We start from the raw sequence: 57671 nt of genomic DNA on the forward strand, positions 1-57671 counted from the left end.
AAACGTTGTTATCCCAGAATGCATCCGATCTGGACTTATTTATGAACAATGCTTTGCATAATTATTTGGCTAAGAGCAATGAATAATTTCAAACCGCTATTTTTCGTCCATTTGTAACGAGAACCTCTTATTCAAGCAATGGAAATCTTAACGCTAAATTTTAAAACCATTAAGGAAAGTGCATATGCTACTAATTAGGGATCAGAATGTACGAGGTTACCTTACTCCAGGTAGAATACATTTCGCCCGATATTTTCACGCCTCGCGAATCGGCAACATAGATGAAATAATCTGTTTTTTTAGCTGCGATATTCGAAGGGATTTGAAAACTATAGCGATTCCGTTTGCCCGGATTTCCATCAATGGAGAGCCATTTTCTTGAAATCCAGTCCTTACCCGTTTTGCTGTAATAAAGCTTTACCGTATCTGCGACGATGCCGGCGGGAATTTTCACCTTAACGGTTATAGTTTTGCTGCCGTCGCTATTGTCTTTGACTGCGGGAATGTTTACGTTGCCAAATGCTTTTCCTTCCTTTTTCAGGTGATAATCAAAAAATACTTCCTGCATTTTTTCCCCCTGCGGAATGCGTTTATGGTTGATGTTCGGGCCCCAGACGTGACCCTTATCACCGGGAATCGCGTCCAGCGTGGCGCCGACGGCGTCCGGCCAGAAGTAAGTATCGTTGGCAGCAGCTTCTACAAAATAGGAAGCTTTGATGTGTTGCGCCCGCCTGCCGGCGTCGAATGTAGCGAGCCAGATCTCCCTGTCTTTTTCTGGGAGATCGGCAATGATCTGTTGCCAGAACGAGCCTTTTTCATAAAACCCCGATCCCCAGACCGAGTAAGCCGCCTTTACGCGATCTCCCAATAGCCCCGCAAGCAGGGTAGTAGCATAGCCGCCCCACGAAAACCCAGTAATGCCGATCCTGCTCTTGTCCACTTGCGGTTGTGACGCAAGCAGATTAAAAGCTTCCAGACCCGCAATCCCGGCATCTGCCAAGGTACTGTTTTTGGGATCAGCAGAGACGTCGAACCGGGGCGCTTCTCCCCAGGGTTTTGATTTCCACGGACCGGTGGATCGGGGTGTGTTATCCAGTCCGCAGATACCTGGAATATCGAGGGTAAGAGCAACATAGCCGCGTTTCGCGTAAGATTCGACCAATGGCTGCAACCCCTGCCCGTTTCCGCCGCCGCCATGTAGTATAAGGATAGCCGGATATGTTCCCTGCCCAGCCGGACCCGATATAATTGCATATAGCGAATTGGTTTGATCCCTGGAACCGATCAGCATTTTTCGCGTAACAATAGCTGATTGATCAGATCCGACCGTATCCGATGAGATTGTTTTGAGAATCGGAGGTATGCTTTTCAGATAGGCTGCAAACGGATCTGTTTCATTATTTTGGGCTGCGAGATATTGGCCTGACATACTTGTCAGCAACATTATCATCACGAATCTTAACATTTTGGCAGTCAGGGCGCGCACCATTTTTAGTTGTTTTAAATCAATCATAAGACTTTACTTTCCTGTAATACTGGTTTTGCCAATCACCTTGATCTGCTCAATTTCGGGGACTTTGGTATAATTGACATTTTTAAAATTGATGTAATCCGTTTTCTCAACAAGCATCATCGGCCGAACCTCTCTTCCAATGAATGTCATCGTCACATTTTCAAACCCGATATTTTTCACATTGCGAATGTACCATCCCCAGGAAGGCGTAACCCGCGCCTCATTGCCGGGAGGGCGCAGTTTGATATCCTTATTTGCCAGATCAGTACTTCCGATATGTTCGATCGACACATCTTTAAATGTGATCTGATGATAAACGCTGCCATCGGGCCACGCCTCCACGGACGATGCGGTGCCAATAATACCCGTCGCCCTCACCCTTTCCACGCGTATCGATGTGCCGGTATTGCCTTCGAACAGATTGAACATGAAAGCCGTGTTCAAGTCCCGTATACGGATATCATGAATGTAAATATCTTTCAGCGTGCCCTGCGTGGCGCCCCAGGCTCCGGGTTGAATGTTAAATGCGGCCAGACTTTTGGTAACAAACGGATTTACTGGCTTTCCCCGGCGATGCCCGAAAATCCCCGGCCCCCATATTTCGCAATCTTTCATTTCGAGATTGGTTGCAGGCATTATCAGCCTTAAACCATTGCAGGAACTGTTCAGAAGGCAGTTTTTGATTAGCATATTTTCCCAGTATCCCCCTGCAATGGCATCGTCGCGACTGTAAATTTTACAATGTTCAATGATCATATCTTTGCCGCCCCGGACGTGGATCCCGTCGTAGCCTTCCAATATGCTCAGGTTACTGAACTTGACATTCTCCACATATTCGCACATGACATTGTAGTTTCCTGCCCGTGCAATTCGGATGTCTGTTATGGTCACATTTTTGCTCTGGCCGATCAGAATGCCGTGCGGGCCGCGTATCTTTTCTTCCCCCTCCGGGTCGGTAGAAGATGATCCGTCGATGGTACCTTTTCCGGTGATGGTCACATTTTGCACGCTGTCGAGCAATACCAGCGCACGGTGCCAGATGTATCCCATCCGATTTTGCGGCAGGTTTAGCTTACTTACGATTTTGTGGTCCTTATTGTCAAGAAAACCCTTGTATTGCTTAATATCCAGCGTTCCGACGATCGTGGCGTTTTCTTCCAGATAGAGGGTAATGTTGCTTTTGAGAAGGATCGTTCCGGTTAAATAATTTCCTTCCGGCACCACCACACGCCCGCCGCCCGACTCTGCGCAAGTAACAATTGCTTTGTTGATTGCTTCGGTATCCAGTGTTTTTCCATCGCCCGTGGCACCAAAATCACGCACATTAAAGATTCTCTCTGCTGGACTTGATTGGGCAAAAACGTTCGCGGAGAGGCAAAACAGTAATATGGATAAGGAAAACAGACTTTTCATTTTTATCATATTAATATCAATAAGTTAATTCAAAATCATCAAGGAGCAACCTGGATCACCGCTCTTCGGTAAGAAACCAGACTCGGTACACCATCGTCTTTGAGCTGTAAAACAATGTGAATGCTTGCGGGCTTTTTTACCTGTGGCGCAGTAAATGTCACCGTTTTTCCGGATGTGCTGCTCAGGTTAATTTCGCCGTCGTACGTGCCGGCTTCCTTGTAAACCAGCCAGTTCATGTCAATTTTATTGTTGTCAGGGTCTTTGGAACCATCTGCGGATAATGTTACCGTTTCACCGCTTTTAGCAGTAATACGAATCACTTCCTTCGATTGATCCTTGTTCAGAACAGCTACCGGATTATGGTTGGCTTTGGAAAAAACACCGGTAACACACCAGTCCATACGTGCGGCGAAATCGTTCTGATAATGTTCGCGCCAACGCCAGATAGTGGCCGGATCACTGATTTCAATCCGCCCGTTTTCGAGGGTTACCTTATCGCGACTATGTTCGTTGTTGGTCCATATCGGACGTGTTTCTGCATAGGAACGATAGAGGGAATACCTGCCGCCCCAGCCGCCATACGACGGGCTCGCTGCCCAGCCCAATCCATTGTTGATCAATCCCAAAAACGAAGGCGTATCACCTTCCATGATGTATAAATGCGGCGGATATAAAGCGCCCAGCGGGCCGTGGTTTTTGATCACGTGTTTCTTTAACCATGCATTTTCAACCAGCTCAAATTTGTAGTAAGGTGCATTTCCATAACGTTTGTCACCACTGATCCCGGTCCAGGTTCCTTTGTAATATTCGTGGTGATCGATAGCAGGTGAAACAATGTAAAAAAGGGCAGGAAATTCTTTTCGCAGCCATACGCCCGCATCGTCCTGATCGGTGATCGCATAAAGTCTTATCCTGGAAGTAATTTTGCTGAATGCTGCTTCCGAATTGCTGTCTTTCAGGTCGGATAATGCCTGCGCCAGCGTGTTCACTCCGCCCCAGGCGCACACCCAAAGTGGCCTGCCATCTTGTTTGGTCAATGCTTTTTCCAAAAGCCGCGACCCTGCGGTCGCTTTTCCTTTTCCCACTGCCGACATGCCAAACCCTGGCTGACCAGAGGCAGTCACTTCCAGCAATTGTTCTTTTTCCGGAAAACCAGGTTCGTGAATGCTGAGATTTTTTCTTACTTCCCCGTAAGCAGCAATCTGCCTGCGGATCAGGTCTTCCCTGGTTTCATTTTTCAAATACATGGATGTGGTGGCGACCAGACCTTCCACATCGAATTGATTGGCATACACCAGAAAACGGACCATAGATTCCTCATCGTCAGGCTCATTAGAAATGTCTGTCAATACAAAGACACGGCTTTTAACCGGTATTTGGTCTGGCTCGGAAGGAAGCGAGCCCGGTTTGTCCTGGGCGAATAAGCTGTGCTGGAAAAGGAATAATAGTATAAAGATGTTTTTTGCTTTCATCGTGAAAATCAGTACTGTTTCAGGTGGTTTTTAGTTAAAATATTGCGCGTATTGCGCGGGTACACGGCCTAGGTTTTTGATAAAAACATCTTTATAATAAACCTCCGCAGCCTCACATTGAAGCTGGATCTTGCCTTTCGTCAGCGGCTTAAATGCGTCCCCATCTTTATAATACGACTTTCCGACCGCCATAACCACTTTCCCGTTGACGATGTGAATGCTTTTATCACCGAAACAAATGAGCTCGACGCTGTTCCATTCACCCGGCTTTTCCATGTTTTCATTGTGCCGCACAAATCCAGTGCGATTTCCGCCCGAGCCCATCCGTGTTTCCTGGCCATCGATACTGTAAATCCCCATATCACGACGCGACTCCGGATTGTACATTTTAATGTACGCGCCCGTTTGCGATACACACCAGTAATCCCCAAATCCGCCTTCCATGATCTGAAATTCGTGCGCCAGCATCCAGGACCGCCAATAGTCCACGCCGGGCTTGCCAACCGAGTGATAAAGCAATCCCGAGTCCATCGGTTCGTCTAGTCGCGGCGGCCACTTTTTAGTGCCGAACTTTACCATGAGTTTTAAGTGATAATTCTCGAAATCCTGCTTCGTATACAGGCAACCGTATATCTCACCGGTTATTTTCAGAACCGGCTTGCCATTTTCTTGGATCATCGAAAACACATTGCCTTCATTCTTGTTAAAACCAACTGGTTGTACAAGCTCGCCCTTCGCGTTTTTCGGCGGCTGTCCGTTGTAGCCGGGCTGGTGCCGGAAGCTCAGGTACATTTCCCATTTACTTAGTTTTTGGTCCAAAAGAGCTGTCCAGCCATCATCAGCTTTAAAGGATGTGGAAAGTAATGTTACAATGACCGCAAGGGTGCAGATTTTTATTTTCATAAAGGTTTAATTGGTTTGATAGCGCTGGTCCCGCCGCCCCCTTTCATTGAGCGCATTGCCAGGTTGCTTAACCGTAAATTAAACCGCGAAGCGTTAAAAAGAAGTTAATATTCGGTTATTTAGGAAGAAAGGTTGATTTATTTTAACAATATTCAGAGTTTATGACCAACATTAACTCTCTGCCAGTGATGTGTTTACCAATACCGAGTGAAAATCCCGCTTAAATTCCAGATCGTAAATCAGCCGGTACTCCTTGCAAAAGTTCTCGTAAGTGCTTTTTGCCATCGAATGTTTGCCCAAATAGGACAGCGCCCGGCATTTCAGGCTCATGGCGTCCTCATTTACCGTGTCGAAATAGAATATATAGTTTGCGACCTGGATCAGAAATTCAGGATCGTCGGATACTTTAATGGAGTTTGCGAAAAAATGGTAGGTATTGATGATGTCATTCGAAACCTCCTCCTTCATTGTGTCCAGCCATTCATAATCCACATTCGAGAGAAATCCACCGCGCTGGGTGATCTTGCTGAGCGCTATTATTTTTTGCTTGTCAATCCGGCTTTTGTCCTTCACAATGCTCAAATAATCGTGGTAATCGACATAAATTTTGTCGAAATCGATCGCTACTTTCCAATAGCCCGTTTCCTTTACGATTTGGCAATGCTCCATTTTGTCAAGAATGCTTTTCAGCTTGCCCATATTCACGGACCGGTTGTTTCTCGCCCTTTGCGTGCTCTTGTCATTCCAGAGCAATTCTTTCAATTTTTCGGAACTGATTCCGCGGCCCCAGCGGATCGTATACAGCAATATCACGAGGTAGAGCTCCTTAATGAGGGGCGTAAAATATTTGGTCAGCTCTTCCGATTCATCATTAAAAAGCTGCATATCGCCAAATGTGAAAATACTGCTTCTCACCTGCTCGGCCGGTTCCTCCCGGATAACTGGGCTTTCTATCATCGGAACTACGCGTTCATCGCTCGTCTCGATGACAGGTAAGTCCTCATTAACTTGCTGATCCTGAACTATAATGGCAGTGAATGGGGCAAAAAGTTCGCTCCCTTGTGTGGGTACCGGGCTACTTTTTCTCCTCCTTTTCCTGAAAATCAAAAATACACCAAGCAGTACTACGATCCCTCCTAAAACATAGATCAGGTAATTCTCAAAAAATGCACCAGTGCCGGCTACATTGTCTTCCGTTTGCGGGTGGGGTGGATTGTTGATGGAATAAATATTTACCTCTGTCTGATTATCCTCGGTCCGCAGCAAAGTGACCGCAATAAACTGCTTGCTGGCCGGACTGTAAAACAGATCGGAAAAGGAGCGGATATCATGAAAAAGATAGGGTACGGTGTTGCCCAGTTTTTCAAACTCGGGTTTGTCCAATGATCCTCTGATCAACTGTAAGCTCGAATTGAATTTATAGTGTGGAAATGTCAGTGCATAATAGGTATTTGTCGCTTCGTCTACGATCATGGAGGCGGCAAAAACAAATTCTTCTCCCGCTGTCTTCAACTCGAAAAGCTTTTTGATCTGCTGCGTTTTCGCATCGAAATAAAGCAGATCGTACAGGCTTTTCGGACTCAAAAGCTGCTGGCCCGTTTCGCTGCCGTGGCCTCCAAGTATGTACGCGCCGTTTTTAACTCCGCCTACCGCAAATAGGTAGCGCGGTATGAACGTTTCGCCGCCCGGCGCAATATCAGTCCAGCTTTTAGATGCGATATGATACTTCTGAATGCGGTTTTTGTACCGGTAATGCCCGTAGCCGCCCAAAATATATAGCGACGAATCGAGCGGGGAATAAAATTTATTAGCATGCCAGTAATCAGTGATCGTATCGGATTTATAATTGCTGTTCCAGCTATTGTCCAGAAAATTGAAGTTAGTAACCCGGTTCTGATCAATGTAATAATTGAACAGCCGCTGCTGATCGGGCAGGTATATGGACTGATTGCCACGGTGCAGCAAATGCGTGCCGGATGCATAGGCAATGCGGTTCAGCTCGCGTGTAGGCACTTTATAGGTGATCAGCGTATCGCGCGAAACGATGTAAAGCTCTTCCCTCTGATCGTTGAAAGCCACGCTGGCAGCGCCGCCCGCTTTGACAGTCCGGAGCAGTTCCCATTCGCTATGCAATTTTTTGGTCCAGATGGGATTGGTGGCAGTGCCGTCATTTCCGGCAATACTTTCGTGCGCAACCTTGCCCTCTTTTTCGTCGAGTTTCCAGGTATATTTCAGCCTGGAATCCTTGTAAACATTAATGTCCCGCAGTTTCATTGGCGGAATGTCCTTGGCTTTAAAAACACCGTAATCGTTCGCGCCAAAAAACACTTTAAAACAACTGCCGGGCTTCACTTTCAGAGGTTCCGTGTACACTTTTTCATTGACCCGGAATGTAATATTCTGTTGGTCAACATTGAATTTGATACTGAATTTTGTCCAGGAATTATACAGGCTGTCACGGCTGAGATTGAAGGCGATCCTGGAAAACTTGTTTCCGAGGATAATCTTGAAATGATCCACGGCATCTTTTTCATACAAAAAATCGAGGTTCGCGTTCTCCTTGTCGACTATCCTGAAAATATATCCGAAATAGTCATTTTGATTAGCCAGGAAGGAAAGCTGGAAAGAAAGTTCGAAGCTTTTGTCGAAACAAAATTCCTTTTCGTTTCCCAAAATTAGTCCGGTGCGGTGATCGGAAACTACATCGTGACTGGCAAAACCGAGACCGTAAGATTGGGCATGGCCGTCACGCCCGCCGAAAAGCAAGATAAACCAAAGCGCCATTAAAAATCCCGAATACCTTGACCTCATAAATGCGCTGCAGAATTAAATCGGGTACCTGCCGAAGACTTGTAAAATAGAGACCCAACATGAAGAAAAAGCGCTTTTTTGCATTGTAATACTTGATTTGAGTCTAAAAACAATAATTAAGCGCTTCCCGGTTGTCTTTCTTTTCTTGTAACAAGCCTTACTTTGCTCTTTTGATCAAAACCAGTGCCAGCGGATCGAGCGTTACAGAAGTTGTATTGTCCGTGATGCTCAACGCAATAGCCGACGCGTTCTCAAATCTATCCGGCCAGTCCAAATGCCGGAGCATATTGGCATTCAAATATTTACAGGACGATTTATCATTGACCGGACTTACTTCAATTATAATGGACACATTTTTGTGACTCGCGATCAACATTATTTCTTCGCTTTCATCACCGACTACCAGCGCTGAAAATGAAAGTGGGTTGTTGTTGGTAACCTTTTTAACTTGGATATTTCCTTTTAATTGCGCCAAAAGCTTGAATATCATTAGCATTGGAAAACAATATCCCGACGGAAACGGAAGGCTCGACGTTTGCGGGGCATTTTCAGAATGTATAAATCCGCATGGGCCGGTGGCTTGGTAATAAGTGATATAATCCGCCTCTGCCAGGGCATTAATACTTCCCAGGGTCCAGCCTACCGCAAAAAGCGATGCTTGTCTGGGATCGGTACCGGGCTGATTTTCAATGGAACCACCTGTTTCAATGGCATTCGGATTAAACCTTGGTTTTAAGGTAACAGGCGACACGGCCACAAGTTTACCGGGAAAAATCGCCTTTGCTGATTTGATAGTATCCGTCTGAGCATCAATGCTTTCAATCAATGATTGATGATCGAAAGCATGTACCTGCGGATTAATGCTGAAACTTACAAAATCAAGGTTTTCGGTGTTAACCGGTGCGCGGTTCAGTTCGGCAAAGTAAGCGTCTGTGCCTGCACCGATTTTAGCTTGTGGGAATGTCCTTTTCAGCATTGGATACCATCGAATTATCACTTCCGCCGGCGTTGTTTTAGAACCGGCTTGAAGAAGCAAAATCGCACTTACCTTGCATCCCGAAGTTTGGACAAGATCGGTAAATTTTGAAAAGTATTCATTCTCAACACCGCCTGTATGCAATGCAATGAAAAGGGGAATGCTAAATGTCGAAGCAGTTGAAAGTGAAATTCGCAGCCTTTTCTCCCAGTCGTCGTGAGCCAGTTTTACATCAATCCGATAATGTTTGAAATTCAATGATCTGATTTCCAGGATATCTTTGTCCAATAAATCCGGGATATCCAAAGATCCTCCTACACCGATTTCCGGCAGAGGCGTAGTCTGGTCGTGGTTGATAAACAGTCTGTAAATGTCCTGCCGTGCGTCTGATATTTCAATTTTTCCTGTTATTTCAAAATCAATAATCTGTCTGAACTTTTGCCCAGCCACCACATTCACCGGAAATGGTTTTTCCAGCGGCGTGCAATAGGTTTTATATGAAGCGTCTGTCCAGTTACGCTGGTCTTCCGTTTCAAATATATCGCCGTCGAATTTCAGGCTGGCAGTCAATCCTTCTTCCGGCGACCAGGACATGGTTTTGATGTTTGTAAATGGCTGACGCGGGCTGATCAGCGATGGAAATTCCAGCTGCTTTGTCTCCCCGTCTGGTTCGGTAATCGTGCACATCTTACCCGCGCAGCTTGCAATGGGGTGTAAAACGCAAAAACCAATTCTGTTTTTCAGGAAGGCCGACATACATTCCCCGTCCATTGCAAAACGGATACTACCATCAGCTGTGCCTGTTATCACATAGTCGGCAAGAAAATGAATGTTCCCTTTTTCGTATGCAACCTTTAATTTGACCGAAAAAGAATCCTCCCTTTCTTCAATCAATTCTTCCCGGATTTCCGGCTCAATGATATCCCAGTTCTGATCACGGACTGCCGAATAGATCATTCTGACAGCTTCCGTGCCGCCGATACGCAGGTAACGCAAAGCGCCGTTTTCGTACGTAACCGTCATCGGACCCGCTACCAGCAGCCGCTGCGCGGGCAGCGGTGCATCGGTACCATAAAGCAATGTGTTCTCGGATAAAATTGAAGGAGTTTGCATTTATGTAATAGCTTTAATCTGCGCTTTTACACATTCCGGATCAAATACTTTTTTCCAGTCGTCCTTGAATATCATGGGCTTACCTATTTCAATGGCTTTGTTGCAGGCATCAGAAAATACGCCCTGGATTTCCTCGAAAAGTACGGCTGCGAGGATATTCATGTGCCCTAAAAAGAAGTCGCGAGCTGCGTCTTTTGGCACTCCTTTTTTAATCACTTCGTCGAGTCCTTCTTTCATGATCGCGAGGCAGCACGCTGTGAAAGTCTCGGAAAGTGCCGGTTCCAGCAGCCCCATTTGTTCGATCGTGATCCGATGCGACCTGAAAACTGGCGCATACATCTTTTTAGCCAGCGTTTCGCCGCGTTCATAATCCGCCTCCGGCCCCTGAATGAGCGCGCATACAATGGCTTGCTTGGCCGTGATACCACCAAAATAATCGAAATGATCCGCGGGCGTCGCTTCGTAATTGAAGATAGACGGGTGAGCCGGGTGTGCGGCGAAATAGCTGACATCCTCACGTTCGGGGAGTGAACCTGCAAGCGGTGCAGCGGGGTCCAGACACACGGCCATAGCCCCCGGTTTAAGTAGCGGAACTACATCTGAAGCCACTTTTTTGATATAAATGTCGGGAACCGCGAGAATGACAATATCGGCATAAGGCAGCACCTCCTCCGCCCGGGATACGCTGATATCCTGCGCTGCCAGCTTCTCAATGCCTGCCGGGCTCACTTCGAGATAGGTAATCTCATAGTCTGACCCTTTCAAATTTGCTGTGATGCGACCACCCATTTTACCGCCGGCACCAACCAAAACTATTTTTTCCATTGTAGTGATTTCTCAGGTTATTTTAAAAACTGCGCGACATTCGACTGATTAATCTCAATTAAGCCGGTGTCCACTTTGCGTGGAACAGCAACAACCCCGGCCTGTATGTCGTCGATAGAGAGGGAATTGACCGTATGGCGCATATCGAACAGAAATTGGGCGCCATACCAGGTGAAAAGCTCCCGTTTTTGACCTACTAAATGCTGTATGATCCCGTCTTTTACGAGCTGAAGGTGTTCCGGTTCCCAGTCGACGGCCGTCACCTTTACTTTTCCGGCTTTGTTTGCTTCGCGAATAGCCAGACCGATACCAGGGCCACTCATGGCATCAAAACCGCAGATTCCAGCGAGGTCGGGATGTGTTCCGAGCAGATCGGACGTGATATGTGCGGCCTCTTCCACATTGGCCTTGTCGTCGTACCGGCCGATGATCTGTATTCCGGGATATTTGGCAAAAGCATCCTGTAACCCTTTGAAACCCTGCTCCATATTGGTCATACCCAGAATCCCCAGGTAGGCTACTTTGCCTTTTCCGTTCAGGAGTTTCGCCATCGCTTCTCCCTGCAGTTTGCCAATCTCATACCAGTCGGTACCCAGAAAAGCGTGGTGTTTACCGCCCGGAATATCCGAATCATATACGACCGTCGGAATACCTGCATCCACTGCTTTATTGATTACCTGGGCAATGCCGGGATCGGTACCATTGATGAGCAGCCCCGCTGGTTTTGTACTGATAATTTGTTCGATCACAGCGATTTGTGCCGCCACGTCCCAGTCTGACGGACCCAGAATAGAGGTTTTAATCCCGCGTCTTTTGCCCCACCGCTTGAAGGCAGCCTGATCATGGTTTACATACATTGGAAAATTGACAGCCGTGGTGACCATGATATATTCTTCATCCGGGTTCACCGCCGACTCTTCCTGCCTGGCCTCTTTTTCGACAATACGGTTCCTGTCGCAGCTCGTTAGGAAGTTCAGGATCAGTATTAATAAATAAAAAAATGACAGGCTATGCTTGATTGAAAACTTCATAGAATCAGCTGATTGTTAAATTTCTCAGATAGGTTTTTAAAGATATTCCTGCAGGTCTGTTAAATGCAATATCCATCCCCACGGCGGCGATCAGGATAATGCCGAGCACAATATCCTGCCAGTAGCCCGACACCCGGGCGATGATCATGATGTTGCTCACTACACCAATGAAAACGGTTCCAAGTAAAGCACCGACCACCTTTCCTTCCCCGCCGGATAAGCTTGCGCCGCCCAGTATCACCGCTGTGATGACCCGCAGCTCCATACCCCGCCCGGACGTGCCGAGGGCTGCGCCAAGTCTGGAAGCCAGTAGTATTCCCGCAAGCCCGGCGAGCAGGGAAGTCAGGACGAAAGCTATGATTTTAAGCTTTTTAACATTAATACCTGAGAGAACAGCAGCTTTTTCATTTCCGCCGATGTAGTAGTATTTCCTGAACATAATGTTTCGGGAAACCAGCAAATGGAAAATCAGCACCACCACAAACATGATCCAGACGGGCGACTGGATAGCCAGGAATTTCGATTGGCCGAATACATTGAAATCAGGAGGTAAATTCTGTATACCCGACCCGCTGATCATCAAAGCAGCGCCCCGGATGATCCCCATCATTGCCAGGGTCTGGATCATTGGATTAATGCCAGCCTTTGCTACCAGGTAACCGTTGAGTAATCCAACTAGCCCGGCAGCCGCAAGGCCGATCAAAATCGCCGGCAGCGGAAACATCCCCTGATAATAGAGAAGATAGGCAGTAAGCCCGCCACAAAATGCCACCACCGAACCCACCGAAAGATCAAACGAGCCTGATATCAGCAATATCATCATTCCGACTGCCACGATGGAGTCGATGGAAAGGTTCAGGAGCAGTTGGGAAATGTTATCAAAAGTTGGGAAGATATTGGGCCAGGTAACGCTGGCGACGATACAAATGGCAACGATGGACAAGGATAAGGAGACCTCTCGGTCACGTAGCAGTCGTTTCATATTTCTGTGCTAGTTGGTTAGGAGCTTTTCAGTTTTAGTATTTTGGTATATTCCTGATGCATAGGCAAGTATTTCCTGTTCGGTGGTTTCCCGTTTGTTGAGCTCCGTTGCGATCCGACCATTGCGCATCACCAGTATGCGGTCGCTCAGGGTAAGTATTTCGGGTAATTCGGAAGAAATAAGAATGATGGTCGTCCCGGCTTTTGCCAGTTCGTGGAGGATGTGATAGATCTCCATTTTGGCCCCGACGTCAACTCCGTGTGTGGGCTCGTCTACAATCAAAAGGGAAGGATTTAGTAACAGCCATTTTGCCAGAACAACCTTTTGCTGGTTGCCGCCGCTGAGCTCGTTAACTTTTTGTTTTACTGTTGAAGATTTGATTCCCAGCTTGTTTGTATAAATCTGCGCGATTTTGGAAATCTTGCTGTTATGGATCCAGCTGCGCACCGCCGCCGCGTCGAGCGTACCCGCTATTATATTGGATTCTATGCTCATATTCATGAACAATCCCTGCTCTTTTCTTTCTTCCGGCAGGTATCCGATCCCTGCCCTGATCGCCTGCGAAGGGTTGCCGATCTTCAAGTCTTTTCCGTTCATACTTATGCTGCCGAAAAAAGCCGGATCGGCCCCAAAAATTGCCCTAGCCACCTCCGTGCGCCCGGCACCTACCAGGCCGGCAAATGCCAGGATCTCGCCCCGGAAAACCTGAAAACTGACGTCAGAGAAACCTTTTCCGGTCAGTTCCCTGGCTTCAAATACAACCTCATCTTTTGCCTGGGATAAAAAGCGGGCTTGTTTCAGTTCGCGTCTGACCATGAGGCGGATGATCTCGTCGATGCTGGTATCTTGTTTGGTAAATGTTCCCTGATAACAGCCGTCTTTCAATACGGAAATCCGGTCGGCGATTTGGAATATCTCTTCCATCCGGTGCGATATGTAGAAAACCGAAGTACCTTTTTTTTGCAGCTCCCGGATTACTTTAAATAAAACCATGGTCTCCGATTCAGTGATCGAGGCGGTGGGTTCGTCGAGGATCAGAATGCCCGGGTTCCGGGATAAGGCTTTTGCGATCTCAATCATTTGCTGCAAGCCGGACGACAGGTCGGCCACTTTCACATTGGGTTCGATAGCGAGATCAAGGGTTTGCAGTAATAAACGAGTCTGTTCCCAAAGCTTTTTCTTATTGATAAAACCCCATTTGTTATGCGGTTGCTGGTTGGTGAAAATGTTTTCAGCCACGGTCAGGTTTCCGGAGAGACTTCTTTCCTGGTAAACAATGGAGATACCCAGCTCCTGCGCATGGGCCTGATTGCGGATCACGACCGGCTTGTCATTTAATAAAATGCGGCCCTGATCCGGCAGGTAGTTGCCGGTCAGTATCTTCATCAACGTACTTTTTCCTGCTCCATTTTCACCGCATAGCGCATGTACTTCGCCTTCGTAAATGTCAAGATTTACATCCGACAAAGCTTTCACGCCGGGAAACGCCTTGCTGATCCCTTCAATGCCTATCTTAATTTTGCGTCCTTCACGCTTGTTTTTCTCTTCCCTCATTTACCTGAAATTTAATATGCCAAACCGTTGAGTATTTTGTTGAAGTACTTTTCATCGCCATTCTGACCGCCTTTTAATGTGATTTCCATCCCGTCAAAAGCCGGATTGTGTGAATGCGCCAGGCAAAGTGGGGCACCGGGTGCGACGGGTGCGAGCAATTCCAGGGCATAAATGTCCAGTGCCCGCGTCACATGACCGGAGGTATCTCCGCCCGCCACGATAACCCTGGTCCCGATATATAGCAGCAGCAATGTTACCAGTAGCTCGCCCTGAAATTTCCCGATCGATGCTTCTGCTGAATGTTGGCCTAATGTATTTTTCGTGATGCTGATCGCCTCGTCTTCCGGCCCGAGCGCCGTGTAAATAACAAGGTGTTTGTCAGCATCAAGTGCTTGTGAGGCTATCGAAATGATCCTGTCAAATTCATGTTGGCGTGTGTCTGCATCGGCCAGCAGCATGGTATTGATACGTATTCCTTCAAAACCTGCCGCAAGGGCCCATTCAATTTGTAACTGCGTAGTAGGTGAGCAGCTGCCGGTAACGGCAATGACCCGTTTCGCTTTTTCCGGTCGATATGCCTCTGTTTTCCTGTTATGAGTGACGTTTTTCAAATAATGGCATAACGCATGCTCAACACCGGAAGAGCCGACGATTAATTGCCCTGTTTTTGAACCAAAATCACTGATTAACTTTCCCGCTGCCACCAGATCCTGGTCTTCCAATACATCAAACAGCACATAGCCACCTTCTGCATCCATAAATTTTTGAAGCTTTTCGGTTTGTCTACGTTCATTTGCCCGTAATGTCAGCAGATCCATCAGAGAAATCTCCCTTTCAGTCTGTGCAGCCAAATGGACTTTTAAATCACTTTCCAGCATGGGCGTAATCGGGTGCCGGGACATCGTCGGGTGCCTGTCCAGCCGGTAGGTAATGTCATTTACCCTCGCGAAGAGGTTGCCGAAAACACAAAACCGGTTCAGTGCCGGGGCGCCCACGATCAGCGGGATCCATTTGGAAGGAAAATACCGAAGTGCTATTTCAACCCCCAAGCCAATATTCCCGATGTCCGGCGATGAGTCGAAAGTGGAGCAAACCTTGTAATGGAAAAAACGCGAAGAAACCTTACTGATTTTTTCAAAAATGGGCGGCAGCTGTTTCTGCATCTGATCCGCATTCATGGTGCGGCTGATACCTGCAACGCCAAACGCCGCGATCCGCCGATCGGCAGCATAAAAATTGTTTTTTAAACGAAAATCCTCGACCTCTGCAACAGATGGCGCATTTAAAAACAAAGCGGATGGAATGCCGTTCAGCGTTAAAGCTTCCATCACGTCCGTTGACCCGGTAAAATCGTCGCCGTAAAAGGTCAGTAACATCTCTCTATCCATAAGCTTCGATCGCCTGTTTCAATTCAATGTGCCGCTCGGCATAGCTGGTCAACGACTCTCCGGACATGGCGGCTTCCCAGCCCTGTTGCACACTTCTGACACCCGCAGCAATGCCGCCGGGATGCGCCACAATACCCCCGCCGCATACATACATGACGTCCGTTGTCCGGATTGCCTGGAAGGTATCGACGGCTTGCCCCGCCCACTGACCGGATGAAATGACGGGCATGATCTCGTAGCCGCCGAGCATGGGTGTCAGGCACGCTTTAATGGATCTGATCACCGATTCGTCTGATTCGCAGAACTTGTTTCGGATGCCATTCGTATGCAAATGATCAATACCGGCCAGGCGCCAGATTTTCTGATAAGCCTGAAAGTCGATCCCCAACACCTCGCTTCGGCTCACTGCACCCCAGAAATTACGGTGCCCGTGAATCGGCAACTGGCTGTGTGTCCGCAACTTCGCTATGCCCGACAGTCCCACATGATTGATACTGACCATCACGCAAGTCCCGCCTCTGGCCAGAACGATATCGTGCATATACAGCATCTCGTCCACGTCACCGCTGATATTGAACGCGAACATGGCTTTTCTGCCCGTTTTTTCGGCTTCGGCATTGATCACATTCATTACCATTTCTACGCGTTTTTCAAATGGAGAGTGAGGAGGGTTACCCATCAGTTCATCGTCTTTCAGGAAATCGAGACCGGCTTCGATCAGTGTTTTGGTTTGTTCGGCTGTTGCTTCCGGCGTGAGTCCAACGCTGGGTTTAATGATCGTTCCAATGATCGGCCGGTCAGATACGCCCGTCAACTCTCGTGTGCCTCTAATGCCAAACTGCGGTCCGGGGTATTTCTGTCCGAACGCTTCCGGAATCTCCAAATCCAGGAGTTTGAGACCTGAAAACGGGTTCAATTCATAAAGGTTTCCAGCCACGGTAGCCATTAAATTGGGCAGATTGGCGCCCACATTTTCAAACGGCCACGACAGATCCACGATCGCCCGGCGGATAGGAGCGTCTTTTGATTTTGGGCCTTTGGCACCGGACAAAGCTGGTTTGTCAACCGTTTCACGTTCAGTTATCGAATCGACCCGTGCCGAAAACCGTGCCCTTAATTCATCCGTTTCGCCCGGCACCCTTACAAAAGTTCCACACGATTGTTCGCCCGCCATCATCCCGGCAGCTGCCTCGAGCGGATGCCTTGTTTCTATCAGATATTTTGCGCGAATAAATTGTTTGTCCATGTCTGGTACTTGCCTTTATTTCAATTTGATTACTTCTCCCGATGCCGCAGAATCATATGCAGCAAATACCAGCTGGAGTGTTTTTAAGTTATCTGCGGCCGATGTCGCGGCCTGAACTCCGGACATTAAAGCGTCTCTGAAATTTCTGTTGATATCCACGATACTCGAGTGTGAAACCGCGTACGCCGGATCAGCCCAGGAATAAGACCGAGGCGTCACCGTTTCACAGGTAGTTCGTTCTCTGGTTGTTATTTTGAAATTAAAATCAGCTGCAAGTTCTATTGAGCCGTGTTCCCCCTCGATCAGTACTAACGTCTGCGGGAAAACTTCCTTTTCAAGGACGCTGGCATACGACATTTCGGCGTAGCAGTGCACGCCGCTATGCATTTCCAGTAACGCATTGGCCACATCCTCGCCACAGATTTTACTGTTCACCGTTTTTGTAAGGCAAAATATAGTTTTGGCTTCACCGAAAAGAAATCTGACTACATCTAGAATGTGCGTACCGATATCCATGAGAATAAACCGCTCTGATATCGCTAAGGCAGGCTGATTCTCAAAAACCGGAAATGCGGAGCAAAATGAAACGCGCGCTTTGAAGATTTTTCCGACAACATTGGTGTCCATTGCTTTTTTTAAGCGTTGAATCGGTGCCTGCCACCTGAAATTTTCGTGGATAAAAAAAGGGATATTGGCTTCGTTGCTCTCCGAAACGAGTTGCCGGGCACTCGCCAGATCAGCGGTCAGCGGTTTTTGGCAAATGACGGCTATCCGCCTTTTGAATGCCATTTGAACAAATTGAAAATGGGTGTCCACGTCTGTGATAATATCCACAAAGTCTATCTTTTCATTTTCGAATAATTTGTTTATGTCATTGTAATATCCCGGCACATTGAATTCTTCGGCGGTCTTTCGCGCCTTATCGATGGTCCTGTTGTAAACCGCAACCAGCTCGACCCCATCGATCTCCCGCCAGGCCGCAATCTGAAACCTTGACCAAAAGCCACATCCCAATACCGCAAATCTTAATTTCCTGCTCTCCATTTTCTGAACATGCCCGACCATTAGCTTACTTTGTGATGGCGATGGTTGGACCATAATTGTAACCCGCTCCCGGTGCACTGCTCAACGCACCGATCCTGAAATGGTAAGTGCGGCCTGCTATAAAATTGGCATTTGACAGATCAATTTCGAGGGTATGCACCTTGGCTGCGGTTGTTGCAGTGGCGACCGGCTGGGTTGCGCTCACCACACTCACATTTGCACTTACGGACATATTCGGGTGGGAAAACAGGCCAATATTCACGAGACTGTCGGCTGCGGTTTTTTCCACTTTGAAAGTCGCTGTTACTTTGCTGCCATTTTTCGCGATCGCGGCATCCTTTACTCTCAGGTAAGGCCTTACTGTGAAATCGAGCTTGGTACTGCCGTTGATCTCAGTCAGTTCAATGGGCGCAATGGGCTGAAAATTACCATTCACGACCGCTATTTTGTACTTGCCCGGAAATACCATTGAATTCTGGTAGCTTCCATCATTTCTAACCACCAGCGTCTGGGTAATGTTCGTCTGGTTTTCTACCCAGCCCTGTTCGATCAGCTGGATCAGCGTGCCGTTTACGATGGCGCTGGGCACCGGTTCTTTGGTATCCTGGTCAATAAACGACCCATGAAGTTCGGCACTTGGCGGTTCGTAATTGTCCACCTCGCATGATGACATGATGCCCGCGATAATAAGCAATAGGAAGAATCTTATGTTGTTCATGTTGTTGTAAATTAAGATTTCAAACACTTTATCAAGGTCCTTTTTACTCCGCAGGATGCGGCGGGTTTTGTACCACGCCATTGCCTGCCGCACCTGGGATCTGGTAGTAATACCATTGCAGCGGGAAAGTTCTGGGCACAGCAGCATGCAGCAGATCGCGGACGAAAATGTACTTGGCCGGCGTCACCCTCAAGTCCAGCACAGGCATGAAGGAGAATGCATATCTGTTGCTGAAATAAACGTGGTGTTCTCTCCTGCGTTTCATATCTGCATCCCTTTTGTTTTCGAATAAAAGCTCCACTTTTCTTTCCCGGATCACATTCGCCAGTGTCAACGGGACCGGTGTCGTGAAAGCGGCGCGTCTTCTGATGGCATTCAAACCAGCCGCGGCTTTTACCGGATCGCCCAGGCCACTTTCCACCACTGCTTCGGCGTAGTTCAGCAGGATTTCAGCGTATCTGAGGTCCATCCAGTCAGATGTGGAAGCATTTTGCTGTCCTGTGCTGGTTTCCTGCAAAAACTTCCTCAGCAAGAACCCGGTTTTAGTATTACGGCTGGCAACGCTGGAAGTAGAATTGAAACCTGAATATTCCTCAACAGTCGGCGCTCCCCAGGCATAATAGGTCACGCCGTTTACAGTGACATTGGTGCCGGTTTTGATCATTGGCGTTCCGTCGGGTGCAATTAATCCGGCCTGGATCACGATCTTTTTCCCCTTCATCACACTGCCGGGCACCACGATATAAGCATGCAAACGCGCGTCTTTGTCTTTGAAGATCTCGGTAGGGTCCTGGAAATGCAGGTATGATTTCGTCCTGCTGTAACCTTCAAACCCAAAATCATTTGCGGCCGTGGTGGTTTTCAATGGGGCACTTTCGCCGGGATGGGTGTATTCTTCAAAAAGATCCACACTCTCAATAGTCGGGTTCATACGGCCGGGGTGGGCCCATCCGTCGCGTGCCTGGGCCGGGCTGAACCACAGGTCGTAGTTGTGACCTCTTCCTGCAATGGTGTAGCCTCTCACGAATATCGCTTCGGTAGTGGCGATATTCGGGTCGCGGAACATCTTAATGTAATTTTCTGTGGCCTCTTCCGGCGTTGCAGGAGTTGGGGCGTATAAAGAGAATGCGCCTGAGTTGATCACCGTTTCCGAGGCCTTGATACTCTCTGCAAAAAACTCGTTTGCATCCGCCGGGTCCATGCCGATCAGCTTTTGCTGGACAGCTTCACCCTGCAATGGTGCCAGGCGCCAGTATTTGGCGAGCGAGCCGGCATACAATCCTACTCTTGACTTCAATGCCTGTGCAACGAGTTTTGTAGCACGCCTTTGGCCGTCCCAGCTGCTGGGCAGTGTCGCGGTGGCGGCATCGAGTTCTGCCAGGATGAATTTAAATGTTTCCTTTTCGGTACTGCGCGGCACTTTCAGTGCCCCTACATTACCTGAGTCGAATTCCTGACTCTTCTTGATCAACGGAACGCCGCCATACCGCATAGCCAGCCCATAGTAAGCATAAGCACGGATGAAAAGGCCCTCTCCAACCAGTTTGTCTTTCTCGGTTTGCACGATATCCAGTCCCGGAACGGCGTCGAGCAGGAGGTTTACTTCTCTGATAAGACGGTACCCCTGTACCCAGTAATTGGGCGCCATTTCTCCGTCTTTGCCTACGCCATAGTTGCCGATCCATTCGGTATGCATGGCTTCATCGGTGTACATGGCCCTGTTCCGGCCTCCATTGGTGTTTCCGTTCCAGCTTTCTTCTCCGTATTTAAAATCTTCGAGGGGCATCTGGTAGTACAGGTTTGCCATGTACAGTTTCACCCCGGCCGGATCGCTGAATACAGCTTCAATCGGCAGCTTATCCTGTGGTTCCAGGTCCAGAACGTCTTTGCAGCCCAGCGTAAGCAGCAGGGATAACGCGAGCACGAATCTCGATTTATATATATTAATTTTTTTCATACTGATAATTTGTGATCTGTTTTTTGGTTAAAAACCGAGACTTACACCGACATTATAATTCTTCGTCAACGGATAACTGTTACCGCCGGTTGTGGCGTATTCTCCATTGCTCATCAGCTGGCCGGATGTTTTTTCGGGATCCATAAATTTGATCAGCGGGTCGGCAGTCCAGGTGATCAGGTTAAACCCATTGGCATATACGCGGGCATTTTTGATGCCGATTTTTTGCAGCAGCGCCGCCTTGAAAGTATAGCCCAGCTCCACGTTTTTCAGTCGCACATACGAGGCGTTCCTTCTCCAGAGGTTACTTTCGGATTGCAGCTGCATCGTTTGAGTACCATTGGGGCGGGGGGCAGGCCATTCTCCTGCTATCCAGGGGCTATCGGGGTTGTATGGATCTGCCTGGTGCCATCTGTCCATAAAATATCCCGGTGTACTACCCGAAAACCAGAACCACTCAGAAAGCGTCTCCGTGTAACGGACCGTGTATCCGGCAGCTCCCTGAAACAAAATGTTCAGGTCAAAGTTTTTGTAACCAAGATTAATGGTCGTTCCGAAGTTTAGCAATGGTGATGAGCCCCTGGCATAAGGTACCCGCGAGTCGTCGGCGTTAATGATCCCGTCGTTGTTGATGTCCTGGAACCGGTAATCTCCCGGCAGCTCACGCACGCTGTAAAATTGTCCCTGCAGCGGCGCATTGTTGATCTGCTCGAAGCTCGTAAACTGTCCCGCCGTCTGGTAGCCCGTTTGTCTGTTCATCCAGCGGTCGGTATTGTCGTTGAGCCATCGGTCGTACTGGCTCTGGAACGGCGCGCGCTCGGTATAGCGGCTCATTGTGCGGGCGTAATTCATGTTTCCGGTGATGCCGTACCTGAAACCGTTGATATTGTTCCGGTGGCCCACCGTTAATTCAAAACCTGTCTGGCGATCACTGTTGAGGTTTTCCTGGGCGATATCCGTACCAAAAGTATTCGGCAGCGAAACGGCCCGTGTTCCGAGCAAGCCTTTGCGTTCCCGGTTGTACACATCCGCCGTAATGTCCAGTTTTCCGTTCCATAAACTTACATCAATACCAATGTCGGCCGTATGGTTGGTCGACCAGGTCAGGAAATTATTCGCCAGTGCGGGTGCCGCCAGCCCGTTCGACTGCGACCCGTTCACAAATTCCCAGAATGAGTTGCCGCCAAACGTAAAGCCCGGGATATACTGGAAAGCATTTCCGGCATCTGTACCCAGTACTCCATAAGAAGCCCTCAGTTTCAGATCGCTCACCGCAGGGACGTGATCTTTAATGAAATTTTCCTCTGAGATCCGCCAGGCTGCAGATACAGTCGGGAAAAATCCGAAGCGGTTATCGGGGTGATAACGGTAGGAGCCGTTGTAGTTGAATGCAAAGTCCAGAAGATATTTGCGGGCGTAATCGTAGTTCAGGCGGCCAATGTAGCTGATCCTTGAATTCTCATTTTCGTCCCCGTAAACCGTCTGATTAGCCTCATTACCAAACCGTATCTGGTCATTGGTAAAAAATTCACCGTAATAGCGTCTGCCGTTCAGGCTGCGGCCCCAGCCTTTGTATTGCTCAGCCACCAGCATTGCCTTGATATCATGTTTCGTGCCGATCGTGAAATTGTAATCAGCTGCCAGCCGCAACATATACACGTTGTTGACGTCCGAGCGGTTGAATATATTCTGATCCGGGCGCTGGAATTGCGGCCGGTAGGTTTCGGTCGCCGAATCGAAGGTATACGCGTAAAATCCTTTCCGCAGGTTTTTGTTCAGGTAATTGTTCATGTCGTAAGAACCGGTACCCGTCAGGCTCAGGTTTTTTACAAAAGGAACATCGAACTTCAACTCCATGCTGGTCTGCAGGTTCCTGCTTTCGTCTTCATTATAGCCGGTAAGATCCTTTTCAGAAGCTGCAAACGGCGTTATTCCCAAACTTGTCAGTCCGGGATATTGCGGATTATTATTGGCATACGGATACTGGGTCGGCAGGGTCACGATCGTGTTTCTGGCAATGAGCGTGAAACTTTCTCCCGGCTGGTAACCTTTGTCGAGAAGTCCCGCGATGTTCACCCTCGCCCGCAGGCTATTGGTAAGCTGCGCCGTAACATTGCTTCTCACATTAACGCGCTGGTAACCCAGGTCATTACTTCTCAGCAACCCGTTGTCTTTCAGGTATTCCATACCCAAGTAGTAAGTGATCTTGTCCGATCCGCCGGTTGCCGATAAATTGTGCTGGATCTGGGTAGAGTAGTCCTTCATCACCACGTCCCACCAGTCGGTACCTTCGTAACCCGGTGATGTACCCAGTTGCCATTTGTCATATTCCTCTTTGGAGAAACTTGGCGCAGCTACCCGGCCCGGATTGGAATAAAGCCCCGCCTCATTGAGCATGGTCACATATTCTTTGGAAGTAGCGGCTTTTACCCGGTTGGTCGGCTGTGAAATACCGGTCACGACATTGTAGCTGAAACTTGTTTTGCCTTTTACACCTTGTTTGGTGGTCACAATCACCACACCATTGGCAGCACCAATGCCATAGATCGCCGCGGAAGCATCTTTGAGCACACTTACGCTTTCAATGTCCTGCGGGTTGATCCTTTGAAATGCGCCCGGATCGTTACGGATAATGCCGTCGATCACATACATTGGGTTACCAAAACCCCTGACCTGTATCGCGTTATCAAACTGGCCCGGTTGTCCCGACTGCTGCCGGATGTTCAAACCGGCAATCTTTCCCTGCAGTTTTTGCGCCAGGCTCGTCACGGTCGCCGTCTGTATTTCCTGAGACCGGATCGAGCTCACGGCGCCGGTCAATGTCTGTTTGGTGGCGGTTCCATAACCTACCACGACAATCTCATTGAGCGCGCTGCCTTCGCCAGCGTTCATGGAGACATTAATGACGGTTCGGCCGGAAATTTTTTCAGTCAGATTTTCCATTCCAAGCGACGTGAAAACCAGATCGGTGCTGTTTGCAGGCACTAGTACTGAAAATTCTCCGTCGCCGTTCGTTGCAGTCAGCGGTTTTTCGCCATCGGGCGAGATCACCGCAACCGTCACACCCGGCAATGGGCTGCCGTCGGCCGAGTCGGTCACTTTGCCATTGATACTGATTTGCTGGGCAAACAAGCTCAACGGAAAAAGGGCAAAAATTAAAAATAAGTATCTCATTTTTTTCATAAGATCTGTCAGTAAATCTTGGATCATAAGTAGTAGTTGGGATAAGGGCATTGCGAAAACTTGTCAGTTCATGGAGGCAGGTTGTATGGATGCATAGCTGATAAATTGGGTTACTTTGATGCATTCTCAGGTTCGAGAATTTCGGTGTAAGGATACTTTTGGGGCAGTTAATAAAAAGTTAAAAAAGGGTGAATACATGAAAATTTTAAGAAATTATTTCACAAACGGCTGATTAACTATAACTTAAAAAGACAATAAATTTATTTTTAAGTACAATTTCAGATCGGGTAATGTGATGAAGGCGCCTGTCAGGATCCGCTTTTCCGTCCATTCTGTTCCCGGAATCATCATAAAAATAGCCGGATCGTACACAACGTACAATCCGGCTGCTCCAAAACAACACCTGATAATTAAGCTTACATTGGCCCCGAACCGATCAGTTTTACGGAAGTGGTTTCAGTATATTTTAGCGGTTCTACACCGGGAACTGCTTTGTATTTTACATTTTTCAAAACCGCTGTTTTCACCTGATCAAAACCAAACGCAGGCCGGGCTTCTGCGCCGCTGTAATCCAGTTTCACATTCTCGAACCCGATGTTGTTTACATTGCGGATATAAAAACCCCAGTAAGGCAGCGGCCTTGATTCGGTGCGCGGACGCTCAAAGTTTTTGACATTTATAAACTCCGGAGCGGTAACCTTATATGATATATCAATGTCTTTAAACCTGATATTTTCATAGCTGCTTCCTTTCGCCCAGGTCTCCACCGAACAGGCATTGTTATAGATCCCCGATGCTTTCACACGTTCGACCAGGATGTCATTTGCAGTGTTCCCCTCATTTAAAACAAACGTCATCGCAGTTTGCACGTCCTTTATTTTAATGTCATGGATATAGATCTTTTCCGACTTCCCTTTACCAAGTCCCCAGGCACCCGGCTGAAAAATAATACCCGTAAGTGTATTCGTTGTCAGGGGATTATTGACCGAACCACGAAAATGGCCGAATACACCCGGCCCAATGATATCACACGCCTTTATTTCCAGGTTTGTTGTAGGTAAAATGATGCGGATCCCGTTGCAGGCGCTGTTAATCAGACATTCTGTAATGAGTGTATTTTCCCAGTATCCGCCAGCTATCGCATCGTCCCGGCAATAAAATTTACAATTGTCGATCACCAGGTTTTTGCCGTGACGCACATGGATGCCGTCGTAACCGTCGGTGATGGTTACATTGGTAACTTTAAATTCCTCCACATAAAGCCCCACAATACTCCAGTTGGCAGCCCTGGTTACACGGATATCCGAAATCGTGACATTTTTGGAGCTGATAATCATAATGCCATGCACATTCCGCTCGGGCTTTGGGACTAGCGCGCCGTCAATTGTTCCTGTTCCCGCGATGGTAACATTCTCAGCGTTTTCCAGCATGATCAGTGCGCGGGTCCAGCTGTAAATGTCTTTGACGTCGATATTGATCGGTTTTTCCGGATCTTCTTTTTTTAAATTTGATCCCTGATAATGCTGCAGATCCGCCGTTCCGATGATCGTTGCATCATGTTCAAGATGCAAAGTGATATTGCTTTTTAAATGTACAGTCCCGGTCAAAAACCTGCCGGCCGGAACGTGCACTGTACCGCCGCCACTTTTGGAGCACGCTTCGATCGTTTTGTTTATCGCCCGAGTGTTCAGCGTTTTACCGTCACCGATTGCGCCATAGTCTGCGATATTAAAGTCCGTGCCGGTGTTTTTCCGTTGTGCATCGCTGGTGAGCGAATATCCGATCAGGAAGGCGAAAAGAAATAATGTCCGAGTCATAAGTGCTAAAAAGTTATCGACTAATTGAGCCCGCAAACTACGGGAGATAGGTTAAAAATTTGTTAATAATCAGATAACGAGAAGATTAATTAGCAGCTAGCAATAAATCTTTTTCAAATCGATGGAACATGCAAATTGGTTAGGCGAAATGGCCGGCAGAAAAGGCGGGGTTCGGAGTGGTTTGAACGGGCGGCGGGGCTGTTCTCCTGTTCAAACAACCGGAAGGATTTTTCAAGTAAAACTCTTAGCTTTTGTCTCAGTTAGTTTGACTACATATAACAATCTGAAGTTAATTCAAATCTTATGCGCCAACACTTTCAGGACGGATCGGGTCAATTGTAGTCGCACGAAACGTTGGTGCCTTTTGACACTTCTGGCAGTCACGAGCGGGAAAGGTTGACAAGTGGACCAAAGGGAAGAAAAGAATACAGGTAACGTATTTTTTGTCTGAAATAACAGACGCTATGTCGATCTTATGGGTATTGATGGTAAATTGATATAAAATAGCTGGTCGAAAATAGGTGACTTTCGTAGCATCAAAGGGTGATCAATGCCTGTCGTTTTTTGACTATTAAGCTCCACCAACCCGAACCATACTGCAAAATGCTCTATGAACCGCCATCGATAGATACGATTCTGGTTCCAGAGAAAGTGCAGGGAAATAGGGCGAAGGGACTTGCTCTTTCAAATGTGGAAAGGCCTGGATGACTTTGGCAGCATAAAAGCCAGATTCTTGCCATTGTGCCCCGTACCGGTACAAAAGATATAGGGAATAAGCCCATCCGAAATGGCCAACCTGTGTTTGGGCACTATCCAAGTACAATTGTTAAACAATCGCCGGTTGCTGTGCACCCGATCTGGCCTTCCCCTCCAAAGTCGGTCCAGGTTTTTGAAAGACTTTTTATTAATGTTTGAACGTGAAGATAGGAGCTGATGAAAAAGAAAAAATCAAACAGGACAAGGCTGGTGGTCATTTATGCGGCGGCCGCTGCCGTACAATCTTTTAATCTAACCCAAGATGGCGCTGAGAATTTTAATACAGCTCATCTATACCCTGTCAATTTTGCTACGCGAAACCCGTGGCGCTTTTTGTACTAACTTTTAATTTAACCCCGTATGGGAAATGAAGCAATCTTTGCGGTTAGTCTGGAGTTTGTTGAAACATCGCTCAAAAAAGTAGGGGCAACCAAGATTGTGCTTCTATGATAAGGGATAAATATTATATGTATTGCTAAACTGAAGTACATTTATTACCTGTAAACTTTCTTATGAAGCTACTTTTACTAATTTCTTGTCTAGCTATACCATATCTGGGTCACGCCCAAACAAAGAAAAACTATAATAGCAGCAGTGCGTTGATGAGAGCAACTATGCCTCGAGTCGACTATGAGGCTTTAAGAAAACAAAAGGACAGAGAGCTGCAAATTCTCTTGGAAATGAATAGGAGAAGTGAAGAGCAATTGCGACGTGCTAATCAAGAGTTGGAACTTTCCAATGCTTCCGATCTTATGTCATGTGATAATCTTTTAGTTATGATTAAATCACGAGGTTCATTTAAAGCCACTTTAGTGTCAATCGATATGCCGGGTACAGATTGGCTTAGATCAGTCAAAATATATCAAATGAACAATAATTATTTCGTCATTGCAGAAATGGTTTCAGACCGTTACGGCTTAGAAACAAAAGAATATGCGTATTGCGGAATCCCCTCTCAAAATTGGAATGCATTTGTTTCTGCACCGATCGGCGGTCGATTGACTCATGGTGAGAGATTTCATGATTATATAATTGATTATAAGTGCCTGTGCAGCCCTCAAAATTGAGTATTGACACTTTCTGTGAAACAAGTAAGGTAACTAGATATAGTGCCATGGGTTTGGATTTATGAGCAATATAGCATATCGACCAAATAATATTTTGTTGTATAACAATACGTTATGTTGCTTTGGTAAGTGATGGGTAGCTCACGCTAGCATTGGTTGACCCATCTAGGCCTTAGAATGTCGTTGGATTTATGATGAAGTGAGTAGGAAAAGCTGATCGAAAGTACCTGACTTCCTAAGCGCCAATCCTTGGTCAAGTCCATCCGTTTTTTTACAATTTCTAACATTCCGGTTCATTTAGCGAAATGCTCAATGAACCACCAAGAATTTTGAGGAGCATATTGTTCATCGCGAAGTAGAGCCTGGCAGCTCCAACTGCAAGGCTCTACTAAATTCCTCATTGATTTTTTAAAAATTACATTTGCCCTAAACTTTTGAGGCAAACGGTTATTAGTCGCTGCCTTTTAATCCCCAACTTCCTATTTCAGGGGCGGAAAATGCCTCTATTGCGGAGAATACGAATGGAGTAACTTTGACACGGGCTTTCCATTCGTCCAAATCTTCGTCAAATACCGGGCCCCCGTTCTCAATCCTAAAGTCCCGATCTTCGTCCAACTGTGATCTAGTAAATTGTTTAATGAAGGTCATTTGGACATTTGGTTGAGTCGCACGGACAATCCGTAAACTACCAATTGCATGTCCGGGAGCGCCAGTGGTGGTTAGCATACCTGCCTCGACCTTAAAATAAGCATCGGCCAGTTGCTCATAAACATCGAAATTGATGGTAAAGGACACTTCGGCAGTCCGCTTGCTTTGAGCGCTGGGGTCGTTACGCCGTTCTATGTTCAAGACTAAATTTGAAATTGTTGCCATGACAAAAATGACTAAATTGTGATAAATGAGAATGATGGAGATTCAAGAATAAGGTATTGGATCACCTAATAGGCACCATAATATTATGGATGACTGACCCACCTAGGGTTTAATTCGGATTCGTGGGAAGTTTAAGGTACGGTTCTAAACCGAATGCTTGATCTGCGTATGTCAGGTTGGATGGTATAGACACGAATCTGTACGTATCACCGTCATGATTTACTCCGGCGACTTCGCATCCAGTTGCTAAAGTTGGCAAGATTAATTTGTATTTCTTATTCCCAAGATCGCGTATGATCCATAGTTGTGATTTTTCGGACGTAGTAGATGTGCTTCTTGGTTTATAACTTAGGTTTGCGTAGTCATACTGCGTTAAGAACAACCCGTCGCTTCTTCTGATTCGGTAAAGCTTCGCTACACCCCCTTTCCCAAAATTTTTGCCAGAGTATTCGAAATTCACAATATCAACGAAATTGTAGTCTGGAACGTTATTATGTCGAACTCCGAATGTTCGAAAATTCGTTCCAAAAAAACCGTTACTTATCACGTACCTTGCATATGCTGGTGGATTGAAAAGCTTAATAAGCATATTACATGCCGTTATATCGAAGGCAAGCGATGCGTTGGTTTTGAGGTTTTTTTGAACCTGATTTTCTTTGGCGAAGTTGGAAGCGGCAGGATTGACTGCTTGATTATCATTGTTGCAGGAGAACAATAGGAGTAAGCAGCCGAAGACAAGTGTCGTTACGGGAGTCAGTGAATCTTTCATAACTTTTGATGTTTTGGTTTTTTTAAGCTTACCGAATGGAATTTGCTCATTCGACTGGGTCAAAACTATCTGGTTGGGCTATGAAACGCGAATGGAATTTTCCGCGTGATTGAAGCAATCAATTGATTTTTGCCACGCATTTAAAGTTGGCGGCGTGCTTCAATTGAATCCTGCATTATCGACGTGGCTCGATAAACGTTTGTGGCGATTTTTACTAAATAAACTTTGTGAAACATTACATTTAATATCTGAGCCTTAAACGAAAAATCAATGAGGCCTTTCGATATGGACTAGTTATACGTTAACAAGTTCGGGAAATTGCAACGTTTCCGCACTCTCCCTTGCGGGATCTGCAATTCGGAAATTAAAGACAAATCATTTCGGCTTAAATTGACCAGGTTAAATAAATGGCAATCGGTTATCTAATACATGATTGGTAATAATGTGGAAAATTCGTAGCTGTTGATCACCGTAATTCGCTTTAGAATGTGTTTGGGAATTATATTTTGACAGCAAGCGATGTTCGTTGTAACATCAGTTGAATGTTGGCAAGAATGATCCATGCGACCGAAGAAGATACTGTATATTCGTAATCTTTCACGATTCTACGGAAAAAGTTAGTCCATGCAATTGATCGTTCGACAACCCACCTTTTGGCTACTGGTACAAACCCCTTTGCAGATTCTGGGCGAGAGGCTTTCTCAAATTTAATATTGAATTCTTTCATTTTCCGGGCAAAGACTCCGTTGTAAGCCTGATCACCGTATATCTTTTCCAGGCTTTCGTTCTGGCACAGGATATCCGCCGAGAAATTCAAAGCAGCATTACCATCAGCCTCGTTTGCAGCATGGACGTGAACAAACCATATTCTGCCATCTGTGTCGACCAGTAGTTGTCTTTTGGGACCGTTCACTTTTTTGTTTGCATCGAGCCCTCGCTTTTCAAAAACCATAGGAGAAAGTTTAACACTCTGGCTGTCAATGCAAAAGGCAGATGGATTCCTATCTTTCTTATTTGCCATTCTATCCAATTGATTTAGGAAAACGTTGATTTCGGCAAGCACATTATTCCTTTTCCACTGGTTAAAGTACCAATAAACCGACTGCCATTTGGGAAAGCAAGGTGGTAGATTTCTCCATCGCCGGGCGACCCCGTGACAGCCTGTGCGAACAATGTATAACAGAGCATCCATTATCGTCCTTAAATCATGCTTTCTCTTTCTTTTTAAATCTAAAAACCTCGAAATTGCAGCCCACTGGGGATCGCGGGGCGACCCGTGCCGTCAGTCTACTGTACTGTTTAATCAACTCTTTAACGTTTGGTCACTGCAAAGATGGTACGATCCCCTTTCCTAACAATTCCCAAACACGCTCTTATGTCGTAGTCATTGATTAGAAATCTGAGGAAAATCATCTTTGGTGAAATATCGTCCCAGATGCTTGACATGAAAATCGATTACTCAACAGCAAGAAACTTATTTGATTTGAACAAGGCCATCTCCCGTTTACAGGGGTTGAACTGGGTGGACATGTGTGCTGCGCTTATGAAGGAAATAGCGAATGCTGAGTCGGCAGACCTATCTTTGCAGGCTAGTGGGAAGGAAATTGTGAACATGCAGCGTAATTACCTTAGGGCGCTTAGATGGTTTTACGCAACATTGCGGGACGAGCAGCCAAGATCAAGCCTTTTAGTTGAAATTCAGCAGATGTTCACACCATTACTGACCGAGCTCGCCGCAAAGCAGCAGTTCTCTTTGGACCGGCGATGAGCTCACTGTCGTTTTTAAAGCCTACCGTTTGGTTTATTTCGAGGGACTATTCTGGCCGCTTTTCCCTATCAACCAATATTTATAATAATATTGCGGCAGCGAATATTGCTATTGAGTTTTTTGAATAATGGACAATTACGGTAAAGGGGTTGCAGAAGTGCTTCAGGAATTGATATCCGGCAAACAAGTTCTTAAAGTTCAGATAAGCAGGTTTATTGACAACAAACTTGTTTGGGAAAGTGAGAAATTTGCTTTTGGCCACGAATTTATCCATGTGGGCAGCGAGTCTTACAACCTGAACAAGTTGGTCAAATATCAGTTTGATGATGGCGTACTTTCGCTACATTTTTAAAAGGGCAACAAGGTAACGACTTTTAAATCGGAATAAGTACTGTCTTAATACACCTTACATGTAGCATTCCCGACAACCAATTGCTATGGTAAGTCAGCTTGGCAGGTCAACTCGCATGCCGGAACAGGGAGCTATATAGGACTATGACCGTGTTTATACCAATATGATATGTTGCTTTGGTAAGTGATTTTGGTGCTATCTTTTAAATAAACGCAACAACCCCGATAGGGGGCTGCGGTACTCAGATGTACTGTGGTACAATGATAATTTTTTGCAACATACCTTCTCTATGAAAAAGCTGCCAGAGAAATAAAAAATATATAATTTTGAGAAAAAGTTATAATTATGACAGGTTCGCTGCCGGAGATAGATGCCGATTTACTTCAAGGTTTGAGGGAAGGAGACGAGGCTGCGTTCGCTGCTATTTACCGGCTGTGCGCACCAGGACTTTATCATAGGCTACTACGCTTATTAAAAAATGTTGCCATTACAGAAGAAATTCTGCAAGATGTATTCCTGAAGCTTTGGGAGCATCGTACGCGAATCGAACCCGACCGTGGCTTTCGCACTTACTTGTATCGGATGGCCGACAACCGGGCTATTGATGCCTTTCGAAAAATCAGCCGTGACAAAAATCTTCAGCAAGAGCTCTGGGCAAGTTATATCAGTTTTTGTCTTCCGTCGGAAGACGTTTTTATTGCAAAAGATGATTATCAGCTCATATCAGATGCAATAGATCAATTACCTCCCAAACGTAAGCAGATCCTCATTTTTTGCAAGCTAGAGGACAGGAGCTATCAGGAGGTTGCCAACCTGATGGGGATATCAGTTTCCACAGTCAGCAACCAGCTGGTGAAAGCGATCAAAGAAATTAAAGCGTACGTAATCCGGGCGGCTGGACGGCAATCTTCCTCAATCATTTTATTCATGTCCATTTTTCAGGATATCTAAATTTGTATTCTTTTATTGAAAAACTGCCTTTAACCGATAGTGTGTTTCCGCCGAACGTTCGTATAAGCCCTAAAACGAACATAATTGTAACGCTATTTGGGCAATCGCGAAGATATAGAAAGGCTGCTGAATGCTTACCTTTTGGACAGGACAAGCCGGGAAGAATTCGACAAATTGCTTGCCGCGCTCTCTACGCTTGATGATACGGAGTTCAGGGATGCGGTGATTGAGGCATTAGGAAAGGATTCGAACCTGCTGAACTCCGAATTTGTAGACATCCGTGTGGATCAGTTATATCCTTCACTGCTGTCGAAGGTTCGCGCATCCTCATACGAAGATGATCAGCCTGACGAGGTTTCAAAGCCAACCGTTCACTGGGTTTGGTGGAGAACGGCCGCTGCGGCCGCTGCTGCGGGTATCCTGCTGGTCCTATGGTTAGGTGACCATTTCCGGCAGGCAAACAAACCCAGAAAAGAGATAGCAAATGTTACCGCAAGACAAATCCTGGCGGGAGGAAACCGGGCAACGCTTACCCTGGCCGACGGCCGCAAGCTCGATTTGAGTAATAGTCAGCAGGGCATTACCGTCGGCAAACACATTCGTTACCTGGACGGTACCGAAGTCCTGGATTCGACTGAAACCGACAAAACGTACTCTTCTAATATTGAGCTTCTCACACTTGCCACGCCAAATGGCGGACAATATCAAGTCATGCTGCCTGATGGAAGCCGGGTTTGGCTGAACGCTTCGAGTTCTATTACATATCCTGGCGCATTCAGTGGCGGCAAGCGCGAGGTTACGCTTCGCGGAGAGGCATACTTCGAGGTTACTAAAGATGCCGCCAAACCATTTATCGTCAATACAGAAATTCAGCGTGTAACGGTTCTGGGCACATCGTTCAATATTAATGCCTACACCAATGAAAATCTTAGTAAAACGACCCTGCTGACCGGATCGGTGCGTGTCAATGTCAAGTCCGACGATGTCGTCTCACGAAATGAAAAGGTATTGGAGCCAGGTCAGCAAAGCGTTATCGGGGACAACGGTCGTACAGTCGCTGTTTTTCAAGTTGACCCTACGACTGCCATCGCCTGGAAAAATGGGCTTTTTGACTTCCATGGCTTGAATATAGAAGAAGCGATGAAGCAGATCGAAAGGTGGTATGATGTGAAGGTGACTTACGAAGGTCCCAAGCCTACGGCATACCTGGGAGGTAAAATGAGCCGGGGCGTCCGGTTAGCGACGTTTCTTGAATTTTTGGAAAAAGATTTTCAAATCAAATCAGAAATCCGGCCTGACCGCACACTTGTATTGCATATACCGAAGGATAGAAAATTGTAATTATCAACTTAACCGCAGCATCATGATGAGCAAAACGTCTTTTTAATCCTTGACCTGAGACGGTAAAAAAAAGCAGGGAAGTGTCGAAACCACTTACCCTGCCACATACCGCTGGTCCCCATCGCGAACATCGTACCATTCACAAAATGTAAACCTTAGTTTTTCAAAGTTATGAATAAAAAACGAAGGCTGGAAAGCTACGGCCTGTCCGGCCGGTTATCCACCCGTACAACCCTATCGTGGCGCACCTTTATGATGATGAAGGTATTTTGTATTCTATTGCTCGCATGCCTGAAGTTGCATGCCCACAGCTATTCACAAAGCATCACGTTAAACGCGAAAGGTGCTTCGATCGTAGATGTTTTTCGCTCTATCGAGCAGCAAAGCGGCTATGTGGTGCTCTACAATTATAAAGAGCTTCGGAAAAGCGGACCAGTTACGGTCGCCGCCAAGAATATGCCTTTGGAGCAATTTCTTTCCAGACTTTTTTCAAACCAGCCTTTTACATATAAAATCGAAGACAAGACGATTTTAATAAGTCCAAGGCTTGAATCACTTCGCCGGGTACCTGTAAATTTGCCCGTGGAAGTACAGCCCATCGCCCCAACAGAGCGGAATGTTTCCGGCACCGTGACTGATGCGGAAGGCGGCGCTTTGCCTGGTGTAACTGTGCTAGCAAAGGGAACTTCGGCGGGAGCAGCTACGGATGTGAATGGAAAATACAGCCTCAGTGTGCCTGACGGTACAACGGTGCTTGCATTTACAATGGTCGGCTATTCGCCTCAGGAAAAGGAAATTGGCGCAGCGAGCATCATCGACGTTACCATGGCCGCCTCCACCAGCGAGCTGAGCGAAGTGGTTGTAATCGGATATGGATCGCGTTCTGCAAAAGATGTTACCACCGCTATCTCGCGTATTAGTGCGGAAACCATTGATAAATCGGTGTCGATGACACCCGAGATGGCTATGCAGGGTACTATGAGCGGCGTTCAGGTGTCGGGTAATTCTGGTGACCCCATGATGCGTCCGACGATCCGTATTCGTGGTACTAATACCTGGGGCGTCTCTGATCCACTTTTTGTGATTGATGGTATTCCAGTTACCGAAATGGGGGCCGGTATTGAAGGTGAAAATGCCCGTATCGCTGATGTTCGCGGTCCCATCAATATTATGTCAATGATCAATCCCAACGACATTGAATCCATTTCTGTGTTGAAAGATGCATCTGCTGCCGCTATTTATGGGGTGCGCGCTGCGAATGGCGTTGTTCTGATCACTACGAAAACAGGAAGGAAAGGGACCATGTCGGTTGATTTCAGCACCAGACTAGGGGTACAAAACCTGACTCAGGAATTTGACTTGCTTACCACGCCAGAATATACATCCTTCGTTCAAGGCATTTTTGCGACGGACCCGGACCGCCTGCCAATGGAAGATAATATTGGCCGCTTTGATCCGGCCAGCGACAGGTACCTGGGTAATTCGCCGACTTACAATTGGCAAGATGCCGTTCGGAACAAAAACGCAGCGATCCAGGATTATTCGGTTCGGGTTTCGGGTGGCAATGAAAATACGGACTATAATGTTTCGGTGGGTTATGCAAATACACAGGGTACGATTCTGATCAATCAGTTGAAACGCTATTCCGGCTCGTTTAAGTTAAACTCAAAGATCAAAGACTGGCTGAAAACTGGCATTAACTACCGCCTTGTGAATGCATCCGGGCGTGATGGGGTTTATAGCTATTTCGATGTGATCAGGAGTGCTCCCTGGCAGCCTATTTATGCAGGGCCTGGCATTCCCAGCTACAATGGATATGCGAACGTAGTAGGAGGGATCCAGCAGGACGGCACCTATTCAAACCAGAAATTGTACGGGCAGGGAACCCGTATCAATGAAGTGGGCCGCATGAATTCCAATGATGTTTCTTACGACTCATGGCGCAACATCGGTAACATGTACGTAGAGCTGACCCCTTTGAAACACCTCACCGTAAAAGGAACCCTAAGCCTTGATCGGTACGTTACTACGCGCTCCCAGTTTTCGGACTACGACGCCAATGTGTTCGATTATACTGCTGGAGATCCGCGGGCCAGGGGAGGAGGGAAGTCAGTGGGCTCTTACCAGGAGCGGGATGTGATCAACAATAATCTGATGAAGGAGCTGATGGTCAACTATGCCAACTCCTTCGGCGACCATAACCTGGATTTGCTTTTCAATTTCTCTGACCAGAAGTACGATGCGATGTATAAATTTGCTGGCAGTGAGTACATGACCACCAAAAAGGATTATTTGCGGGTACTAGGAGGAGAGCGCGCCTATACTTCCGTAGGAAGCGAACAAATGCGATGGGCATTGCAGGGTTACCTGTTCCGCGCGAGTTACAATTACGCATCCAAGTATTACCTCGATGCGACAGTGCGTCGCGATGGAAGTGCCCGCTTTGCGCCTGAAAACCGGTGGGGAACGTTTCCTTCTGTTTCGGCCGCCTGGCGACTTAAAAGTGAATCTTTTTTAGAATCTGTTTCCTGGCTATCTGATTTGAAGCTGCGCGCAGGCTGGGGACAGTTGGGTAATCAGGAGGTCCGCGATATGGCGTATCTGTCAGCTATTTCCCGAAATCCCCATTATGCAATGGGTAACAGCAGCCAGCCCGACCGTCCTTCCTCCGGCGTTTTCTACGAGGGGGCGACCATCTTCGGTATACCAAACCGCGACCTTACCTGGGAACGGACAGAAACATTCAACATCGGTTTTGATGCACAACTATTTAAGGGGCTAGAATTTTCTGCGGAATACTACTATAAGAAAACCCACGGCATTTTGCAGGCCATTGACCTTCCTTCCAGTGTGGGTGTGATTGAAACGCCGGTAGCCAACGTGGCGAAAGTAGAAAACCAGGGCTTTGAATTCAACCTGAACTGGCAGCAGCAATTGGGTAATTTTCGCTATGGCGTAGGTGGTAACCTTACCACGACAGCCAACCGCGTGTTGGAAACTTACAAGGGAATCCCAACTTCCGGAGGGACTGTTGAGCAGGGTTACTCGATGTTTTACCACCGCGCATACAAGGTAGGTGGGGTTTTCCAGAGCGACGAGGAAGCACAGCAGTGGCTCTCGCGTTATGAGGACGTAAACTATCAACGGTCACGCGTGGGCGCAGGTGACTTTTATTTTCAGGATCTCAGAGGTGCTCCCAAAAATGAAAATGAATTTTACTCAGAAGGCGCCGACGGACGGATCGATTCTTATGATATGGTATATGTAGGCAAATCGATTCCCGGATTTTTCTACGGGATTAATGGGAACGCCAGTTATAAGGGTTTCGACTTCAACATACAGTTTACGGGCGTTGGTGATGTAGTGAAATATAATGGAATCAAAGCCGGGACTTTTATGGCTACCGAAGGAGATAACGTCACGCGCGAGGTGTATAACGCCTGGACACCAGAAAACCGCTCTACAACACATCCGCGGCTGGTCTTCGGTGATCCTGTACAGAACCTTCGCAGCTCCGATTTTTTCTTTGAAAGCGCTGCTTATCTGCGGCTTCAAAATGTGCAGCTGGGCTATACGATCCCCCAGTTAGGTTCTGATGCGGGGAAGAAATACTTCCAGACAGCCCGGATTTATGCAGGGGCGTCAAATCTTTTCACGATGACACCTTACACGGGACTGGATCCGGAAAACAATAACTACCCGGTGCCGCGTACTTTTTTTGTCGGATTGACAGTGAAGTTTTAAACCTTAACAGAATGATATCATGATGACACGATATAAACATTATAACCTGACCCTGATCGTCGCGGCACTACTGCTTCTGCTGTTGAACTCGTGCGCAAACCAGCTTGACATCAAGCCTACGGCCGAATTGGAAAGCGAGTATTTCGAATCTGAACTTCGTGTTCAGGAAGGTGTAGGCGCTTGTTACGCCGGATTTTACAATCTGTACGGTCCGCTGCTCAACGACGGCGGCGGCTCTCACCAAATTCTGCTTTTGCCAGGGGATGACATTACCCATCAGGATGCCGGTCGCGGGGCGATGGAAGCATTTGCGGGGCTCAATAGCGCAAACGGCGAAGTGAACATGCTTTGGACGCGGCTGTACCAGATCATTTACCGTTGCAATTTTATGCTGGAAAAACTAGAAGAGGAACCTGTGAAGGCCGTTTATCGTACGTCTGGCTTAAACGAAGTCAACAGGGGAGAGGTGCTTTTTCTGCGTGCATGGGCGTTCCATCGTTTGTGGGATTTTTTCAGAAAGGCGCCGCTCCAGGACACGCGTATCCGTACCATTGCGGACGCGATACTGCCGCCTACTCAGGAATTTGAAATGCTTGACAAAGCGATCGAAGATCTGGAACTGGCCGCTACACTGCTGCCTGACGCATCATACTGGAAAACAGAAACGGAGCGAGGCAGGGTCTTTAATGAAAGCGCGTACGGGCTTCTGGTAAAATGCTACACGCTGCGCGCCAGGTACAACAAGGCCAATGCGGGCGACTACCAGAAAGCAATTGCAGCGTTTGAGAAAATAACAACCCGCCAGCTGGTGCATTTCGCGGAAAACTTTGATTACAAGCATGAGAACAATGCCGAGTCGCTCTTCGAACTGCAGGCAAGCCATGCGACTGACCAGGACAATGCGTGGCTTGATAATAATTTTGGCGGCGGGGCCGGGCAGATGGGCGCGATGTACCATTATAGCACAAGCCACTGGGGTAACTACGTTTCGGGCATTTACGGTCCTACAAAAAAATTAATGAACGCATATGACAACGGTGATCCAAGAAAAGAGTACACTTTTGCCAATTTTACCACGAATGTCTCGGGCAATACAGAGGTGAAGGCGCCTGCCTGGGATAAGTTCGATGGTTATCAGTTGATGAAATATGTGTATCCCGGTCGATGCTGGTTTGAGAAGATCTGGGGTATATCATCTACCAACAACACCCGCCTGATCCGTTATGCTGATATTAAGCTTCTGGCCGCTGAGGCTTACTTGCAGACTGGCAATGCAGCTGCGGCCCTTGTACAGGTAAACGACATTCGTGCCCGCGCACGGCGCTCCACAGAAGATGGTAAAGTGTCGACCGCGCCAGCCAATCGCACGGCTATCACCATGCAGAACATTATGAATGAACGATTTGTTGAACTTGCTGCCGAGGAAGGTATCCGTTGGACAGACCTGCGGAGCTGGCATGCGGCTAGCTTCATAGATCTTTCGACCTGGACTGCCCGCGACTTTGGCTATAATTATGATGAAGCGAACTTTGAGTTTCAGCTACCCAGGCATTTACTATTTCCGATTCCACAGCGGGAAATGAATACCAATCCGCTGATGGTAGCAGCCGGTAACAATCCAGGTTATGAATAAAATAATTCTTCTATTATGGGTGCCATTCTTCGGGATGTCATCCATAGCCCATTCCGATCCACCGAAGAAAAAGGTGATCAAGGCTGCATACCTGGGTCACAGCCTGAGCGACGGTATTCCTGAGATGTTATGGGGAATGGCCAAAAGTACCCGCGCAGACACTTTCAGCTTTACACATCAACGCAGCAGTGGTGCTCCGTTACGACACCAGTGGAATCAGTTCGTAGTGAGCGAAGGCCGGGATTTATCAGAGCATACCGATCTGGAAATGATGCGGATATTTAACAATGCTGATATTGACAAAAGCGCTCATTTAGGCCCGTTTTTTGATCAGCGGGACGGGCTTCCCTCAGGTCGATACACGCATTTGGTAATGACCGAAAGCGTCCCGCGCTATTATAGTGAAGGCTGGGGGAATGTCGTGCAGCATACGTATCCGTATGTGGATAGTATTTATCAATATGCCCGGAAATACAACCCGGAAATCAAACCGTATCTGTATGAGGTTTGGCATTGTATCAATAGCGGCACGCCTACCGGCTGCGCGCATGACAAGGATGCGGCCCCATTCCGTAAGCGGTTGAAAAATGATCTGCCTATGTGGGAATCTGTCGTCAACCAGTTCAATAGCAAGAACCCCCGGCAGCGCATGCAACTCATTCCGGTGGGCCAGGGCCTGGGCCTGCTGTCGGATGCTATTGACAGGGGGGATGTGCCGGGCATTGGTTCCATCAAAGAGATGTTTACGGACGACATCCATGTAAACGACACCTTACGCTATTTTGCCGCCTGCATACATTACGCTGTTTTATTTGAAAAAAGTCCGGTCGGACTTCCCGGAGAATTGCAGCACCTGGATGGCCGGCCTTTTGTGAAACTGTCCAGTAAAATGGCCGCTATCCTGCAAAGACTTGCCTGGCAAACCGTCGTCGGTTACCGGGAAACGAAGCGCAAGTGATGTTTATTTTAATTGAAATGATCCTATGTATATACCACGCCTGATTGCTATCCTATTTTTAATAACAACATTAACCGCTTCCAGGCTTAAAGCCACTGCCCCGCCCCAGGAGGTATTTGTTTCACCTTCGGGCAGTGACTCCAACGCCGGAACAAGAAACAAGCCGCTGCGTTCTATTCAAAAAGCGGTCGACGGGCTGGGACCAGGCAAGACAGTTACCTTGCTTGACGGTTTGTACAATCTGACAGCACCTGTTACAATTACGGCCAAAGGCAGCGCAGAACGCTGGGTTACGATTCGTGGAGATAAAGGCGCCAAAGTCGTTCTTGACGGATTAAAAATCAATATTCCAGACAGCGGCATTTATCCGCGCAACAATGGTTTGATCCAGATCGAGAATGCAGCTCATATCAGACTAATTAATGTTCATGTGCGCAACTCGCACCGTTCGGGGATCAATATTCAGGAAAGCCGGTACATCGACGTGATCAATTGTACTTCCGAAAACAGTCTGTCCCCGGGGATCGCCTCTTGGCAGCGCTGTGAATACATTCGTATTTTGGGTAATACGGTTATCAACGCTAATGATATGAAAATGAGCTGGACGCCTTATAAGGGGCACGAAGCGCCGCATGAGGCAATTAGTGTAGCCGGCTCGCACCACTTCGAGGTAGCTTGGAACCATGTATACAACTGTGTAAAAGAAGGCATAGATGTAAAAGAAACTGCTGCTTTTGGCACGGTCCACCATAATTATGTACACGATTGCAAGCGCCAGGGGTTATATATTGACGCGTGGTTCGGTCAGCTCGAGCACATCGAAATGTACAGGAATGTGGTGCACGGCTGTGAATCCGGCATTGCCGTTTCATCCGAGGACGGGCCTAATACCAAAAATCTTAAAATCCATCATAACCTGATTTATAATAATCGCGCTACCGGGATTTTCTTTTCCAAATGGGGCGCGGACAATTTGCGTGAAGAAGTGGACGTATATAACAATACGTTCTATCGGAATGGCTGGGGCAAGAACTTTGCCGGCGATCCACAGTACTGGCTGAGCGGAGGCTGTTATTTGTATTCGACCAAACTTAAAAACCTGCGCATCCAGAATAACATTTTCGCCCGGAACTTTCCTTTTGAAATAGGGCATACGAGCAAGATGGTTGATAGGTGGGCGAGCCAGCAGCAAATTGATATCAGTCGCAATTTGATCCAGGATACTAATAAATCCGAATTCCCGATTTACCTGCATGCCTGGCTAAAAGACAGCGTTTACTCCACGACCGGCACCCATGCAATCCTTGCTGATCCACACTTTGAAAATCCGGAAGAAGGTGATTTCAGGCTGAAAGAAGATTCTCCAGCAAGGGATGCAGCCGGCAACTATTTAGGTGCATTTCCGAAAGGGACAACAAGGGAAAATTTTTGGTGGAAAGAAAATTTTCCTCCCGTGATTCATATCGACAATTACCAACCAAATTACCCTTCGGGAACTGAAAGATAATCCGATGACCGTACACGTCAGAATGTATTTATTTTTTATATCAATGTTTAAAAACCTCTTATGCGAACTGTATTATCAATGCTATTACTGCTGCCGCTCGGCGCTGCTTTCGGTCAGCAAATCAAATCTGATGCTGAAATCGGGGCTCAATGGGGTTTTACACAACCAGCTCCCATTGATTTCAATGACCATAAAGGCTATGTATCGATTTTTAATGGAAAGGATCTGGAAGACTGGGACGGCAACCCGAAATTCTGGCGGGTGGAGGAAGGTTCCATCGTGGGTGAATCGACACCCGAAAACCCAAGTGGCAACAATTACATTGTGTACCGGGGAATGAAGGCCAAAGATTTTACCCTGAAATTTGAGATCAAGGTGGCCGGCAATGGGGGAAGCGGGATGCAATATCGCAGCAAATCAGGTGTGCCGTGGCTGGCTTCCATATCGCCCGAGGTGACAAAAAACGTCGGGCCGGTAAACCTGGACTGGATGCTGACCGGCCCGCAGGCGGATTTCTGGCCCAGTGAACCCTGGACGGGACAGTTTTATTCGGAAAATACACCGATGCGGATACTGGCCTGGCGAGGGCAGGTTGTGGAAGGTTTTGCAGACAAACGAAAACGCCTGATGGGGACCATAGCAAGTAGTGAAACGCTGGTAAAGCTGGTCAAACCAAACGACTGGAATCAGTACACGGTAATTGCGCGTGGCGGCATGTTCCTTCATATTGTGAATGGGCAGCTGATGGCTGTAATGATCGACGATGATCCAAAGTCGTCCAACAATGAAGCAGGATATTTTGGAATTGAAATAGAAGCAATTACGAAGGTTTCCGTTCGTAATATCTGGGTAAAAAAGCTAAACTAAACGCTAATTTTCTTAATGTACATCAGTAATGATCCTGCTCTTTCTATTTCCGCTGTTCCTTCAATATTGTGCAGAACCTATACAGCTGGTCCGCGCCGACGACAAATCGATCAGCTATACGGGAAGGTTTGATTTTTCGGATCGGGCTAAGCCACGCTTTATGTATTCCGGTTGTACGATCGGTGCCGGTTTTACCGGGACTTCCATTGCTATTAAAATGAAAGACGACAGTTTGCGAAATTGGTTCAACGTCCGGATTGACGATCAGCTTTTCAAATTTGAATCAGCGGATTCTTCCGGCATTTACCTGCTTGCCCGCAACCTTCCCGACAAAGCGCATCGCATTACAATCACCCGGCGTACAGAGTCACACGGCGGCAATACCACTTTTGACGGATTTATTATTGATTCTGGAAAAACATTGTATCCATTGCCGCGACTTACCAGGACGATTGAGTTCATAGGCAACTCATTGACTTGCGGCTATGGAAACGAAGGCAAAAGCCGGGAAGAACATTTCAAATATGAAACTCAAAATGCGGACCTGGTTTATGGTGCGCTGGTAGCCAGAAAGTTGGATGCAAATTACGTGGCTATATGCAGATCAGGCATTGGAATGCTCCAATCGTATGATGGTAATAAAGGTATCGTTCAGCCGAAATTGTACGACGAGATTGTAGCTGGGAGCAATGCGCAATGGGATTATTCAGCTAATCAGCCCGATATAGTTGTCATCGAGCTTGGAGCGAATGATCTTGTTAAAACGCTTGATAGTGCTCTTTTTGTCAATACTTACATTGCTTTTGTAAAAAAGCTACGGAGCCAATATCCTGAAACCGATATCATTTGTGCAGCCGGCCCCAACTTGCCGGGTGATCGTAGTTTGGCCTTTCAATCGTATGTGCGCTCGGTTCAGGCTCAATTTAAGAATACCGACAAGAGAGTACATTATCTTGATTTCGGCACCGTTGACGCCAATGGCAGCGATTGGCACCAGAACCTGAAAGAACATCAGCAAATGGCAGATGCTTTACTCCCTTATATCAAAAAACTGAAAAACTGGTGATGATTAAATCTATCAGAAGCATCGCGATATTATTTGTACCGTATATCGCCTCTATCCCGGGATTTGCACAATCGCCGCCCGCCTCCGATTTCTGGAAAATAGCGGCTGACGGCGGTATTGTCTGGAATGTAAGCAACGAGCAGCGGCTTCCCCATGGTGATCATATAGAAATGTCGGGAAGCAATGTTTCCGGAATTATCCATTATACGATCAATAAAAGGCGTCAGCTTACCCTTCAACGCGATATTATTTACCCGCAGTTGCGGACGTACGACAGGACCAATGGTGTAAGCTGGCAAAAGTACCGGGCTTACCTCCGTCAAACCTACGGATCAGAAATTGAGCCAAGTATTACCGATGGCCAGCAAACGATTGTATTTGAAGAAGTTGACTCGCTAGGAATACAAGGGAAACTGATTATTTATCACACACCCGTCAACGATATCAGGCTTACCCGGACATTGCTCCCTTCGATGACGGAAAGGCTGTTTGTTGAACAATGGACACTAACGAATGTTGGTAGAGATGATAAGCGATTAAAAACGGGCAACACAGCCTATAAAACGACCCTCGACGGATACAAAGGCACTTATCAAAAGCACGTTTACAGCGATGCCAGCGAGCATGTTGATTTAGCGGCGGGCAAATCGTACAGCTTTGGGTTATACTTTGCAGCGGCCATCGACGACGAGACGACCGAAGGGTTAAGCTACAAAAAGGCTGTGATGGAACGGGACGAGTTTCTTCAATCGATGCGCGAAAACCTTGTTCTGGAAACTGGTAATCCTGTACTCGACAGACTATTTTATTTTTCAAAAATCCGGGCTGCCGAAAATATTTTTAATTCCAAAATGGGGATTGTGCATTCGCCGGGCGGCGGCAATTACTACCTCGGAGTTTGGGCGAATGATCAGGTTGAGTACAGCGGCCCTTTTTTTCCTTTTTTAGGATATGAGAAAGGCATTGTTGCTGCTCGGAATGCCTATCGGAAATTCTTGCAAAATATACCGGCAGGAAGTAATCCGATTCCCTATTCTTTCGAGATCGAAGGCGATATCCAGTCTTCCAATAAAGATCGGGGTGACGCGGCTATGATAGCATACGGAACATCGCTATATCTGCTGCGCACGGGAGACCGGGAGGCAGCAAAAGAATTGTGGCCGCTAATTGAATGGTCGCTTGCTTACTGTCACAACAAGCTGAACGAACAAGGAGTTGTACGCTCACAAACAGACGAAATGGAGGGAAGAATTCCTACGGGAGATGCCAATCTGGCGACCAGTTCGCTCTATTATGGAGGCTTAGAATATGGCGCAGTCTTGGCAAAAGAGCTGGGATACAAGAGCTTGTCAAAACAGTATGAGCAGCGTCGGCGGGATCTGGAAAAAAGCATTGAAAGTCATTTCGGTTATACTATTGAGGGACTTGATACTTACCGGTACTATGACGGGAGCGAGCGGCTCAGACATTGGATCTGCCTGCCTTTGGCCGTGGGGATCAACACCCGCGCCAAGGCGACCGCAATAGCCCTGCTCGATAAACTGTGGACAGAAAATGGCATCCTGGTGGAACTCGACCCGGACAAAAAAGGCCAGGATGTGTTCTGGGACCGGGGTACCCTGTACATGTTTCGCGGGCTATTCAAAGCAGGTATCCTTGACAAATCCCTTGAAAAGCTGGTCGCATTCTCTCGGACACGGCTTTTAGGCGATCATGTACCGTATGCTGTCGAAGCTTATCCAGAAAACGATATGCGGCATTTGTCTGCGGAGAGTGCATTGTATTGCAGGATCTTTCTGGAAGGCGTGCTGGGACTTGAACAAACCGGATACTCCTCATTTAACATCACTCCGCAACTAAGCCAGCAATTGCCAAAATTGGCGCTCAGTAATCTCCACCTCGGTGACTCCATTGTGTCAATACAACTGGAACTCGGAGAGGATAATAAGGTAATTACAAAAATATACAAAGGTGAGAAGTTGATTGTAAATACAATTGGCAAAAATCATAACAGAGTTGCATTCTTGCTGCGGTAGCGAAAGTATCCTGGCGCTGATTGTCAGCCGCAATTCATAATTGATCGGAGGTTGCCGCGGTGTACGAGCAGATCCTGTCTAAACTTGCCCGAGCTACAAACTTTGCTTCCAACCAGGGCAAGTCAGGCTGAGGGAAGGGTATCTTCCGGATCTGCTTTACCCGATTTCGCTAGGGGGTTAAATTAAAAGAAAGGAGAAAATCCGTCACAAATTTCGACCACAGATTGGAGAATACGGGACGTCAGACCACCTAATTCCGTGTCAAAATGACCACTCATAGAAACTATTGGACTTTTTGTTAACTTTCTGTTAGCGAGGACAATATCATGGTCAATTCAGTCTGAAATAGCATGGTCAGTCTAAACCGAATCACAGTGGTCAATATCGGGCTCTTCTTCACTTTTGATGGTGGGGCTATCTGTTTTTAGCCAGTAACATTTTTGTAAGCAGGTCAATTCCGGCCCTTCCGTACATAGATCTCTTGATTGTTTTCAGCTTATTAATGTGGCCTTCTACTTTACCGCTTGAGATATCGGAATTAATCGCTTGTTCAACGGCGTGATGGTCATTCTTGATGCCTTTTGCAAAGTTTTTCAAAAGCGACTCGGGGTGCGAGGCACTTTTCAGCCATTCGTCAAGACTGCCGTGGTGCTGTTTTCCCAAGAGTGCTTTGAATTGTCGGGCAAGCTCGGCGGCCTTCTGAATTGGTGCACTTTGCTGGCAGAGAAAAGTAAAGAATTCCAGATCCTTAGCTGGCAATAAGGATGTGTCTGTGAGGGCAATGAAGGCGAGCTTGGTGCTTGAACAGGTTTGCTGTCTGGCAAGTGCTTGGGGTTTATCCAGGGGCTGCCCCACTAAATTTTGCGCTACAAGCCGGTTCATTCTTTCGCAAAAGCTGGTGTATTTGCCGTTAAAGCCTTGTGCTATCATGTCCGCAAGAAGCTGCTTATAAGTCGTCTGTGGCCCATAATTCTGTTGGATGTATGGAATGAAGTGATCGAAATTGGTCGAATGCTCGGAGATGGTTGGGGTATTCCGAGCTGGCAAGACATCCAAATGGATATATCTCCTTATGGATTTCCTGTTTGATTTCAGGTGAGCGGCTATGGCGTTGATACTATGCCCCTGAGCATAGAGTTTCTTGGTTTGCTCAAATTTAAACTGCCTACGGGGACTAACATTTCCCGTAAATAATTCGGAATTTTCAGTTTGCGTGCGCTTGCCAGATGCGGTTTCATGGTTAAAAGGAATGGATTGATTATGTGCATTTTGCTTGTCATGAAAGGCTACGAAACATTTTTTGATCGCTTCGCTTTGTCTTTGCATTGCTCTGTCGAGTGCTTCTCTGAGGTTAACCAGCAAATGAAAGCGGTCGGCTACCTGCCTGGCTTGCGGGGCACCCTTACGAATACCTGATGCATAGGCCGATGCCCTGTCCCTGGCCACGGTATGCACCTCCGGATGTTGTTTAAGCCAAGCTTCAAGCGCTTCAGCACTACGTCCCTCCCATAAGTCGATAACCCTATTCTGATGTAGGTCCACTAGGATTGTACCATAGGTTCTGCCCTTTTTTAATACCCAGTCGTCCACTCCGATAACCCCCGAGTACTTGGTAGCAGGCCAATATGGCAATTGCGAACAGGCGCTGCAAAATTTGGAAAAGGATGAACCAGGGCTTGTACTAATGGATATTGACCTGCCTGGTATGAACGGTATAGAAGGCACAATGCAGATCAAAAAACGAAGACCGAAATGTATAGTACTAATTATTACTGTATTGGAAGATAGCGATAAGGTTTTCCGTTCGTTATGCGCTGGTGCCGGCGGTTATATTGTAAAAAATTCTGACACGGACGATATTGTTAAAAGCATTGCGGAAGCTTTTGCAGGCGGTGCACCAATGAGTTTAAACATTGCACGTATGGTAGTACAATCTTTTAACCAGCCGCAGGACTCGCCGCTCTCTGAAAGGGAAAAAGAAGTATTACAGGGTATAGCCCAAGGAAAAACTTATTCCAGGATCGCCATTGACCTTTTTATCAGCAAAGAAACTGTCCGCACTCATATCAAGAACATCTACCAGAAACTTGCAGTAAATAGTAAGGCAGATGCATTGAAAGCTGCCGGGCTAAACAAGTGGCTAAACCGATAAATCCCGCAATTTGCGGTATTGTGTACTTTCAAATCGGAGGATATTTTTGTTGGCATGATGAAGAAGGTACTTATTATCATGCTATTATGCAGCGCCTGCCTTGGCGCTTGTCGTAAGAAAAACATCTTACCCCAAGCAGACGAAAAAACCGGCAGCATTAGCGGAACCGTTTCGCCCATTGGTTCGGCGTCAACAGTAATTATTCTTAGGGATGGTGACCCGGTAGATAAAATACAGCAAACCGTACCTGACGCAAATACCGGTAGATTTAGTTTTTCCAGGCTGAAACCAGGAACATATGCCGTGATGGGTGAGCCCGTAACAGGTTACATGCCCACCGCCAACCAGGCTATCGAGATCAAAGCAGAACAAGAAAGCGCAGTAGCCCTTTTTTTTAGTACAGACCTTATCACTACGCCCGACATACCGATTAGCTTTAAAAGCGGCTTCTCAACCAGAGCCCAATATAAAAATCAGACGCTGACCATAGTGAAGTTCAGGTCTGAAGGTAAGTATGGTCAATTGGGTTATAAAGCCTTTGAACTTACCATACAATTGGACGCAGTAACCGGCACTGGCAAATATGTCTGTGATGCAGTTTCCAAATCATTAATCCGTTACGTATCGGCCTATGATGGCACTATCGGTTTCAAAACCTGGGGTAGCAAAACTGCAAACGGCACTTCAACGGTTATCATTACAACCTTCGACCCTGAGAATAAAAAGGTAAGCGGTACATTCAAAGGCAGTCTACCTGCCATAGCTGGAACCAAAGGCACAGTAATTATAACAGAAGGGGCTTTTGATGTTGGGTATCAATAACGACAATTAAAACTGACGCTTGTATTGGATTAATATTTTCAGATCCCCACGACCTGTTGGATAATTCTTGGGCGGCATTTATGATTTGAATTGGTCATAGACGTTTGAATTTTATGGATTTGCAGGTCTTCCACAGTAGTAGGAAGCGTATTTATAAAATGCAAGGCGTATGAGACTAACTGTCAGATTAAGTCTCAACTAATACAGTTCATGGCAGAGGTCATTTCCGACCTGCGGTGCAAGGTGATCGGGTAAGAACCCAGGACATATAATAATCTACTTTACCAATAATGTGATTTTACTACCTGGCGAATATTGACCAGGTCAAGCTGCTCCAATTTGGGAGCAGCTTTTCATAATTCCACAACGTTTCAACTGTTTAGATTTACTAAAAAAGTGATGGCTGCGTTGGTGGAGTGGGATTGTCCAATGCAACCAGCTCATCGTAAATAAATGGAACAGTGGGATCTTCGGCTTTTAAAAAGTCTTTTTGAACGCTACATGCTTCCATTAAGTCCTGGGGGAGCTGGAAAGTTGCAAGCTCGGTAATCCGGTCTTCCGGCAAGTCGTCCATCATCCATTCCCACGATAAATTGTCGGGCAGTATGGTTGGCATTCTCTTCTTGGAATTGTGGATTTTTGCCATTAGTGGATTTGCCTCGGTAGTTACCAGACTTACCGTTTCAACTGTTTCACCAGTATCCTGATCTGTCCATGGTTGCCAGATACCTGCAACGTAAAAGTAAGGTTGGTCCTTCACACCAATATAATGAGGATATTTATCGGCTGTTTTTTTCTTCTCGCCGGTGCGTTTATTGACTCCGTACTCATGTCTCCATTCATAGAAACCTGAGGATAAGATAAGGCATCTGCGCTCAAGGGCGGCTTCACGGTAAATTTTATCAGGGAACAAAAGCTCTTCCCCCTTGGCATTCTGGGTATCGTAACCCTTCTGCCAGGTTCCATCTTTTTTCTTATAGCCTTTCCTGAACTTTTCAACCTGAGAGCGGTTCTTTACGTATTTAGGTAAAAAACCCCATTCCATCTGGACAATATCAAAGTTGTCGCGTGTGTATCGCGGTTTTAAGACAGCGATGTTTCCAAATTCGAATGCATGCGTAACATTGCGGTTTAGAAATTCGTAATCTTTAACAGCTTTTTCGAGTTGCATTAACTGTATGAATTCGGCTTTTGTCACTTTTTGACCATTGTAATAGCACATGCTTACTGGGTTTTAGTGTTTTTAAAATGCTCAACAATTTTCGCGCCAATTGGGATTGCTTCCGGTTGTCTTCCTTCGGGGATTGACATCCAAACCTTACTGCCGTCAAAAACTCTTGATCTGCTGATCATCAATGATTTTCTTCCATCAGGAAAGTCCAGCTTGAAAACAGTTCTACCTGCCATATCCATCACTTTGATGGCAACCATCATTCCTTCGAATTCTACCTCAAAGTCATCGGCCTGAAACAACATATTTCAATTTTTTAAACTTAACATATAATTATATAGAGGATTATCTAATCAGTCAATGAGGCCAGTCGAGTTCCATGTGCATGATACCGGCAGTGCTAACCAGGTATACTATTACTTTCCTAAATAATCCCTCACTGCCTTTGCCGAACTCCCCACTTCTTTGACGGCTTCGGTTAATTTTTCTTTGGTGATACCCAGAGCCTGAGTCCAATAAGCAACTTCATAATCTTCGCTTAAATTAATACGGCTGCTGTCAGCAGGTCCTTGTTTGGTTTTGTCGTCTGCCATGTCTGTAATGGTTTGGTTGATACCATTTTACATAAAAATCCATACCCGACAGGGCTGGCACGTGCTTTGATGTGTTTTGCTCACCTTTAAATGCTATTACATACAGAAAGATGAGCCTTGTCAAAAGAAAAACGGTCTACCCATAAAACCCCTGAACCGTTTGGCGGTAAGCCGGATAAAAATGTGCTTCGGTTTGTGATCCAAAAACACGCAGCATCACATCTGCACTACGACTTCCGGCTGGAAATGGAAGGTGTTCTTAAAAGCTGGGCTGTCCCCAAGGGGCCGTCGATGGATCCGGAAGTAAAACGTTTGGCCATGATGGTGGAAGACCACCCGTACGACTACCGGACTTTCGAAGGTATCATACCCCAAGGGGAGTATGGGGGCGGCACCGTGATGGTTTGGGACGAAGGCATCTACATGCCGGCAGAAGATCCAGGTAAAGACAAGAAGGCCAATGAGAAAAGCCTTTTGCACCAGCTTTACAGCGGCAAGATCAAGTTTGTGATGAGTGGGCAGAAGCTTCAAGGCCAGTTTGCATTGGTAAAAGCGCATGGGAGAGGGGAGAACGCCTGGCTACTGATGAAACTGGAAGACGAGTATGCGACAAAAGAAGACATTACACTGGAAGACAAATCTGTGATTTCAGGGCAGGATTTGGAGCAGATCGCCCAGACCGGCGAGAATATTTATGGGCAGCAGCCAAAAGAGAAAAGTAAACCTGCTTCAAAAAAGGTAGTTAAGAGAGCCCTTGAGAACCAAGTGGATCCGGATGATACCGATGTTCCTAAGGTCGAGCTGGATGTAAACGCTATTTTAAAGAAAGCCCCAAAAGGTAAGTTTGATACTAGTATCACGCCTATGCTGGCCACATTGGTGGACGCACCTTTCGATGATGCCGGTTGGCAATACGAGGTGAAGTGGGATGGCTACCGGGCACTTGCATTTATGAACAAGGGTGAGGCTGAGCTGAAATCACGCAATAACAAATCCTTTAACGATAAGTTTTACCCGGTCCTGGCGGCGATCAAAGCGTGGAACCTGAATGCGATCATAGATGGGGAGGTTGTGGTGGTCAATGATAAAGGGATTTCCAATTTCAACTCATTGCAAAACTGGCGAAGCGAAGCCGATGGAGAGCTGCTGTTTTATGTCTTTGATATCCTTTGGCTGGATGGTAAAAACCTGATGGGGCTTACGCAGAAGGAGCGGAGCGCGGTCCTTCTGACCCTGGTCCCGGAAAATGGCATCATCCGCAGCGGTTTCAGTGTAGAAGCAAGGGGTACCGAGTTTTTCGAAGTAGCAAAGGATATGGGGCTTGAAGGAATTATCGCCAAAAGATCCAGTAGCACTTATCTGACTGGTGACCGCTCGAAAGATTGGCTGAAAATCAAGGTGCAGAAACGCCAGGAAGTGATCATTGCCGGGTACACTAAAAATGATGATTCTCCGAAACTTTTCAGCGCGCTGCTTTTAGGTGCATACAAAGATGGCCGCCTGCAATATGTCGGAAAAGTAGGAACAGGGTTCAATGACAAGCAGCAGAAAGAAATGATCAGCCAATTCAAACCGCTGATTATTGACAAAGCGCCATTTGAAGAAACCCCGGACTATAATAAACCGTCACGCTTCCGGCGCAACCCGCCACATGCGACAGCGACCTGGCTGAAACCGGAGCTAGTCTGTGAAATTAATTTTACCGAGATTACCGACGAAGGCGTTTTTCGGCACCCGTCGTTTCTGGCTATGAGGGAAGACAAGAATGCGAAAGATGTAATTATTGAAACAGCATCTGAAACAGAAGAAGTTGTTGAAAAGCCCAAAGACACAGATCTTAAAGATGTCGTCAAACCACCAGAAAAGCTGGAAGGGAAAACACTTCTTAACCCCAAGGAGAAAACACAGTGCAAAAAGCTCCAGGGTCATGAGCTCAAATTCACCAACCTGGATAAGATCTATTGGCCAGATGAGAAAATCACCAAGCGGGATATGCTTAATTATTATTATCAGGTTGCACCCTTCATTCTGCCTTACCTGAAAGACAGGCCTGAATCGATGAACCGGCATCCGGGCGGAATTAAGGGGCCGAGCTTCTATCAGAAAGATGTAACCGGAAAAGTGCCCGAATGGATGAGCACTTACCGCTACCATAGCAATGATGAGCCCGAAGACAAGAACTATCTGGTAGCCAATGAGGAAGCAACATTGCTATATATGGCCAACCTGGGTGCTATTGAAATTAACCCCTGGAGCTCGACAACTGAAAACCCGGACAATCCGACCTGGTGCATCATCGATCTGGATCCAGCTGATAAGACAACCTTTGATCAGGTGATCCAGGCCGCGCAGGTAACAAAGAGTGTTTTAGATGAACTGGGCGTTCCCTCATACCCAAAGACGAGCGGTTCCACGGGCATCCATATCTATATTCCGTTTGGCGGCAAGTATACCTATGAGCAGTCCAAGGAATTTGCAAGAATCGTTGTGACCCTCGTGCATGACCAGATCCCGGAATTCACTAGTCTGGAAAGGGCGATCAAATCCAGGAACGGGAAGATGTATCTGGACTTTCTTCAAAACCGTCCTGGTGCAACGCTTGCTGCACCTTACTCGGTCCGGCCTAAGCCAGGCGCGACGGTATCGATGCCACTCCATTGGGAAGAAGTGAAACCGGGCCTAAAAATGTCAGATTTTGCGATCTTCAATGCGATGGAGCGGCTGAAAAAGCAAGGGGATCTTTTCAAACCGGTATTGGGGGAAGGGATTGATTTGCACCAGATCGTGGGAGCGGACTAATATGAAAATCGCGACCTATAACATCAACGGGATCAATGGCCGGTTAGCCGTGCTGCTCAGGTGGCTTGAAGAAGCGCGGCCTGACATTGTTTGTCTTCAGGAGCTGAAAGCCCCGCAAGACAAATTTCCTCAGAAGGCCCTTTTGGATGCGGGATACAATGCCATCTGGCACGGGCAGAAGATGTGGAACGGCGTTGCGATCCTGGCAAGAGGCAAAGAATTGATAGAGGTCCGAAACGCGCTTCCGGGTGATGACCTGGATGATCACAGCCGCTATATAGAGGCGATTGTGGATCAAATGCTGATCTGCTGTCTTTACCTCCCGAACGGAAACCCTGCACCCGGACCAAAATTCGATTATAAGCTCGCCTGGTTTAAAAGGTTAAAAAAACATGCTAAGTATTTGCTGTCAGAACAGGTACCAGTCGTGCTGGCCGGAGATTATAATGTGATCCCAACTGAGCTGGACGTTTACAATCCCGAACGCTGGATGGATAACGCGCTTTATTTTCCAGAGTCGCGCAAAGCATACAAGGAGCTTGTGAAACAGGGGTGGATTGATGCGATCCGGCACCTGCATCCAAACGAGCGGATCTATACATTCTGGGATTATCTGCGGAACGCTTACGGCCGAAATGCTGGTTTAAGACTTGATCATTTTCTACTTAGCCCTCAGATCTCTGGTAGACTTACCGCTGGCGGTGTTGACGCGCATGTCAGGGGTTGGGAGAAATCCAGTGACCACGCACCAACCTGGATCGAAATCAAAGATTTATAAATTAAGTGTTTATCAAAATTTGAAAATTATGCCCTGGTACAACGGAAATTACCCACCATCGTATAAAAACCAGCCAGTTAATTTAAGGGAAAAGGCGGTCGAAATTGCAAATGCTTTGCTGGAAGACGGGGCTGATGAAGGAGTGGCCATAGCTACTGGCCTGAAGCAAGCAAGATTATTTTTCAAGGATAAGGAAAAGAGAGACTCTGATAAAGAATCCTTATAGTGGCCTTATCTTTGGAGAAGAAATCATTAAAATGGTCAAATGGTTAAATTTCGACCATCAAGCAGGTTGTTTTCTGTAATTCAGCCATAATATATATGCAGATGATTTTTGATGTAAATAATTATGAATAATCAAGATCAGTATTTTAGGAAATTGCAACGGGATGGCATTTACCATTATGCCCATTTAATGGCTAATGCAACTCCGCCGGTTTGCGAAGTCATAAATTCCCTAAACGCGGATCCAGTTATAGAACATCGTGAATACGATCTTTCGAAACCTGGCGACAGGATTGATTTAAAGGCATTTAGTGAAGATTGGGGTCAAATTTCGGTAGTGGAGTATAAAAAGGCATTTGGAGAAGCTACCTCGGGTGATTTTAAGGTATATATTGACGGCAAGTCGCAAGTCTAAAGTGTTGGTGATATGCTCAACGAATACCAGGAATAAAGTCAGAAGTGGCAGAATATCTCCCCGGATGTAGGTAGTTCAGGTTGCTGTTGATTTTTGCAAATTACTTAACAAAAAGCACTTGTTCCCCACAAAAATTTGCTGTTTTGTAACTACATATTTTGATGATTTTATCAAATCGAAGACGGATATTAAGCCTTTCTTCCAATTTTCGTCCAGTCAGTAAAATGGAAATTTTAAGACCGTCTTCGGTAATCTCGATCATTTCAACAGTATCCTGAGATAAGTAGATCGGGGCGTAATGAATCATTTGACCGTAATAAAGGAAATTATATTCCCCATAGATCATACAATGAACATCCCCTGTTGAAAGCTGGTCAATAAGCCCATAAATGATCGTTTGAAGATTTAAGTCAACCATTATTTATTGTTTTCTAATCAACCACCTTCCGGATCAAGGCGTATTCATCAGCCGCTAAAATATCCAACTTTCCGTCTGTGGCAATTACGATCTGGTCTCGAAATTTTTTAACCCGCGAAAGCATGGGCTCGATGATCGTGTTGCTATGACTGACAAAATCATAAAGGTCCTGATGGCTTGCTGGAAGCTTATAACCACGTGAACTGCTGGCAACGAGCACGCCGGCATCGCGCAAAGGCGCTATCACTTTTGTCTGAAAGTAATCCAAGGAAACATTTTTTCCCCTTCTCGCCCCCACATGTTCCATCAGCTCGAAACTGGTAATATACCTGGTGGGGTTGATGTGCCGGAAATGGAATAGCAGATAACCCAGACAACTTACCTGGTCGATGCTTTGCAGTGCACGGTCAGAAGACTTCCGCTGCAGAAAACTGTTGGCAAGTTTTACGCTCAGTTCCGCGAGCAGCGGATCATAGGCGGGGCCGGGCACTGGCGGGTTAGCCAGGTTGTGCTCAAAAGCGTCTGGCCAGAACTTAATTGTTAACAGTTTTCTTTTAAGAACTTCTATGAACGCTGTGCGCTGATCGGTGATGACCGTTTCATCATAACACCTGGCAAGGCTACCCGCGATAAACCCTGCCGTTTGTACCAGTAAGCTATCTTGCAGCTGGGTAAAACCAAAGGCTGATTCATTAAAAAGATTCGGGATGTGGCTCTGCTGAACGTAACCAATGAACCCTTTTAAAAAGCCTTCATCAGCGGGCTGACTGGCGATCATTTCCAGATCCGGATAGATATTGAAAAGTTCGCGGTCGACAAGCCCATGCATGAATTTAAAAAGCGAACCTTTAAACCTGAGACCCTGGCCGCTTAACTGGCGCTTATCCAGGATCAGCGCAAATATTCTGAAATCAATTTCGTCAAGATCTTCCAATATCTCTTTCCGCTTGTTGTGATCGTTTCCGACCACCTCGGAATCTATGCGGCCACCATTGAAATGGCGTTGGCTGACTGCTTCCAGAATTGTTTGTAACTCTGGTGCACCCGGGTTTGCCGGGATAATTGCCGATACAATAAAATGGGTAGTAGCAGGTAATCCAGAAGGTGTCTTTTTAGAAAAATCCAGTGTGTTGTTTCCCCACTCGCTCAGATATGCGGTCTGTTGTTGCATGATACGCTGTTGCAGTGACCTGGTCACTTTCTTAAATTCGCTTACCGTCTAATAGTTCTTCCGGATCAATTATCAGTTTCTAACTCTGTTCTTGGCTTGCGGCCCCGTGGCTTACCAGTATATGGTGCTTTTGCAACGATCGTCTCAGGTGATATCGCCAAAGCGTAAGCGGCTTTACCTTCATGGTCGAAGATCGAGGCAGTAAACGTATATTTAACAGCGTTGTAATCAATGCCTCCTTTGGAAAGTATGAGCTCTAAAGGAAGGGAATACCCGCGCCCGGTCCGGACGATGGAAAAAGCATTTTCCTGATCTGTGGGGATCAAATAAAGATTTTTGATCTTACGTTTCCCCTGATCAGTCCCAACCTGAAATTTTGTACTATCGGGCTCAATCCCGAGTTCTTCAATCGAAGCTGCTGGGAATATGATTTTGCCTGCGTTGGAAATGTAGCCAGTCGGCAGCGCCTTTGCTTTGACTTTCTCTTTTGTTTTTGGCTGGTTTTCTTCTGGTAAGAAAAACCGGATGTCTTTTGATGCCATCTTGATTTGTATTTGTGAAATTTGACTTGCAATATATACCAATGTAAAATGTTTTCTTGCATATGCGTGAATGACACCATTTACTGAGGTGCCAACCTGCAACCAGTCTTACCTACGCATAAGCTGAATTTTTATTGGAATAAGTGACACGATGTCACTTATTCGGTTGCCGTAAATCATACATGTAAATGGGAGTTAGAACTATAAGCTTTTTGAGTGTCACCTTCACTATCTCTGTCTGATCACACTGATCAACTAAGTAAGACTTCACCTGGTGGGAAGGTCTCGAACGAAATCCGTAGTGATTTGTTCGTAGCGGCTAACTTACAACTCAGGTAACGTAACGTATATACGTCTACTTGTTTATCCACAGCACATTTATAACCAAGTACTACAATATATTGTAATATTTGATTATTTTCATATTTTTAGCAGTGTCCTGGTTGACAAGCCGGCGTTGATAAACCCTTAAAATTAATTTATCATAGATGTCTTAGAAGATCGTAATTCTATTGCTGGGTAGTAAGATGTTTAAGATTTATGAAGCCAGAATAGGCATTATCTTTATTTAAAAAATATAAATTTGCATTTATAACATCTATAACTATCTTATGAGAAAATACTTTTTAATGTTGTCGGCTTCCATTTTATTTCTTTCATGTTCTGATGATTCTGAAACTGTTACGCCTGAACTTGGCTCTATATTTAAAGTTGAATACATTCAGTCTGGAAGTTATGAAGACTATAAAAAAGAGATTGGGTTTAGCCAGCCCTTGTTTTATGAAGGTACAGCAGTTGAAACCGGTCCTATTTTAAGTGAAGCTGCGTTAATCAACAGAAAGTATGTGTTTGTGTCATCTAAAAAATTGGAACTGTTAAAAGTTACATTTAATACTGAACCCAAAGAAGACTCAGGTGAAATGGCAGAGTTTGTTATTAATGTTTATAAAG

General features: G+C 46.5%; 45 protein-coding genes and 1 pseudogene (1 of these 46 running past the window's edge). 19 read left to right on the forward strand and 27 right to left on the reverse strand.

Annotation, left to right across the window (positions count from 1 at the left end):
* Nucleotides 1-190: 190 nt before the first annotated feature.
* From FBF61_RS29500 to FBF61_RS29580, 17 genes are all read right to left on the reverse strand, one after another.
* Nucleotides 191-1513, reverse strand: a complete 1323-nt coding sequence (locus tag FBF61_RS29500; RefSeq protein ID WP_138484314.1) for an alpha/beta hydrolase family protein — start codon at nt 1511-1513, stop codon at nt 191-193.
* Between the two features lie 6 nt (nt 1514-1519).
* A complete protein-coding gene (locus FBF61_RS29505; protein ID WP_166444642.1) occupies nt 1520-2926 on the reverse strand; it encodes a glycoside hydrolase family 28 protein in 1407 nt (468 codons plus the stop codon).
* A 38-nt stretch (nt 2927-2964) separates the two neighbouring features.
* Complete coding sequence (locus FBF61_RS29510; protein WP_138484318.1) at nt 2965-4398, reverse strand: DUF1593 domain-containing protein; 1434 nt, start codon at nt 4396-4398, stop codon at nt 2965-2967.
* A 30-nt stretch (nt 4399-4428) separates the two neighbouring features.
* Nucleotides 4429-5301: a 3-keto-disaccharide hydrolase gene (locus tag FBF61_RS29515; protein WP_138484320.1), complete on the reverse strand. Its 873-nt coding sequence runs from the start codon at nt 5299-5301 to the stop codon at nt 4429-4431.
* A gap of 171 nt (nt 5302-5472) precedes the next feature.
* Nucleotides 5473-8112: a Kelch repeat-containing protein gene (locus FBF61_RS29520; RefSeq protein WP_138484323.1), complete on the reverse strand. Its 2640-nt coding sequence runs from the start codon at nt 8110-8112 to the stop codon at nt 5473-5475.
* 157 nt (nt 8113-8269) lie between these two features.
* Nucleotides 8270-10201, reverse strand: a complete 1932-nt coding sequence (locus FBF61_RS29525) for a D-apionate lactonase family protein (protein WP_138484325.1) — start codon at nt 10199-10201, stop codon at nt 8270-8272.
* Nucleotides 10202-11026 carry a phosphogluconate dehydrogenase C-terminal domain-containing protein gene (locus FBF61_RS29530; protein ID WP_138484327.1) on the reverse strand — a complete coding sequence of 275 codons (825 nt, stop codon included), beginning with the start codon at nt 11024-11026 and terminating at the stop codon, nt 10202-10204.
* A 17-nt stretch (nt 11027-11043) separates the two neighbouring features.
* The gene (locus FBF61_RS29535; RefSeq protein ID WP_138484329.1) at nt 11044-12057 is read right to left on the reverse strand and encodes a substrate-binding domain-containing protein; all 1014 of its coding nucleotides are present in this window, start codon (nt 12055-12057) and stop codon (nt 11044-11046) included.
* Nucleotides 12058-12061: 4 nt separating this feature from the next.
* A complete protein-coding gene (locus FBF61_RS29540; RefSeq protein WP_138484331.1) occupies nt 12062-13039 on the reverse strand; it encodes an ABC transporter permease in 978 nt (325 codons plus the stop codon).
* Nucleotides 13040-13048: 9 nt separating this feature from the next.
* Nucleotides 13049-14593, reverse strand: coding sequence for a sugar ABC transporter ATP-binding protein (locus tag FBF61_RS29545; protein WP_138484333.1), 1545 nt, complete (start codon nt 14591-14593; stop codon nt 13049-13051).
* 11 nt (nt 14594-14604) lie between these two features.
* Nucleotides 14605-15981 carry a four-carbon acid sugar kinase family protein gene (locus FBF61_RS29550; protein WP_138484335.1) on the reverse strand — a complete coding sequence of 459 codons (1377 nt, stop codon included), beginning with the start codon at nt 15979-15981 and terminating at the stop codon, nt 14605-14607.
* Nucleotides 15974-17227, reverse strand: coding sequence for a ribulose-bisphosphate carboxylase large subunit family protein (locus FBF61_RS29555; RefSeq protein ID WP_138484337.1), 1254 nt, complete (start codon nt 17225-17227; stop codon nt 15974-15976). The genes FBF61_RS29550 and FBF61_RS29555 overlap by 8 nt, the downstream gene beginning before the upstream one ends.
* 15 nt (nt 17228-17242) lie before the next feature.
* Nucleotides 17243-18271, reverse strand: coding sequence for a Gfo/Idh/MocA family protein (locus tag FBF61_RS29560; protein WP_138484351.1), 1029 nt, complete (start codon nt 18269-18271; stop codon nt 17243-17245).
* Nucleotides 18272-18296: 25 nt separating this feature from the next.
* Nucleotides 18297-18989: a DUF3823 domain-containing protein gene (locus FBF61_RS29565; RefSeq protein ID WP_166444643.1), complete on the reverse strand. Its 693-nt coding sequence runs from the start codon at nt 18987-18989 to the stop codon at nt 18297-18299.
* Between the two features lie 43 nt (nt 18990-19032).
* Nucleotides 19033-20946, reverse strand: coding sequence for a RagB/SusD family nutrient uptake outer membrane protein (locus FBF61_RS29570; RefSeq protein WP_138484355.1), 1914 nt, complete (start codon nt 20944-20946; stop codon nt 19033-19035).
* A gap of 27 nt (nt 20947-20973) precedes the next feature.
* Nucleotides 20974-24120, reverse strand: coding sequence for a SusC/RagA family TonB-linked outer membrane protein (locus FBF61_RS29575; RefSeq protein ID WP_166444644.1), 3147 nt, complete (start codon nt 24118-24120; stop codon nt 20974-20976).
* Between the two features lie 425 nt (nt 24121-24545).
* Nucleotides 24546-25946, reverse strand: a complete 1401-nt coding sequence (locus FBF61_RS29580) for a glycoside hydrolase family 28 protein (RefSeq protein WP_138484359.1) — start codon at nt 25944-25946, stop codon at nt 24546-24548.
* A gap of 1268 nt (nt 25947-27214) precedes the next feature.
* Between FBF61_RS29580 and FBF61_RS29585 the strand changes: the two genes are divergently transcribed.
* A complete protein-coding gene (locus FBF61_RS29585) occupies nt 27215-27769 on the forward strand; it encodes a hypothetical protein (protein ID WP_138484361.1) in 555 nt (184 codons plus the stop codon).
* A 450-nt stretch (nt 27770-28219) separates the two neighbouring features.
* Here the strand turns inward: FBF61_RS29585 and FBF61_RS29590 are convergent, their stop codons facing one another.
* The 3 genes and pseudogenes from FBF61_RS29590 to FBF61_RS29600 form a co-directional block, all read right to left on the reverse strand.
* Entirely contained in the window at nt 28220-28642 is a 423-nt protein-coding gene (locus tag FBF61_RS29590) for a hypothetical protein (RefSeq protein WP_138484363.1), read from the reverse strand.
* Between the two features lie 109 nt (nt 28643-28751).
* A complete protein-coding gene (locus FBF61_RS29595) occupies nt 28752-29411 on the reverse strand; it encodes a hypothetical protein (protein WP_138484365.1) in 660 nt (219 codons plus the stop codon).
* A gap of 499 nt (nt 29412-29910) precedes the next feature.
* Nucleotides 29911-30663, reverse strand: a pseudogene (locus FBF61_RS29600) (IS5 family transposase); the annotation flags it as partial.
* Between the two features lie 231 nt (nt 30664-30894).
* Between FBF61_RS29600 and FBF61_RS29605 the strand changes: the two are divergent.
* From FBF61_RS29605 to FBF61_RS29655, 11 genes are all read left to right on the forward strand, one after another.
* Nucleotides 30895-31179 (forward strand): hypothetical protein, encoded by a 285-nt coding sequence (locus FBF61_RS29605; RefSeq protein WP_138484369.1) that lies wholly within the window; start codon nt 30895-30897, stop codon nt 31177-31179.
* A gap of 127 nt (nt 31180-31306) precedes the next feature.
* The gene (locus FBF61_RS29610) at nt 31307-31531 is read left to right on the forward strand and encodes a hypothetical protein (RefSeq protein WP_138484371.1); all 225 of its coding nucleotides are present in this window, start codon (nt 31307-31309) and stop codon (nt 31529-31531) included.
* A gap of 345 nt (nt 31532-31876) precedes the next feature.
* Nucleotides 31877-32482 carry an RNA polymerase sigma factor gene (locus FBF61_RS29615; RefSeq protein ID WP_138484373.1) on the forward strand — a complete coding sequence of 202 codons (606 nt, stop codon included), beginning with the start codon at nt 31877-31879 and terminating at the stop codon, nt 32480-32482.
* A gap of 96 nt (nt 32483-32578) precedes the next feature.
* On the forward strand, nt 32579-33823 hold the full coding sequence (locus FBF61_RS29620; protein ID WP_138484375.1) for a FecR family protein: 1245 nt from the start codon (nt 32579-32581) through the stop codon (nt 33821-33823).
* Between the two features lie 171 nt (nt 33824-33994).
* Complete coding sequence (locus tag FBF61_RS29625) at nt 33995-37567, forward strand: TonB-dependent receptor (RefSeq protein ID WP_138484377.1); 3573 nt, start codon at nt 33995-33997, stop codon at nt 37565-37567.
* 19 nt (nt 37568-37586) lie between these two features.
* The gene (locus FBF61_RS29630; RefSeq protein WP_138484379.1) at nt 37587-39200 is read left to right on the forward strand and encodes a RagB/SusD family nutrient uptake outer membrane protein; all 1614 of its coding nucleotides are present in this window, start codon (nt 37587-37589) and stop codon (nt 39198-39200) included.
* Nucleotides 39193-40158 (forward strand): hypothetical protein, encoded by a 966-nt coding sequence (locus tag FBF61_RS29635; RefSeq protein ID WP_138484381.1) that lies wholly within the window; start codon nt 39193-39195, stop codon nt 40156-40158. Before FBF61_RS29630 ends, FBF61_RS29635 begins: the two co-directional genes overlap by 8 nt.
* Nucleotides 40159-40183: 25 nt before the next feature.
* On the forward strand, nt 40184-41665 hold the full coding sequence (locus FBF61_RS29640; protein WP_138484383.1) for a right-handed parallel beta-helix repeat-containing protein: 1482 nt from the start codon (nt 40184-40186) through the stop codon (nt 41663-41665).
* Between the two features lie 60 nt (nt 41666-41725).
* On the forward strand, nt 41726-42532 hold the full coding sequence (locus FBF61_RS29645; protein WP_229215281.1) for a 3-keto-disaccharide hydrolase: 807 nt from the start codon (nt 41726-41728) through the stop codon (nt 42530-42532).
* A gap of 28 nt (nt 42533-42560) precedes the next feature.
* On the forward strand, nt 42561-43598 hold the full coding sequence (locus FBF61_RS29650) for an SGNH/GDSL hydrolase family protein (protein ID WP_138484385.1): 1038 nt from the start codon (nt 42561-42563) through the stop codon (nt 43596-43598).
* Nucleotides 43598-45634, forward strand: a complete 2037-nt coding sequence (locus FBF61_RS29655; protein WP_138484387.1) for a glucosidase family protein — start codon at nt 43598-43600, stop codon at nt 45632-45634. Before FBF61_RS29650 ends, FBF61_RS29655 begins: the two co-directional genes overlap by 1 nt.
* 414 nt (nt 45635-46048) lie before the next feature.
* Here FBF61_RS29655 and FBF61_RS29660 read toward each other — a convergent pair whose 3' ends face one another.
* Entirely contained in the window at nt 46049-47359 is a 1311-nt protein-coding gene (locus tag FBF61_RS29660; protein ID WP_262712840.1) for an ISL3 family transposase, read from the reverse strand.
* Between FBF61_RS29660 and FBF61_RS29665 the strand changes: the two genes are divergently transcribed.
* Together FBF61_RS29665 and FBF61_RS29670 are read left to right on the forward strand one after the other, a co-directional pair.
* Nucleotides 47244-47786: a LuxR C-terminal-related transcriptional regulator gene (locus tag FBF61_RS29665; protein WP_262712841.1), complete on the forward strand. Its 543-nt coding sequence runs from the start codon at nt 47244-47246 to the stop codon at nt 47784-47786. The genes FBF61_RS29660 and FBF61_RS29665 overlap by 116 nt on opposite strands.
* A gap of 54 nt (nt 47787-47840) precedes the next feature.
* Nucleotides 47841-48608: a hypothetical protein gene (locus tag FBF61_RS29670; RefSeq protein WP_138484393.1), complete on the forward strand. Its 768-nt coding sequence runs from the start codon at nt 47841-47843 to the stop codon at nt 48606-48608.
* Between the two features lie 388 nt (nt 48609-48996).
* Here FBF61_RS29670 and FBF61_RS29675 read toward each other — a convergent pair whose 3' ends face one another.
* From FBF61_RS29675 to FBF61_RS29685, 3 genes are all read right to left on the reverse strand, one after another.
* Nucleotides 48997-49830, reverse strand: coding sequence for an SOS response-associated peptidase (locus FBF61_RS29675; RefSeq protein ID WP_138484395.1), 834 nt, complete (start codon nt 49828-49830; stop codon nt 48997-48999).
* Between the two features lie 2 nt (nt 49831-49832).
* On the reverse strand, nt 49833-50084 hold the full coding sequence (locus FBF61_RS29680; RefSeq protein WP_138484397.1) for a hypothetical protein: 252 nt from the start codon (nt 50082-50084) through the stop codon (nt 49833-49835).
* A gap of 111 nt (nt 50085-50195) precedes the next feature.
* The gene (locus FBF61_RS29685) at nt 50196-50372 is read right to left on the reverse strand and encodes a DUF3606 domain-containing protein (RefSeq protein WP_138484399.1); all 177 of its coding nucleotides are present in this window, start codon (nt 50370-50372) and stop codon (nt 50196-50198) included.
* A 117-nt stretch (nt 50373-50489) separates the two neighbouring features.
* Between FBF61_RS29685 and ligD the strand changes: the two genes are divergently transcribed.
* The 4 genes from ligD to FBF61_RS29705 all read left to right on the forward strand — a co-directional run bounded on the left by ligD (nt 50490) and on the right by FBF61_RS29705 (nt 54589).
* Nucleotides 50490-53171 carry a DNA ligase D gene (gene ligD / locus FBF61_RS29690; protein WP_138484401.1) on the forward strand — a complete coding sequence of 894 codons (2682 nt, stop codon included), beginning with the start codon at nt 50490-50492 and terminating at the stop codon, nt 53169-53171.
* Between the two features lies 1 nt (nt 53172).
* On the forward strand, nt 53173-53949 hold the full coding sequence (gene xth, locus FBF61_RS29695) for an exodeoxyribonuclease III (protein ID WP_138484403.1): 777 nt from the start codon (nt 53173-53175) through the stop codon (nt 53947-53949).
* Nucleotides 53950-53977: 28 nt separating this feature from the next.
* Entirely contained in the window at nt 53978-54175 is a 198-nt protein-coding gene (locus tag FBF61_RS29700) for a DUF2188 domain-containing protein (protein WP_138484405.1), read from the forward strand.
* Nucleotides 54176-54298: 123 nt separating this feature from the next.
* Nucleotides 54299-54589 carry a hypothetical protein gene (locus tag FBF61_RS29705; protein ID WP_138484407.1) on the forward strand — a complete coding sequence of 97 codons (291 nt, stop codon included), beginning with the start codon at nt 54299-54301 and terminating at the stop codon, nt 54587-54589.
* Between the two features lie 100 nt (nt 54590-54689).
* Here the strand turns inward: FBF61_RS29705 and FBF61_RS29710 are convergent, their stop codons facing one another.
* From FBF61_RS29710 to FBF61_RS29720, 3 genes are all read right to left on the reverse strand, one after another.
* Nucleotides 54690-55007 (reverse strand): hypothetical protein, encoded by a 318-nt coding sequence (locus FBF61_RS29710; protein ID WP_138484409.1) that lies wholly within the window; start codon nt 55005-55007, stop codon nt 54690-54692.
* Nucleotides 55008-55020: 13 nt separating this feature from the next.
* Nucleotides 55021-56178: a DUF3800 domain-containing protein gene (locus FBF61_RS29715; RefSeq protein ID WP_138484411.1), complete on the reverse strand. Its 1158-nt coding sequence runs from the start codon at nt 56176-56178 to the stop codon at nt 55021-55023.
* A gap of 65 nt (nt 56179-56243) precedes the next feature.
* Entirely contained in the window at nt 56244-56720 is a 477-nt protein-coding gene (locus FBF61_RS29720) for a hypothetical protein (protein ID WP_138484413.1), read from the reverse strand.
* 611 nt (nt 56721-57331) lie between these two features.
* On the opposite strand from FBF61_RS29720, the gene FBF61_RS29725 reads away from it, so the two are divergent.
* On the forward strand, nt 57332-57671 hold the 5' portion of the coding sequence (locus FBF61_RS29725) for a beta-barrel fold lipoprotein (RefSeq protein WP_138484415.1). Its footprint extends 92 nt past the window's final position; the window shows 340 of its 432 coding nt (coding positions 1-340); its start codon is at nt 57332-57334; its stop codon lies beyond the right edge, outside the window.

Origin of the sequence: Dyadobacter bucti, from assembly GCF_005869225.1 — a bacterium.
Taxonomy (GTDB): Bacteria; Bacteroidota; Bacteroidia; order Cytophagales; family Spirosomataceae; genus Dyadobacter; species Dyadobacter bucti.

What these genes read in the sequence shown, in the direction of transcription:
- FBF61_RS29510 (WP_138484318.1), bottom strand. Translation starts at nt 4,398, where the DNA reads ATGAAAGCAAAAAACATCTTTATACTATTATTCCTTTTCCAGCACAGC.
- FBF61_RS29575 (WP_166444644.1), bottom strand. Translation starts at nt 24,120, where the DNA reads ATGAGATACTTATTTTTAATTTTTGCCCTTTTTCCGTTGAGCTTGTTT.
- FBF61_RS29570 (WP_138484355.1), bottom strand. Translation starts at nt 20,946, where the DNA reads ATGAAAAAAATTAATATATATAAATCGAGATTCGTGCTCGCGTTATCC.
- FBF61_RS29720 (WP_138484413.1), bottom strand. Translation starts at nt 56,720, where the DNA reads ATGGCATCAAAAGACATCCGGTTTTTCTTACCAGAAGAAAACCAGCCA.
- FBF61_RS29700 (WP_138484405.1), top strand. Translation starts at nt 53,978, where the DNA reads ATGCCCTGGTACAACGGAAATTACCCACCATCGTATAAAAACCAGCCA.
- FBF61_RS29680 (WP_138484397.1), bottom strand. Translation starts at nt 50,084, where the DNA reads ATGTTGTTTCAGGCCGATGACTTTGAGGTAGAATTCGAAGGAATGATG.
- FBF61_RS29625 (WP_138484377.1), top strand. Translation starts at nt 33,995, where the DNA reads ATGAATAAAAAACGAAGGCTGGAAAGCTACGGCCTGTCCGGCCGGTTA.
- FBF61_RS29705 (WP_138484407.1), top strand. Translation starts at nt 54,299, where the DNA reads ATGAATAATCAAGATCAGTATTTTAGGAAATTGCAACGGGATGGCATT.
- FBF61_RS29645 (WP_229215281.1), top strand. Translation starts at nt 41,726, where the DNA reads ATGCGAACTGTATTATCAATGCTATTACTGCTGCCGCTCGGCGCTGCT.
- FBF61_RS29540 (WP_138484331.1), bottom strand. Translation starts at nt 13,039, where the DNA reads ATGAAACGACTGCTACGTGACCGAGAGGTCTCCTTATCCTTGTCCATC.
- FBF61_RS29520 (WP_138484323.1), bottom strand. Translation starts at nt 8,112, where the DNA reads ATGAGGTCAAGGTATTCGGGATTTTTAATGGCGCTTTGGTTTATCTTG.
- FBF61_RS29675 (WP_138484395.1), bottom strand. Translation starts at nt 49,830, where the DNA reads ATGTGCTATTACAATGGTCAAAAAGTGACAAAAGCCGAATTCATACAG.
- FBF61_RS29535 (WP_138484329.1), bottom strand. Translation starts at nt 12,057, where the DNA reads ATGAAGTTTTCAATCAAGCATAGCCTGTCATTTTTTTATTTATTAATA.
- FBF61_RS29650 (WP_138484385.1), top strand. Translation starts at nt 42,561, where the DNA reads ATGATCCTGCTCTTTCTATTTCCGCTGTTCCTTCAATATTGTGCAGAA.
- FBF61_RS29715 (WP_138484411.1), bottom strand. Translation starts at nt 56,178, where the DNA reads ATGCAACAACAGACCGCATATCTGAGCGAGTGGGGAAACAACACACTG.
- FBF61_RS29560 (WP_138484351.1), bottom strand. Translation starts at nt 18,271, where the DNA reads ATGGAGAGCAGGAAATTAAGATTTGCGGTATTGGGATGTGGCTTTTGG.
- FBF61_RS29505 (WP_166444642.1), bottom strand. Translation starts at nt 2,926, where the DNA reads ATGAAAAGTCTGTTTTCCTTATCCATATTACTGTTTTGCCTCTCCGCG.
- FBF61_RS29530 (WP_138484327.1), bottom strand. Translation starts at nt 11,026, where the DNA reads ATGGAAAAAATAGTTTTGGTTGGTGCCGGCGGTAAAATGGGTGGTCGC.
- FBF61_RS29655 (WP_138484387.1), top strand. Translation starts at nt 43,598, where the DNA reads ATGATTAAATCTATCAGAAGCATCGCGATATTATTTGTACCGTATATC.
- FBF61_RS29550 (WP_138484335.1), bottom strand. Translation starts at nt 15,981, where the DNA reads ATGGATAGAGAGATGTTACTGACCTTTTACGGCGACGATTTTACCGGG.
- FBF61_RS29545 (WP_138484333.1), bottom strand. Translation starts at nt 14,593, where the DNA reads ATGAGGGAAGAGAAAAACAAGCGTGAAGGACGCAAAATTAAGATAGGC.
- FBF61_RS29615 (WP_138484373.1), top strand. Translation starts at nt 31,877, where the DNA reads ATGACAGGTTCGCTGCCGGAGATAGATGCCGATTTACTTCAAGGTTTG.
- FBF61_RS29525 (WP_138484325.1), bottom strand. Translation starts at nt 10,201, where the DNA reads ATGCAAACTCCTTCAATTTTATCCGAGAACACATTGCTTTATGGTACC.
- FBF61_RS29610 (WP_138484371.1), top strand. Translation starts at nt 31,307, where the DNA reads ATGGACAATTACGGTAAAGGGGTTGCAGAAGTGCTTCAGGAATTGATA.
- xth (WP_138484403.1), top strand. Translation starts at nt 53,173, where the DNA reads ATGAAAATCGCGACCTATAACATCAACGGGATCAATGGCCGGTTAGCC.
- FBF61_RS29630 (WP_138484379.1), top strand. Translation starts at nt 37,587, where the DNA reads ATGATGACACGATATAAACATTATAACCTGACCCTGATCGTCGCGGCA.
- FBF61_RS29565 (WP_166444643.1), bottom strand. Translation starts at nt 18,989, where the DNA reads ATGAACAACATAAGATTCTTCCTATTGCTTATTATCGCGGGCATCATG.
- FBF61_RS29500 (WP_138484314.1), bottom strand. Translation starts at nt 1,513, where the DNA reads ATGATTGATTTAAAACAACTAAAAATGGTGCGCGCCCTGACTGCCAAA.
- FBF61_RS29580 (WP_138484359.1), bottom strand. Translation starts at nt 25,946, where the DNA reads ATGACTCGGACATTATTTCTTTTCGCCTTCCTGATCGGATATTCGCTC.
- FBF61_RS29640 (WP_138484383.1), top strand. Translation starts at nt 40,184, where the DNA reads ATGTATATACCACGCCTGATTGCTATCCTATTTTTAATAACAACATTA.
- FBF61_RS29515 (WP_138484320.1), bottom strand. Translation starts at nt 5,301, where the DNA reads ATGAAAATAAAAATCTGCACCCTTGCGGTCATTGTAACATTACTTTCC.
- FBF61_RS29710 (WP_138484409.1), bottom strand. Translation starts at nt 55,007, where the DNA reads ATGGTTGACTTAAATCTTCAAACGATCATTTATGGGCTTATTGACCAG.
- FBF61_RS29670 (WP_138484393.1), top strand. Translation starts at nt 47,841, where the DNA reads ATGATGAAGAAGGTACTTATTATCATGCTATTATGCAGCGCCTGCCTT.
- FBF61_RS29585 (WP_138484361.1), top strand. Translation starts at nt 27,215, where the DNA reads ATGAAGCTACTTTTACTAATTTCTTGTCTAGCTATACCATATCTGGGT.
- FBF61_RS29555 (WP_138484337.1), bottom strand. Translation starts at nt 17,227, where the DNA reads ATGGACAAACAATTTATTCGCGCAAAATATCTGATAGAAACAAGGCAT.
- FBF61_RS29635 (WP_138484381.1), top strand. Translation starts at nt 39,193, where the DNA reads ATGAATAAAATAATTCTTCTATTATGGGTGCCATTCTTCGGGATGTCA.
- FBF61_RS29595 (WP_138484365.1), bottom strand. Translation starts at nt 29,411, where the DNA reads ATGAAAGATTCACTGACTCCCGTAACGACACTTGTCTTCGGCTGCTTA.
- FBF61_RS29685 (WP_138484399.1), bottom strand. Translation starts at nt 50,372, where the DNA reads ATGGCAGACGACAAAACCAAACAAGGACCTGCTGACAGCAGCCGTATT.
- FBF61_RS29590 (WP_138484363.1), bottom strand. Translation starts at nt 28,642, where the DNA reads ATGGCAACAATTTCAAATTTAGTCTTGAACATAGAACGGCGTAACGAC.